The organism is Rhodococcus sp. MSC1_016 (assembly GCF_023667485.2).
Lineage (GTDB): Bacteria > Actinomycetota > Actinomycetes > Mycobacteriales > Mycobacteriaceae > Rhodococcus_F > Rhodococcus_F oxybenzonivorans.
This window is the reverse complement of record NZ_JAMOZI020000001.1, coordinates 2,928,543-2,986,213: the sequence shown is the minus strand read 5'-3', so window position 1 is coordinate 2,986,213 and position 57,671 is coordinate 2,928,543. Positions and strand designations below refer to the sequence as shown.

General features: G+C 66.6%; 45 protein-coding genes, 2 tRNA genes and 1 pseudogene (2 of these 48 cut by a window edge). 29 read left to right on the top strand and 19 right to left on the bottom strand.

Annotation, left to right across the window (positions count from 1 at the left end; translation table 11 throughout):
- The 6 genes from L1080_RS13775 to L1080_RS13750 all read left to right on the top strand — a co-directional run.
- On the top strand, positions 1-1,139 hold the 3' portion of the coding sequence (locus L1080_RS13775) for a hemolysin family protein (protein ID WP_159921483.1). 181 nt of this gene lie to the left of the window's left edge; the window shows 1,139 of its 1,320 coding nt (coding positions 182-1,320); its start codon lies beyond the left edge, outside the window; it ends in the stop codon at positions 1,137-1,139.
- Positions 1,132-1,464, top strand: a complete 333-nt coding sequence (locus tag L1080_RS13770; protein ID WP_159921485.1) for a cytidine deaminase — start codon at positions 1,132-1,134, stop codon at positions 1,462-1,464. Before L1080_RS13775 ends, L1080_RS13770 begins: the two co-directional genes overlap by 8 nt.
- A complete protein-coding gene (gene era, locus L1080_RS13765; RefSeq protein ID WP_109329016.1) occupies positions 1,457-2,374 on the top strand; it encodes a GTPase Era in 918 nt (305 codons plus the stop codon). Before L1080_RS13770 ends, era begins: the two co-directional genes overlap by 8 nt.
- A gap of 90 nt (positions 2,375-2,464) precedes the next feature.
- On the top strand, positions 2,465-3,280 hold the full coding sequence (gene recO, locus L1080_RS13760; protein WP_109329018.1) for a DNA repair protein RecO: 816 nt from the start codon (positions 2,465-2,467) through the stop codon (positions 3,278-3,280).
- Positions 3,246-4,055, top strand: coding sequence for an isoprenyl transferase (locus L1080_RS13755; RefSeq protein ID WP_109329020.1), 810 nt, complete (start codon positions 3,246-3,248; stop codon positions 4,053-4,055). Before recO ends, L1080_RS13755 begins: the two co-directional genes overlap by 35 nt.
- Positions 4,052-4,453: a hypothetical protein gene (locus tag L1080_RS13750; protein WP_109329022.1), complete on the top strand. Its 402-nt coding sequence runs from the start codon at positions 4,052-4,054 to the stop codon at positions 4,451-4,453. The genes L1080_RS13755 and L1080_RS13750 overlap by 4 nt, the downstream gene beginning before the upstream one ends.
- A 3-nt stretch (positions 4,454-4,456) precedes the next feature.
- On the opposite strand, the gene L1080_RS13745 is transcribed toward L1080_RS13750, so the two are convergent.
- On the bottom strand, positions 4,457-4,885 hold the full coding sequence (locus L1080_RS13745; RefSeq protein WP_159921487.1) for a Fur family transcriptional regulator: 429 nt from the start codon (positions 4,883-4,885) through the stop codon (positions 4,457-4,459).
- Between the two features lie 2 nt (positions 4,886-4,887).
- On the bottom strand, positions 4,888-5,232 hold the full coding sequence (locus L1080_RS13740) for an ArsR/SmtB family transcription factor (protein ID WP_159921489.1): 345 nt from the start codon (positions 5,230-5,232) through the stop codon (positions 4,888-4,890).
- 219 nt (positions 5,233-5,451) lie between these two features.
- Between L1080_RS13740 and L1080_RS13735 the strand changes: the two genes are divergently transcribed.
- On the top strand, positions 5,452-6,843 hold the full coding sequence (locus tag L1080_RS13735) for a glycine--tRNA ligase (protein ID WP_109329028.1): 1,392 nt from the start codon (positions 5,452-5,454) through the stop codon (positions 6,841-6,843).
- 225 nt (positions 6,844-7,068) lie between these two features.
- Here the strand turns inward: L1080_RS13735 and L1080_RS13730 are convergent, their stop codons facing one another.
- Positions 7,069-9,174, bottom strand: a complete 2,106-nt coding sequence (locus L1080_RS13730; protein ID WP_250771463.1) for a TPM domain-containing protein — start codon at positions 9,172-9,174, stop codon at positions 7,069-7,071.
- A gap of 69 nt (positions 9,175-9,243) precedes the next feature.
- Here L1080_RS13730 and L1080_RS13725 point away from each other — a divergent pair, with 69 nt between their 5' ends.
- The 4 genes from L1080_RS13725 to dnaG all read left to right on the top strand — a co-directional run bounded on the left by L1080_RS13725 (position 9,244) and on the right by dnaG (position 14,474).
- Positions 9,244-9,936: a YdcF family protein gene (locus L1080_RS13725; RefSeq protein WP_159921493.1), complete on the top strand. Its 693-nt coding sequence runs from the start codon at positions 9,244-9,246 to the stop codon at positions 9,934-9,936.
- Positions 9,936-11,210: a deoxyguanosinetriphosphate triphosphohydrolase gene (locus tag L1080_RS13720; protein WP_250771466.1), complete on the top strand. Its 1,275-nt coding sequence runs from the start codon at positions 9,936-9,938 to the stop codon at positions 11,208-11,210. Before L1080_RS13725 ends, L1080_RS13720 begins: the two co-directional genes overlap by 1 nt.
- 78 nt (positions 11,211-11,288) lie before the next feature.
- Entirely contained in the window at positions 11,289-12,494 is a 1,206-nt protein-coding gene (locus L1080_RS13715; protein WP_201453558.1) for a lipase family protein, read from the top strand.
- Between the two features lie 48 nt (positions 12,495-12,542).
- Positions 12,543-14,474, top strand: coding sequence for a DNA primase (gene dnaG / locus L1080_RS13710; protein ID WP_250771469.1), 1,932 nt, complete (start codon positions 12,543-12,545; stop codon positions 14,472-14,474).
- Positions 14,475-14,487: 13 nt separating this feature from the next.
- Here the strand turns inward: dnaG and L1080_RS13705 are convergent, their stop codons facing one another.
- Positions 14,488-14,736: a hypothetical protein gene (locus L1080_RS13705; RefSeq protein WP_109335012.1), complete on the bottom strand. Its 249-nt coding sequence runs from the start codon at positions 14,734-14,736 to the stop codon at positions 14,488-14,490.
- Between the two features lie 137 nt (positions 14,737-14,873).
- On the opposite strand from L1080_RS13705, the gene L1080_RS13700 reads away from it, so the two are divergent.
- Positions 14,874-14,946, top strand: a tRNA-Asn gene (locus tag L1080_RS13700).
- A 126-nt stretch (positions 14,947-15,072) separates the two neighbouring features.
- The gene (locus L1080_RS13695) at positions 15,073-16,290 is read left to right on the top strand and encodes an AI-2E family transporter (RefSeq protein ID WP_159921499.1); all 1,218 of its coding nucleotides are present in this window, start codon (positions 15,073-15,075) and stop codon (positions 16,288-16,290) included.
- On the opposite strand, the gene L1080_RS13690 is transcribed toward L1080_RS13695, so the two are convergent.
- Positions 16,231-16,488: a DUF6480 family protein gene (locus tag L1080_RS13690; RefSeq protein ID WP_284708058.1), complete on the bottom strand. Its 258-nt coding sequence runs from the start codon at positions 16,486-16,488 to the stop codon at positions 16,231-16,233. The two genes, L1080_RS13695 and L1080_RS13690, sit on opposite strands and share 60 nt — an antisense overlap.
- Positions 16,489-16,703: 215 nt before the next feature.
- Between L1080_RS13690 and L1080_RS13685 the strand changes: the two genes are divergently transcribed.
- The 3 genes from L1080_RS13685 (at position 16,704) to L1080_RS13675 (ending at position 28,891) form a co-directional block, all read left to right on the top strand.
- Positions 16,704-16,777 (top strand) — tRNA-Ile (locus tag L1080_RS13685).
- Between the two features lie 150 nt (positions 16,778-16,927).
- On the top strand, positions 16,928-27,547 hold the full coding sequence (locus tag L1080_RS13680; protein ID WP_250771472.1) for a type I polyketide synthase: 10,620 nt from the start codon (positions 16,928-16,930) through the stop codon (positions 27,545-27,547).
- A 42-nt stretch (positions 27,548-27,589) separates the two neighbouring features.
- On the top strand, positions 27,590-28,891 hold the full coding sequence (locus L1080_RS13675; RefSeq protein ID WP_250771476.1) for a wax ester/triacylglycerol synthase domain-containing protein: 1,302 nt from the start codon (positions 27,590-27,592) through the stop codon (positions 28,889-28,891).
- A gap of 28 nt (positions 28,892-28,919) precedes the next feature.
- Here the strand turns inward: L1080_RS13675 and L1080_RS13670 are convergent, their stop codons facing one another.
- Positions 28,920-29,591, bottom strand: coding sequence for a FadR/GntR family transcriptional regulator (locus L1080_RS13670; RefSeq protein WP_159921505.1), 672 nt, complete (start codon positions 29,589-29,591; stop codon positions 28,920-28,922).
- Positions 29,592-29,760: 169 nt separating this feature from the next.
- On the opposite strand from L1080_RS13670, the gene L1080_RS13665 reads away from it, so the two are divergent.
- The 11 genes and pseudogenes from L1080_RS13665 to L1080_RS13615 all read left to right on the top strand — a co-directional run bounded on the left by L1080_RS13665 (position 29,761) and on the right by L1080_RS13615 (position 42,791).
- Positions 29,761-31,422 carry a bifunctional fumarylacetoacetate hydrolase/alpha/beta hydrolase family protein gene (locus L1080_RS13665; RefSeq protein ID WP_250771479.1) on the top strand — a complete coding sequence of 554 codons (1,662 nt, stop codon included), beginning with the start codon at positions 29,761-29,763 and terminating at the stop codon, positions 31,420-31,422.
- Positions 31,423-31,449: 27 nt separating this feature from the next.
- Positions 31,450-32,754, top strand: a complete 1,305-nt coding sequence (locus L1080_RS13660) for a metal-dependent hydrolase family protein (protein WP_250771482.1) — start codon at positions 31,450-31,452, stop codon at positions 32,752-32,754.
- 305 nt (positions 32,755-33,059) lie between these two features.
- A pseudogene (locus L1080_RS13655) lies at positions 33,060-33,416 on the top strand (DinB family protein); the annotation flags it as partial.
- 140 nt (positions 33,417-33,556) lie between these two features.
- Positions 33,557-34,684 carry an NDMA-dependent alcohol dehydrogenase gene (locus L1080_RS13650; RefSeq protein WP_109329042.1) on the top strand — a complete coding sequence of 376 codons (1,128 nt, stop codon included), beginning with the start codon at positions 33,557-33,559 and terminating at the stop codon, positions 34,682-34,684.
- A 45-nt stretch (positions 34,685-34,729) separates the two neighbouring features.
- Positions 34,730-35,548, top strand: coding sequence for a serine hydrolase domain-containing protein (locus L1080_RS13645; protein ID WP_250771485.1), 819 nt, complete (start codon positions 34,730-34,732; stop codon positions 35,546-35,548).
- 125 nt (positions 35,549-35,673) lie between these two features.
- Positions 35,674-36,183 carry a DUF3145 domain-containing protein gene (locus tag L1080_RS13640; RefSeq protein ID WP_159921513.1) on the top strand — a complete coding sequence of 170 codons (510 nt, stop codon included), beginning with the start codon at positions 35,674-35,676 and terminating at the stop codon, positions 36,181-36,183.
- A 131-nt stretch (positions 36,184-36,314) separates the two neighbouring features.
- Positions 36,315-39,569, top strand: coding sequence for a protein kinase domain-containing protein (locus L1080_RS13635; protein ID WP_250771488.1), 3,255 nt, complete (start codon positions 36,315-36,317; stop codon positions 39,567-39,569).
- Between the two features lie 591 nt (positions 39,570-40,160).
- Positions 40,161-40,337, top strand: coding sequence for an FAD-dependent oxidoreductase (locus tag L1080_RS13630; RefSeq protein ID WP_374433910.1), 177 nt, complete (start codon positions 40,161-40,163; stop codon positions 40,335-40,337).
- Positions 40,324-40,776, top strand: coding sequence for an FAD-dependent oxidoreductase (locus tag L1080_RS13625; protein WP_159921519.1), 453 nt, complete (start codon positions 40,324-40,326; stop codon positions 40,774-40,776). Before L1080_RS13630 ends, L1080_RS13625 begins: the two co-directional genes overlap by 14 nt.
- A 323-nt stretch (positions 40,777-41,099) precedes the next feature.
- Positions 41,100-41,402 (top strand): RidA family protein, encoded by a 303-nt coding sequence (locus L1080_RS13620; RefSeq protein ID WP_250771493.1) that lies wholly within the window; start codon positions 41,100-41,102, stop codon positions 41,400-41,402.
- Positions 41,403-41,477: 75 nt separating this feature from the next.
- Positions 41,478-42,791: an NAD(P)/FAD-dependent oxidoreductase gene (locus L1080_RS13615; protein WP_250771497.1), complete on the top strand. Its 1,314-nt coding sequence runs from the start codon at positions 41,478-41,480 to the stop codon at positions 42,789-42,791.
- A gap of 358 nt (positions 42,792-43,149) precedes the next feature.
- Here L1080_RS13615 and L1080_RS13610 read toward each other — a convergent pair whose 3' ends face one another.
- The 13 genes from L1080_RS13610 to L1080_RS13550 form a co-directional block, all read right to left on the bottom strand.
- The gene (locus tag L1080_RS13610) at positions 43,150-43,710 is read right to left on the bottom strand and encodes a twin-arginine translocation pathway signal (protein WP_159921523.1); all 561 of its coding nucleotides are present in this window, start codon (positions 43,708-43,710) and stop codon (positions 43,150-43,152) included.
- Positions 43,707-44,198 carry a hypothetical protein gene (locus tag L1080_RS13605; protein ID WP_159921525.1) on the bottom strand — a complete coding sequence of 164 codons (492 nt, stop codon included), beginning with the start codon at positions 44,196-44,198 and terminating at the stop codon, positions 43,707-43,709. Before L1080_RS13605 ends, L1080_RS13610 begins: the two co-directional genes overlap by 4 nt.
- Before the next feature lies 1 nt (position 44,199).
- Positions 44,200-45,402, bottom strand: coding sequence for an MCE family protein (locus tag L1080_RS13600; RefSeq protein WP_159921527.1), 1,203 nt, complete (start codon positions 45,400-45,402; stop codon positions 44,200-44,202).
- Positions 45,402-46,529 carry an MCE family protein gene (locus tag L1080_RS13595; protein ID WP_250771500.1) on the bottom strand — a complete coding sequence of 376 codons (1,128 nt, stop codon included), beginning with the start codon at positions 46,527-46,529 and terminating at the stop codon, positions 45,402-45,404. The genes L1080_RS13600 and L1080_RS13595 overlap by 1 nt, the downstream gene beginning before the upstream one ends.
- The gene (locus tag L1080_RS13590) at positions 46,526-47,809 is read right to left on the bottom strand and encodes an MCE family protein (protein WP_159921531.1); all 1,284 of its coding nucleotides are present in this window, start codon (positions 47,807-47,809) and stop codon (positions 46,526-46,528) included. The genes L1080_RS13595 and L1080_RS13590 overlap by 4 nt, the downstream gene beginning before the upstream one ends.
- A gap of 2 nt (positions 47,810-47,811) precedes the next feature.
- Positions 47,812-48,852: an MCE family protein gene (locus L1080_RS13585; protein WP_250771505.1), complete on the bottom strand. Its 1,041-nt coding sequence runs from the start codon at positions 48,850-48,852 to the stop codon at positions 47,812-47,814.
- Positions 48,849-49,865: an MCE family protein gene (locus L1080_RS13580; RefSeq protein ID WP_250771508.1), complete on the bottom strand. Its 1,017-nt coding sequence runs from the start codon at positions 49,863-49,865 to the stop codon at positions 48,849-48,851. The genes L1080_RS13585 and L1080_RS13580 overlap by 4 nt, the downstream gene beginning before the upstream one ends.
- A complete protein-coding gene (locus tag L1080_RS13575) occupies positions 49,862-51,049 on the bottom strand; it encodes an MCE family protein (RefSeq protein ID WP_250771511.1) in 1,188 nt (395 codons plus the stop codon). Before L1080_RS13575 ends, L1080_RS13580 begins: the two co-directional genes overlap by 4 nt.
- A complete protein-coding gene (locus tag L1080_RS13570; RefSeq protein WP_109329065.1) occupies positions 51,046-51,867 on the bottom strand; it encodes an ABC transporter permease in 822 nt (273 codons plus the stop codon). The genes L1080_RS13575 and L1080_RS13570 overlap by 4 nt, the downstream gene beginning before the upstream one ends.
- Positions 51,867-52,631, bottom strand: a complete 765-nt coding sequence (locus L1080_RS13565; protein ID WP_250771514.1) for an MlaE family ABC transporter permease — start codon at positions 52,629-52,631, stop codon at positions 51,867-51,869. Before L1080_RS13565 ends, L1080_RS13570 begins: the two co-directional genes overlap by 1 nt.
- Positions 52,628-53,266, bottom strand: coding sequence for a hypothetical protein (locus tag L1080_RS13560; protein WP_109329069.1), 639 nt, complete (start codon positions 53,264-53,266; stop codon positions 52,628-52,630). Before L1080_RS13560 ends, L1080_RS13565 begins: the two co-directional genes overlap by 4 nt.
- Before the next feature lie 126 nt (positions 53,267-53,392).
- Positions 53,393-54,667 (bottom strand): PucR family transcriptional regulator, encoded by a 1,275-nt coding sequence (locus L1080_RS13555; protein ID WP_250771517.1) that lies wholly within the window; start codon positions 54,665-54,667, stop codon positions 53,393-53,395.
- Positions 54,668-54,875: 208 nt separating this feature from the next.
- Positions 54,876-55,844, bottom strand: a complete 969-nt coding sequence (locus L1080_RS13550) for an alpha/beta hydrolase (protein WP_250771522.1) — start codon at positions 55,842-55,844, stop codon at positions 54,876-54,878.
- 155 nt (positions 55,845-55,999) lie between these two features.
- Here L1080_RS13550 and L1080_RS13545 point away from each other — a divergent pair, with 155 nt between their 5' ends.
- Both L1080_RS13545 and L1080_RS13540 read left to right on the top strand, forming a co-directional pair.
- A complete protein-coding gene (locus L1080_RS13545) occupies positions 56,000-56,662 on the top strand; it encodes a hypothetical protein (RefSeq protein ID WP_159921547.1) in 663 nt (220 codons plus the stop codon).
- On the top strand, positions 56,655-57,671 hold the 5' portion of the coding sequence (locus L1080_RS13540; RefSeq protein WP_250771525.1) for a glutamine synthetase family protein. The gene runs 339 nt beyond the window's last position; the window shows 1,017 of its 1,356 coding nt (coding positions 1-1,017); it begins with the start codon at positions 56,655-56,657; its stop codon lies beyond the right edge, outside the window. Before L1080_RS13545 ends, L1080_RS13540 begins: the two co-directional genes overlap by 8 nt.

Sequence of the window (57,671 nt, the reverse complement as noted above, 5' to 3'; positions counted from 1 at the left end):
TGAATCTCATGGTGCTGCTTCGCATCCTGTGCGAAATCACCGCCACGGTGGTGCTCGTCGGCGGGCTGACCGACCTCCTCGAACCGGTGTGGGCCCTCACGGTCACCGCCATCGTCATGGTGCTCGTCGACTATGTGGTGATCGGCGTCGGCCCGCGCACACTCGGCCGTCAGCACGCCTACTCGATAGCGCTCATCGCGTCGTTCCCCCTGCAGGTCATCGGTACCCTCCTCGGCCCGATCAGTCGCCTGTTGATCCTCATCGGTAACGCGATCACGCCGGGCCGTGGTTTCCGCAACGGCCCCTTCGCCTCCGAGATCGAGCTTCGGGAACTCGTCGACATGGCGCAGGAGCGTGGCGTGGTGGCCGACGAGGAGCGGCGCATGATTCAGTCGGTGTTCGAACTCGGCGACACCTCGGCCCGTGAAGTGATGGTCCCGCGCACCGAGATGGTGTGGATCGAGAGCGACAAGAGCGCCGGACAGGCGACATCTCTCGCGGTCCGCAGCGGTCACTCGCGGATCCCGGTGATCGGCGACAACGTCGATGACGTCCTCGGGGTGGTCTACCTCAAAGACCTGGTCCAGCAGACGTACCACTCGCGTGACGGTGGGCGCAGTGTCCGCGTCCGCGACGTGATGCGCCCGGCCGTGTTCGTGCCGGATTCCAAACCACTGGACAGCCTGCTCGCCGAAATGCAGCGCGACCGCAACCACATGGCGGTGCTGGTGGACGAATACGGCGGAGTCGCCGGGCTCGTCACCATCGAAGACGTCATCGAGGAAATCGTCGGGGAAATCGCCGACGAGTACGACCAGGACGAGACACCGCCGATCGAGGACCTCGGTGACGGTATGTACCGGGTGTCGGCGCGGCTGCCCATCGAGGATCTCGGCGAACTGTTCGGACTCGAACTCGAAAACGATGAGGTGGAGACCGTCGGCGGGTTGATCGGATACGAACTCGGCAGGGTGCCCCTTCCCGGTTCCGAGGTCGTGTCGGAGGGGCTGATCCTGCGCGGCGAGGGCTCACCCGATGTGCGGGGCCGAGTGCGGATCAGCACGGTCTTCGTGCAACGCGCCCCCATCTCGGAAGACGAGCACGACGACGACCGCGAACGGGAGAGCGACGATGCCTGAACTCGATACCGAGGACGCCAAGCTGGTCGTGCTTGCGCGGGGAGCCCTGGGCCGCAGCGGAAGCGGGCAGGGCGCTGCCGTCCGCGACCTCGACGGCCGCACCTACGCCGCAGGCGCCGTCACCTTGGCCGCGTTGTCGCTGACGGCTCTGCAGGCGGCCGTCGCCGCGGCGGTGTCGAGCGGCGCCGAAGGGTTCGAAGCGGCTGTCCTGATCGGCGCAGCCCCGGACGACCCCGGCATCGCCGCACTACACGAAGTCAGTGCGCAGGCGGCGATCGTCTTCGCGCGAACCGATGGATCCGTGATCGAGGAGAAGCATGAGTAAACCCGAATTCCGTTCCGGATTCGTCTGTTTCGTCGGGCGGCCCAACACGGGCAAGTCCACACTCACCAACGCGTTGGTGGGCAGCAAGATCGCGATCACGTCCTCGCGTCCGCAGACGACCCGGCATACGATTCGCGGCATCGTGCACCGCGAGCACGCGCAGTTGATCCTCGTCGACACCCCGGGGCTGCACCGGCCCCGGACGCTCCTCGGTCAGCGCCTCAACGACCTCGTGCGCGACACCTACTCCGAGGTCGACGTGATCTGCCTGTGCATTCCCGCGGACGAGAAGATCGGCCCCGGCGACCGGTGGATCGTGCAGCAGGTTCGCCAGATCGCGCCGAAGACGACGCTCATCGGCATTGTGACGAAGATCGACAAGGTCACCAAGGACAAGGTCGGGCAGCAGCTGCTGGCCGTGTCCCAGATGCTCGGACCGGAATCCGACGTCGTGCCGGTCTCCGCCGCGTCGGGTGAGCAGGTGGAGGTCCTGGTGGACGTCCTCGCCTCCAAGATGGAGGAAGGGCCCGCGTTCTACCCGGACGGCGAGCTCACCGACGAACCCGAAGAAACGTTGATGGCGGAGCTCATCCGTGAGGCGGCTCTCGAGGGCCTCGGCGACGAACTGCCGCACTCCCTTGCGGTGGTCATCGAGGAAGTGATCCCCCGTGAGGGGCGCACCGAAAAGCAGGGCGAAATGCTCGACGTGCACGCCCTGCTCTACGTCGAACGCCCGAGCCAGAAGGGCATCGTCATCGGGAAGGGTGGTGCCCGGCTCCGGGAGGTCGGGACCAAGGCGCGCCTGCAGATCGAGAAGTTGCTGGGCACCCGCATCTTCCTCGAGCTGCACGTCAAAGTCGCCAAGGACTGGCAGCGCGACCCGAAGCAATTGGGCCGCCTGGGCTTCTAGGGCCTTCGGCCTCGTGCGCCTTTTTGGTAGCGGGAGCTACCAAAAAGGCGCACGGGCGCGGAGCGCCTTCCGACATGGGACACTGGACCGGTGAGGCTGTATCGAGACAATGCGGTGGTCCTGCGCCAGCACAAGCTGGGCGAGGCCGACCGTATCGTCACACTCCTCACCCGGCAGCACGGTCTGGTACGCGCGGTGGCCAAGGGGGTGCGCCGCACGAAGTCCAAGTTCGGCGCCCGGCTCGAGCCGTTCGCGCACATCGACGTGCAGTTGTATCCGGGCCGCAACCTGGACATCGTCACCCAGGTGCAAACTGTCGATGCGTTCGCCACCGACATCGTCGACGACTACTCCCGGTACACCACGGCGTGTGCGATCCTCGAAACCGCCGAGCGACTGGCCGGTGAAGAGCGCGCTCCCGCGCTGCAGCTGCACCGCCTGACGGTGGGTGCGCTGCGCGCGGTCGCCGAACACCATCGGCCGTGTGAGCTGATTCTCGATGCTTTCCTTCTGAGGGCCATGGGTTACGCAGGATGGGCACCTGCACTCGACGAGTGTGCGCGGTGCAGCGCGCCCGGACCCCACCGGGCATTCCACGTGTCCGCTGGGGGCGCGGTGTGTACCCACTGCCGCCCACCCGGTGCGGCCACCCCGTCTCCCGGAGTGCTCGCGCTGATGGACGCGCTGTTCCGTGGGAACTGGGCGGAAACCGAGAATGTGGCGGCGCCGCTGCGCAGTCAGGCCAGCGGACTCGTCGCCGCGCACCTGCAGTGGCATCTCGAACGACAGCTGCGCACCCTTCCCCTGATCGAACGGTCCCGTCCGCATCCGGCCGTCGGGCCGGAGAATTCGGTCAGGCAGGATGGGGACCGTGATTCGACGACGCGAACCTCGAACTCCGCTTGACGGTGCGGCCGAACGGCACATTCGGCCGCCCGACCCGCATCCGTCGGGGGCTCGGCCGCCGGGCCTGCAGACCGAACTGATACCTCGGCACATCGCACTGGTCATGGACGGGAACGGCCGTTGGGCGCAGGAACGGGGACTGCCGCGGACTGCCGGCCATGAACGCGGCGAAGCCGTGCTGATGGACGCGGTCTGCGGCTGTATCGAGATGGGTGTCGAATGGCTGTCGGCGTATGCCTTCTCGACGGAGAACTGGAAACGCAGTCCCGAAGAAGTCCGCTTTCTGATGGGCTTCAACCGGGACGTGATCCGCAGGCGCCGCGACGAAATGCACGAGATGGGTGTGCGCGTGCGCTGGGCGGGACGCCGACCACGGTTGTGGCGCAGCGTGATCAAGGAACTCGAGATCGCCGAGGAGTTGACGAAGCACAACACGGTGATGAACCTGACGATGTGCGTCAACTACGGTGGTCGCGCCGAGATCGCCGATGCGACCAAGGAAATCGCACGCAGGGTGGCGGCGGGACAACTCGATCCGGAGAAGATCACCGAGGCGACGGTGGCCCGGTACCTCGACGAGCCGGACATGCCGGATGTCGATCTGTTCCTGCGGCCGTCCGGTGAGCAACGAACGTCCAATTTCTTGATCTGGCAGTCCGCGTACGCGGAAATGGTCTATCAGGAGAAGCTGTTTCCCGACTTCGACCGGCGCGATTTGTGGGCGGCCTGCGTCGAATACGCCTCTCGGGACCGCAGATTCGGTGGCGTCAAGTGACGGCCGACGGAGCGCCGGCACTTCTGGCGCGCGCCGAGAATGCACTCGCTCATTTCGCCACGGTCGACAGGGCGGACGACGGCTCGCTCAGTTTCGAGTACGCCGGAGCGCTGTGCTCGATCAGTGCGATGACCCTGACCGAGGGACTGGACGTGTTGTCGATGACCTGTGTCCTCGCCTGGGATCGCCCCGTCAGTGCGTCACTGCACAAGAAGGTGGCCGAACGAAACAGCGCCCTCCAGTTCGGCTCGATCGCCGTGTTCGGACACGGCAGACTCGCCGACGTCATCCTGCGCTACACGTTCCCCGCCGCCGGCCTCGAGGACGAGGCCCTGACCACGATGCTGCTGCTGGCCCTGTCCGGGGCGGACACGGCTCGTCAGGGACTGATTCCCTGACGCTCACCGCGGCGCGTTGCAGTCCTTGCAGACGCCGAAGATCTCGATGGTGTGGCTGACGTCGGAGAATCCGTGATCGTCGGCGATCGACTGCGACCACTGTTCCACGGTGGGTCCTTCGACCTCGACGGTGTAGCCGCAACTGCGGCACACGAGATGATGGTGGTGCCCCGACGAGCACCTGCGGTACACCGATTCACCCGTGTCCGTTCGCAGGACGTCGACCGTCCCGGCATCTGCCAGCGTCTGCAGCGTGCGGTAGACGGTGGTGAGACCGATGCCTTCTCCACGCTTGCGGAGTTCGTCGTGGAGTTCTTGTGCCGAGCGGAATTCCTCGATGTCGTCGAGGAGGGCGGAGATCGCACTGCGCTGCTTGGTGGCGCGCACTCCGACGACCACAGGTTTGCGATGCTCGGCGTTCTGGGTCGGCATTCTCATCCTTCCTCGGCGTGCGCGACGGCGTCCACGACGATGTGTGCGAGATGGTCGTCGACGAGCCGGTAGAGAACCTCGCGCCCGGTGCGTTCGCCGCGCACCACCCCGGCAGCTTTCAAGACGCGAAGGTGCTGGCTGATCAGCGGCTGGGTGACTCCCAGCGCCCCGACGAGTTCGTGCACGCAGCGCTCCGATTCGCGGAGTTGCAGCACGATGGCGATTCGGACCGGTGCAGCGAGCGCGCGCAGAATGTCACCTGCCGCAGCCAACGTCTCCTTCGACGGCACAGGCGCGGGCGGCGCGGTGTCGAACGGATGAAGATCGCCGGTATCGGTCACGCTCACAGCGGATCTCCTTCGGTATGCCGGACACGAAGCGACAGAATGGTCGGGGAGCACCTTCGGTCAGCTCGTCGCCCATCTTATTGCAAATCGATTCCATTTTGATATGCATGAATTCGCATGTCAACCAGGCGGGTGAACCGGGCGGAAACGGGCAGATAGGCTAGGAGCCGAAAACTGCACGTAAACCATGCATCTATTACCCAGATGGAGAGCACTCGAGTGGCACCGAAATCCAAAGTCGAAACCGTCGTCAACCTGGCCAAGCGTCGTGGCCTCGTCTATCCGTGCGGTGAGATCTACGGAGGCACGAAGTCGGCCTGGGATTACGGCCCCTTGGGTGTCGAACTCAAGGACAACATCAAGAAGCAGTGGTGGCGCAACATGGTCACCAGCCGCGAAGACGTCGTCGGTCTCGACTCGTCGGTGATTCTGCCGCGTGAGGTGTGGGTGGCGTCCGGCCACGTCGGCGTGTTCAACGACCCGTTGGTTGAGTGTCTCAACTGCCACAAACGCCACCGTCAGGACCACCTGCAGGAGGCGTACGCGGAGAAGAAGGGTCTCGATAACCCCGACGACGTCACCATGGACGTCATTGCCTGCCCCGACTGCGGCACGGTGGGGCGTTGGACCGAGCCCCGCGACTTCAACATGATGCTCAAGACGTATCTCGGCCCGGTCGAGAGCGAAGAGGGAATGCACTACCTGCGCCCCGAGACGGCGCAGGGCATTTTCGTGAACTTCGCGAACGTGCTCACCACGTCGCGTAAGAAGCCGCCCTTCGGCATCGGCCAGATCGGTAAGAGCTTCCGCAACGAGATCACCCCCGGCAACTTCATCTTCCGCACCCGCGAGTTCGAGCAGATGGAGATGGAGTTCTTCGTCAAGCCCGGTGAGGACGAGGAGTGGCACCAGTACTGGATCGACTACCGCATGGACTGGTACACGGGCCTGGGTATCAACAAGGACAACCTGCGCCTGTACGAGCACGCCGCGGACAAGCTGTCGCACTACTCCAAGCGGACCGTGGACATCGAGTACCGGTTCCACTTCCAGGGCAGCGAGTGGGGCGAGCTCGAGGGTGTGGCCAACCGCACCGACTTCGATCTGTCGACGCACTCGACGCACTCGGGCACCGACCTCAGCTACTACGACCAGGCCAGTGGTGACCGGTACACCCCATACGTCATCGAGCCCGCTGCCGGCCTCACCCGGTCGCTGATGGCCTTCCTCGTCGACTCCTACACCGAGGACGAGGCACCCAACGCGAAGGGTGGCGTCGACAAGCGCACGGTGCTGCGACTGGACCGTCGCCTCGCGCCGGTGAAGGCCGCGGTGCTGCCGCTGTCCCGCAACGCCGATCTGACGCCCAAGGCCAAGGATCTGGCCGCGACGCTTCGTCAGAACTGGAACGTCGAGTTCGACGACGCCGGCGCCATCGGACGCCGTTACCGTCGTCAGGACGAGATCGGTACGCCGTTCTGCATCACCGTCGACTTCGACACCCTCGAGGATCATGCGGTCACCGTCCGTGAGCGTGACTCGATGGCTCAGGAGCGTGTCGCGCTCGATCAGGTGGAGGGCTACCTGGCCCAGCGCCTTCTGGGCTGCTGATCCGGAAGACGAGCAGGGTGAGCAGTTCCCCGGTTGCGGTCGATTCCCGACCGCAACCGGGGATCTGTTGTAATTGCCGCAGACGAAACGGGGGCATTGATGAGTGATGTGCTGGTATGCGGTGCGCTCTTGATCGGGAGCGCAGGTTTTCTGGGACTGGCGGTCGCCCTGTTCGGGTCGGCTGGTACCCGCTCGTGCAGCGACGTCGAGTAGGCCCTCGGAAGGTCAGAAGCGGCCGCCTCCGCTGATCCGGCCCGAACTGCGCGGACCACCGAAGGAGCCCGGTCCACCCCCGAAACCGCCACCACCGAATCCGCCACCACCGAATCCGCCACTACCGAAACCGCCACGGGAGCCTCGGCCTCCCCAGCTGCCGCGGCCGCTGAATCCGCCCCGCATGACGCTGTCGATCAGGATTCCGCCGAGGACCGCGCCGGCGAGGTTCCCGCCGGCACCGGGTCCGGCGCCTTGACGAAGTTCCCATTCCTGCACGTCATTTCGGGCAGAACTCAGGGCGTCGACGGCGAGAGTCGACGCGGCCTGCGCATGCTGCAGGGCGCCGGAGACATCGGTCTCGCGGAGCTGACGCGCGGCGGCGAGATGACGCTGGGCCTCGGTGAGCCGGGTCCTGGCCTCCGCACCGATCGCACCGCGCCGGGTGCCGATGAAATCCGAGGCCGCGGTCACCTGTGACTGCGCTGCCACCAGATTCTGGTCGAGATGCTGCTGCGCGCGTTCGGTCTGTCGGCGGGATTCCTGGGCTGCTGCCAGGACGGCGTCGAGTTCGGCGTCTGCCTTGACGATCGCGGTGAAGGTGCCGAGCGGGTCGGCATCTTTCGAGGTGCGTGCCGATGCGAGCGCTGCCTGGGCTGCGCCCCGCGCCGATTCGAGCGGGGGTCCACCCTGCTCGGTGAACTGGGCGGCAGTGGCCACCCCGTTCTCGAGGTCGGTGATCGCCGCGGGCAGGGCGGCGATCGCGTGGCGAATGTTGTCGGCTGCGTGATCGACGGCGTCGAGCAACGTCCGGGCCTGCTCGAGTGCACCTTCGGCACGGCGGATCGCCGACACGGCCGGCCCCTGCTTTCCCGGCGGCAGGGCGATGGTGTCCCGCGCCTCGCTCACTGCCTGCTCCGCAAACGCCAGCCGTTCCTGCGCCATCGTCACATTGGCCGCAATGGACGCCAGCGTCTCGGCCGGGAACTGGGTGTGCAGTGCCTCGAGTGTGCGGGTGGACTCCGGAATGCGGACGCTTGCCGCGACGATGTCGCGGGTCAGCGCGTCGAGTCGCTCTGGTGCGTTGATCAGGAGATTTCGCAGACCGTCGAATTCCTGAACCCGTTCGTCGAGTTCCCGGTCTGCCCGGCCGCAGGAGGAGATGATGTCGATCAGCATCTCTCGCTGCTGCTGGGGAGTCTCGGGAATCGCGTCGTCGAGTCGTTGACGGACGGTGAACGCGGCGGCCAGCGCCGCCTGCGCCTTCTCAAACGCAGTGGTGAACGACGCGGTCGACTGCTCCCCGAACTCGCCCCGGGCGAGGTCGAGTTCTTCGCGGCTTGTGCGCAGCGCGTTGTCCGTGTCGACCAGAATTTCCCTGGCCAGCTCGTCCAGCGTGGGCAGCGGCAGGGCGGCAAGTGCGTCGGTGTCCTCGGGGTCGATGTTCCTCGCGGCCGCGACAGCGTCCGCGGCCCGGTCGTTCTTCTTCTTGCGGGAGTACAGGAGAATTCCGCCGACGCCCGCCGCCACCACGCCGCCGCCGATGAGCAGTGTGCGCACCGACATTCCGCCGCTCGCGCTCATCGCATCGCCGAGACCGCCCGCCGCGGCGATGGCGCCACCCGCCCAGTCATCCTCGCGCAGAGCGGGTTCGACGGCGTCGACCCGGATGCTCTCCGCTTCATCGGAGGTGATGTCCTCGAGGCCGTCCGAGGCGATGAGAGCGTATTCGCGGTCGACGGTGGCGACAGCCAACAGTGCGTCCCGGTCGCCGAGCGAGGAGGCCTGCGCGGTGCGATCGGCCCACGGTCCTGCGCCGAGACCGTCGAAATCGGCGACATAGACCACCCACAACCGCACCTTGTGCTCGTCGTAGAGCTGATCGATCGCGGCCTCGACCTCGGTTCGCTGATTCTCGTCCAGCGCGCCCACGTTGTCCGTCACCTGAGTGGGTAACCGGAAGGGTGCATCGGCGGACGCGACCGCCGGTCCCCACAGGATCGTCACCACACCGAGGACGGCCGCGACCGCACCCAGGACCGAGAACCGTCGAGCGGGTGGAGCGAGGAATCGTCGGCGGGACGACGGCAACTGCTCGAGTGGCGATGCGACTGGCATGGCAGCAAATCTATCCGGTGTGGCGAGTCGTCAGCGGGACAGTTCGACGGCAGCTGGCAGAATCGGGGAGTGAATACTGCACCGAGCCGTGAACGCCACGACCTGCCGCGCGCCGAGGCGCGTCTGGGTTTCGTCGGCACGTTCGCGCGGTGGACCCGCCGGGTGATCGTCGGAGTGGTCCTGATCGCCGTCGCCCTCGTGTTCGGCACGGCAGTCCGGGTGTGGCAGGTGGCGCGAATCGACGACAGCTCGAGCGCCGACGCCATCGTCGTCCTGGGAGCCGCGCAGTACTCGGGGACCCCGTCGTCGGTGTTCGAGGCCCGACTCGAACAGGCCTACAAGCTGTACGAACAAGGCGTGGCTCCCGAGGTCATCACCGTCGGCGGGAAGCAGGAGGGTGACGAGTACACGGAGGCGGCGTCGGGTAAGAACTACCTGATCTCGCGCGGGGTCCCGGCCGACAGCATCACCGCGGTCGAGGAGGGGTCCGACACGTTGCTGAGCATCGAGGCCGTCAGCGAAACCATGGGGGAGCAGGGCATCAACTCGGCGGTCCTGGTCAGCGACCCCTGGCATTCACTGCGCACCCGCACGATGGCGCGCGACGCCGGACTCGATGCCTGGACTGCGCCCACCCGGCAGGGCCCGGCCGTCTTCACGCGTGAATCGCAGCTACACGGGATTGCGCGTGAAACCGGGGCCCTGATCTGGTACCAGCTCACTCACTTCTCCGCGGACTTCCCCTACACGGCAGGACAGTGATGGCCGGATACTCGACTCCCGACGTCGCACGGCGCGTCTCCGAGCCGCCCAAACGGGCCGGTCTGCCGGGGAGCCAGATCGCCGCGGCCCAGCACCGCTCCGATTTCTCCCGGGACCGCGCCCGCGTGCAGCACTCCGCGGCGTTACGCCGGCTCGCGGACAAGACACAGGTGGTGGGACCGAGGGACGGTGACACACCCCGTACCCGGTTGACTCATTCGATCGAGGTCGCGCAGATCGGGCGGGGAATTGCGGACGGACTTGGATGTGACCCCGATCTGGTGGATCTCGCGGGGCTCGCGCACGACATCGGCCACCCGCCCTACGGACACAATGGTGAGAAGGCGCTCGACGAGGTGGCGGCGAGCTGCGGTGGTTTCGAAGGTAACGCCCAGAATCTGCGAATCCTGACCAGCCTCGAACCCAAGGTCCTCGATCCCTCGGGCGCCAGCGCCGGACTCAACCTCACGCGCGCGGCACTGGATGCGGCAATCAAGTATCCGTGGACGAGGCCTCGGCCGGGTGCCAAATTCGGGGCCTACGACGACGACGCCGAAGTGCTGATCTGGGTGCGCGAGGGCGCACCGGAGAATCGTCGGTGCCTCGAGGCGCAGGTGATGGACTGGGCCGACGACGTGGCGTATTCGGTTCACGACGTCGAGGACGGGGTGATCGCCGGGCGCATCGATCTGCGTGCCCTCGCCGACCCGGTGGAACAGCGGGCGCTGGCGGAATTGGGTGTTTCCGAGTTCCCTGGGCTGATCGTCGACGATCTCGTCGAGGCGGCGCATCGGCTCAGCCTGTTGCCTGTGGTGGTGGAGGTGGGCAGCTACGACGGAACGCTGACCAGCGCCGTCGCGTTGAAGAATCTGACCAGCGAGTTGGTCGGCCGTTTCGCCACCGCCGCAATCAGCGGCACGCGGAAGGTCAACGGGGACGAGCCGCTGGCCCGGTACGACGCGGACCTGGTGATCCCCCCGGTGGTGACCTCCGAAGTGGCCCTTCTGAAAACCGTTGCGCTGTATTACGTGATGTCCGACTCCGGTCACAAGGCGCGTCAGGAGCGGCAGCGCGACCGCATTCACCGAGTGGCCGAATGGCTCCTGGCCACCGCTCCGGCGGGACTCGACCCCCTGCTGTTGCCGGCCTGGGACAAGGCCGGCGACGATTCCGCGCGGGTCCGGGTGATCGTCGACCAGATCGCGTCGTACACCGAGAGCAGGCTCGAACGCGTCGACAAGGCCAGCCTGGGAGCGCAAGCGAGCTGGGGCTGACGAGAAACGGACCAATCCGCTTGCTCCGGTGCTACGAATACGGTGCGAGAGCGCTCACACCACCTGCAGGGAGCCCGGATGAAGTCTGTACTGCGCAAGATCATCGGCTCGACGTCCGCTGCCCTGGCGGTTGCGGTCGGCGCCGCTGTGCTTGCCGCTCCGAACGGGCACGCCGCCCCGGCGTATCCGTTCGCCGACCCCGACCCGTTCTACAACGCGCCCGCCGATGTCGGTACACGTGCCGACGGTGACGTACTGGCCGGCAGGTCCGTCGCCGCGACCGGTTTCCCGACGGCCGAGGCCTGGCAGATCCAGTACAAATCCACCAACTCGGCCGGCGTCCCGATCGCCGCCGTCACCACGGTGCTCGTGCCCCGCGGCGCTCCCGCGAACCGGCCCCTCGTCTCATACCAGCCGTTCGTCAATTCGCTCGGATTGCAGTGCGCGCCGTCGCATCAACTGTTCGTCGGCGGACTGCAGGAGACACCGGCCCTCAACGCTCTCCTCGCGCGCGGATGGGCTGTCGCGGTGCCCGATCATCTCGGGCCGTCCAGCGCATACGGTGCGGCGAAGCTGGGCGGACGGCTGGTCCTCGACGGGATCCGGGCAGCGCAGCGGCTGCCGCAGACCGGTCTGGGCGCCGGCCCGGTCGGATTGGCGGGCTACTCCGGTGGTGCCATGGCAACGAACTGGGCGGCGGCACTCGCGCCGACCTACTCGCCCGAGCTGAACATCGTGGGCGCAGCCCAGGGCGGTACGCCGGTGAACATCGGCGAATTGGCCGACCGGTTGGGCGGCGCCCCCTCGGACGCCTTCGGTCTGGGTTTTGCGGCCGCCATCGGACTCGAACGCGAGTACCCGACGCGCTCGCCCCTGGGAAACGGCCTCAACGACGAGGGTCTCGAGCTCCGCGACCGGATGAGCAACCTGTGTACCGATTCGATCCTGGCTGCCGGTGCCGGCAGGTCGCTGGCCGAACTCACCGACGGTCCGAGCATCCTCACCGATCCCTCGGGACGGTCGGTCATGGATGAGAACAGTGTGCAGCTGTACCCGGGCGTGCCGAGAACGCCGATGTACGTCTGGCACGGCAGTGCGGATCCGCTGGTGAACATCGGGCCGGTACGCGAGACCGTCGACAAGTACTGCGCGCAGGGCGCGAGGGTTCAGTTCGACGTGATCCCGGGCGCCGACCACGGCACCGCCACCGTGCTCGGCGTGGGGCCGGCGTTCAGCTACCTCGGTGACCGGTTCGCGGGGATTCCGGCGCCGTCGAACTGCTGATTCCGAGTCGGAAATTGCGGCCCCGGCGGAGCGCCTAGACTGTGTGCCGTGGCTGGCAGAATCCCTGATCGAGACGTTGCGGCCATTCGCGAGCGCACCCGCATCGAGGACATCGTGGGGGAGTACGTGTCCCTCAAGCGTGCCGGCGGTGACTCGATGAAGGGCCTGTGCCCGTTCCACGACGAGAAGTCGCCGTCGTTCCATGTTCGGCCCAATCACGGGCACTATCATTGCTTCGGCTGTGGTGAGGGCGGCGACGTCTACTCGTTCCTGCAGAAGATCGACCACATCAGTTTCGTCGAGGCTGTCGAGCAGCTGGCTGATCGCCTGAACTACTCGATCTCGTACGAGGGTGGCGGCACGTCCGTCCAACGCGACCGCGGCACTCGTGCGCGGCTGGTGGCGGCCAATGCGGCCGCCCAGGAATTTTATGCAGCGCGTCTGCAGGAACCGGACGCGCAGGCGGCCCGCGACTACCTGACGGAGCGCAACTTCGACGCGCACGCCGCGCAGCAGTTCGGTTGCGGCTACGCGCCCGACGGCTGGGACGTACTCACGAAGCATCTGCTGGGCAAGGGTTTCGACGTCAAGGAGCTCGAGGCGGCGGGGCTGTCGAAGGCCGGCCGCCGCGGTCACATCGATCGCTTCCATCGCCGCCTGCTCTGGCCGATCCGCAACCTGTCGGGCGACGTCATCGGCTTCGGTGCGCGCAAACTCTTCGATGACGACACGATGCCGGGGAAGTATGTGAACACCCCGGAAACCATGCTGTACAAGAAGTCTCAGGTGCTCTTCGGTCTGGATCTCGCCAAGCGCGACATCGCCAAAGGGCATCAGGCGGTCGTGGTCGAGGGCTACACCGATGTGATGGCGATGCACCTCGCCGGGGTGAAGACGGCCGTTGCCGCCTGCGGAACCGCGTTCGGTGAGGACCACCTCGCCATGCTGCGTCGTCTTTTGATGGACGACAGCTATTTTCGCGGCGAGATCATCTACACGTTCGACGGTGACGCAGCCGGGCAGGCCGCGGCGATGAAGGCTTTCGAGGGCGATCAGAAGATGGCCGGGCAAACCTTCGTGGCCGTCGCCCCCGATGGTATGGACCCGTGCGAACTGCGGCAGAAGTCCGGTGACGCGGCTGTCCGCGATCTGGTGGCGCGCCGGACACCGATGTTCGAATTCGTGGTCAAGTCGATCCTCACCGAGCACGACCTCGAGACCGCGGAGGGACGTGTGGAGGCGCTGCGCCGCACGGTGCCGGTGGTGGCTCAGATCAAAGAAGCGACGCTGCGTGACAGTTACGCCGTCCAGCTGTCCGGCTGGGTGGGCTGGGACGATATCGCCGCCGTTCGTCAGCGGGTGCGCGACGAGGCGCGCAAGCGGGCGTCGACGCGGGGTTCGGTGCCTGCTCCGCCGCGCCGCAAAGCGGGCAGGGACGACAGCGATGCGCCGCAGCTTCCGGTGGGCCTGTCCCGTCCCCGGCCCAACGACCCCACGCTGTGGGCGCAGCGGGAGGCGCTGAAGAGCGCGCTGCAGCACCCGTCGATCGCCGGCACGGTGTTCGACTCACTGCCCGTCGAGACCTTCACCCATCCGGCGTACGTGATGATCCGCGAGTCGATGATCTCAGCCGGTGGAACCAGTGCCGGCCTCGGCGGCGGCGAATGGGTCGACGCCGTCAGCCGGGGAGTGGGAGACATCACAGCGGCGTCGCTCGTCTCCGAGCTCGCCGTCGAGCCGCTCCCCGTCGAAGAAGATCGAGTGCCCCGATACATTTCGGGCGTGCTCGCACGCCTGCAAGAGGTGTGGGTCGGTGAACAGGTGGCCGAGCTCAAGTCCAAGCTCCAGCGCATCTCCCCGGCCACCGAATCGGACGAATTCCACTCGCTCCTCGGCGACCTCGTCGCGTTGGAGCAGTACCGCCGCAGCCTCCTCGATCAGGCGATCGGCGACACCACCAGGGACGGGATGGCCGGCTGACCGCCTGCGGCGCTCACCGGTTCTTCAACTGCTCGTGGGGGACGAACACCGTGGTGTCCTCGTCGATCGGCTTCATCGGCTCGAGTTTGGGCTGCGTGTTCAGCGAATCGGACAGCTTCTGACGCGACACCTGCAACACCTTCTTGGTGGCCGGACTGGTGGCCACAGCCCTCGTCGCCCGGCTGATCTGTTCGTAGCGTGCACGTCCCGCCCGCGTACCCAGCACGTACCCCGCCGCGATACCGATCAACAACCGCATCATTCCCGCTTCCTCCCGGTGCACATCGACCGTCCCCATCCTGCCTGATACGTCGACAGGCAGCCGATTTGGTACTGGGGTAGGGCTATGCGCTACAGTTTCTCAGGCGTCGCCGGGAACGGCGAAGCACAGCAGAATAATCCCCTGTAGCTCAATTGGCAGAGCTTCCGACTGTTAATCGGACGGTTGCTGGTTCGAGTCCAGCCGGGGGAGCAACGAAACCCCCGCCCGGATCTTCCCGGGCGGGGGTTTCTGCTGTCCCGGGCCAATCCCGATCGGTGTGCGTGCCAGGCGGGTACATTCCCGCTGTATCGGCAGCAAACGACCGCGGGGTGTGCGATGAGCGAGGACGGCGGCCAATCGGAGCGGACCCGGTCAGCCGGAGGCATCGGTCCGCGCGACGCCCCACGCTGGCTGCGACCGGCCGTCTTCTACGTGCTCCTCGCCGTCGCCGCCTACCAGATGTCGGGCTGGCTGTTCCACAACCTGCGAGGCTTCCTGGGACTGCTGTTCCTCGCGTGGTTGTTCAGCATCACCATCGAGCCGGTCGTCGATTGGATGGCCTCTCGGGGTGTCCGCCGGGGCGCCGCCACCGGACTGGTTCTGTTCGCACTGTTCGTCGCGGCCATCGCCTTCCTGGCCCTGTTCGGAACGCTGCTCGCTCAGCAGCTGGCCCAGCTGCTGAAGGCACTGCCCGGCGCGCTCTCCTCGGTCACCGAATGGTCCAATCGTGTTCTCGACACCGATTTCGCGACTGGCGACGACTTGATTCATCTCACCCCCGACACCATCCGCGACCTTGCGCAGCGTTTCACCCCAGGGGTTCTGGGCGTCTTGTCCTCGCTACTCGGCGTCGTGTTCCAGATGCTGACGCTGCTGTTGTTCGTGTTCTACATGTCGGCGCAGGGCCCCACCCTCCGCCGGACGATTTCGAGCTGGTTCCCGGCACGGCAACAGCGCGTCATCTCCACGGTCTGGGAGATCTCCGTCGAGAAGACCGGCGGATACATGGTGTCGCGACTGATCCTCGCCGCGGTGAGTGCAGTCGCCACCGGAATCTTCCTCGTGATCATCGGCGTCCCCTATTGGCTGCCGCTCGCGCTGTGGACCGGGGTCGTCTCGCAGTTCGTCCCCACCCTGGGCACATATCTCGCCATTGCCCTGCCGGCGATCATCGCGGCGGCGGCCCAGCCGATCGACGGCGTGTGGGTAGTGGTGTTCGGAACGGTCTATCAGCAAGTCGAGAACTACATCCTTCACCCGCGGATCACCTCGCGGACGGTGTCGATCCACCCTGCGGTCGCATTCGGATCGGTCATCGTCGGCGCGTCGCTGTTCGGCGCGGTCGGGGCACTGATCTCCGTTCCCGTGGTGGCGGCGATCCAAGCGCTGGTCGAAACCTACGGGCGACGTTACGAACTCGTCGCCGACGAGAGACCGATCGACCCAGGGCAGTCCGACGAAGGGCAGACCGACCAAGGACAGTCGACAGTCACCTCAGTCGAACAGCGCGAACACGCGCGCGACGAAAAAGGCCGCGATCCCCAGGACGAGTAGGCCGACCAGCACGAAAGTGAGCACCGGCAAACTGCGTCCCGGCATCGGTTGAGGATGAGACAAGCCAGAGGTCTGCCCCGCGTCGGGTGGTGTATCCCCAGCGGGAACGCCACCGCCCTCGTCGAGTGCGGGTGCATCATCCGGGTCCGGTCCTGGATTCTGAGTGCTCACCTTGCTCCCTTCACGAACCGCGATCATGTAGCGACGACGGCTGACAGCAGAGGTACCCGCGACCGAGTCATCCCACACACCGAGCGCCACGACCGGCAGCCGAAGCGGGGCGACTCGAAAGCCCAAGGCGACAAGGACGCGACGCCGCGGAACACCCGAAATTCGCGCCGCATCCCGCCTGCCACCTCACGGCGGCGGCACGGTAACATCGGCTCGCCGCAGTCCGGACATGCCGCGGCGATGGGGCGGTAGCTCAGTCGGTTAGAGCCGTGGACTCATAATCCATTGGTCGCGGGTTCGAGCCCCGCCCGCCCCACCCCTTTCACTGTGGCGCGGAATTCGTGACCGGCGCCCGGAATTCCCTGCCACAGCGATGAGCCGATCGCCTGCGTCCGAGCCGTGGTCGCGGATAGAATCGGGTTTCTGCGCTGGACCGGGGGGGCTCTCGGATTGGAGCTGATCTCGGATGGCCGATCAGGCGAAACTCCTCGACTATTTGAAGCGGGTCACCGCAGAGCTTTATCAGGCGCGGGCGAAGTTGCGCGAGGCCGAGGGGGTCAGTCGCGAACCGATCGCCGTCATCGGAATGGGCTGCCGGTTCCCTGGCGGGGTGCGGTCACCGCAGGATTTGTGGCGCCTGGTGGAATCGGGTTCCGATACCGTCACCGAGTTCCCCGAGGACCGCGGCTGGGAGCTGGCGGATCTCTACGATCCGAAAGCCGAGCAGGCCGGCAAGACGTACACGGTGCAGGGCAGCTTCCTCGACGATCCCGCGGGCTTCGACCCGGAGGTCTTCGGCATCTCGCCCCGCGAAGCGCTGGCCATGGACCCGCAGCAGCGACTTCTTCTCGAAACGAGCTGGGAAACGTTCGAACATGCCGGCATCGATCCGCGGTCCATGCATGGTCGCCAGGTCGGCGTCTTCACCGGGTTGTCGGGAATCGACTATGCGGCGCGGGCGGGCGGCATGCCGCCCGAGGACCTCGAGGGGTACTTCATCACCGGCAACGCCATGAGCGTTGCCTCCGGCCGGGTGGCGTACAGCTTCGGCCTCAGCGGACCGGCGATCACGGTCGACACCGCCTGCTCTTCGTCGCTGGTCTCCATCCACCTCGCCATGCAAGCGCTGCGCAGCGGTGAGTGCGAACTGGCTCTGGCGGGCGGCGCGACCGTGATGTCGACCCCCGCGGTGTTCGTCGAGTTCAGTCGCCAGCGCGGACTGGCCCGCGACGGGCGGTGCAAGGCGTTCTCCGCCGCGGCAGACGGCACGGCGTGGGGTGAAGGCGCGGGGATAGTGGCGTTGGAACGTCTTTCCGACGCAGAGCGCAATGGTCGCCGGATCCTGGCCGTCATCCGCGGCAGTGCAGTGAACCAGGATGGCGCGAGCAACGGCCTGACCGCTCCGAACCGGCAGGCCCAGGAGCGGGTGATAGGGCAGGCACTGTCCAACGCGGGGCTGGGACCGGCGGACGTCGACGCGGTCGAAGCGCACGGAACCGGCACCAAGCTGGGCGATCCGATCGAGGCATCGGCCCTGCTGGCCGGCTACGGCCGGAATCGTCCCGTCGACCAGCCGCTGTGGCTGGGCTCGGTGAAGTCCAATCTCGGACACACCCAGGCCGCCGCCGGCGTTGCCGGCGTGATCAAAATGATCATGGCGATGCAGCACGGGGTTCTCCCGCAGACGCTGCACGTCGACCGGCCGACCCCGCACGTCGACTGGTCGGCCGGTGCAGTGTCGCTGCTCACCGAGCAACGGAAGTGGCCCGAGGTCGATCGGCCCCGCCGGGCAGCGGTGTCGTCGTTCGGCATCAGCGGCACCAACGCCCATGTCATTCTCGAGCAGCCCCCGACGATTGAGCCGGTGAACAGCGGATCACCTTCTCCCGCAGAGGAAGTCGTGGCGTGGTGTGTGTCCGGGCACACCGAACCCGTGCTGCGCACCCAGGCCGCGAAGTTGCGCGAATACGCCGCAGACCATCCCGAACTGACGCCTGCCGCGGTAGCCGGCGCACTGCTCGGCTCACGTGCCACCTTCGACTACCGGGCCGCGGTGATCGGGGCGGAGCCGCAGGTGCTGCTGGCCGGCCTCGACGCGCTGAGCCGAGGTGTGCCCAGCCCTCACGTGGTCAGTGGCGTGGCCTTGGAAGCCGGCGACCGGCCGGTGTTCGTCTTTCCCGGGCAGGGCTCGCAATGGGTGGGGATGGCCACAGAGCTACTGGATTCTTCGCCGGTCTTCGCCGACAGTGTGCAGGAGTGTGCCGACGCACTTGCCCCATTCACGGACTTCTCACTGCTCGAGGTACTGCGGGATCGAGATCCGGCTTCACTGGACCGGGTCGATATCGTGCAGCCGGCGCTGTTCGCGATGATGGTCGGTCTCGCGCAGTTGTGGCGTGCACACGGCGTCGACCCGGCGGCGGTGGTCGGTCACTCGCAGGGCGAGATCGCGGCCGCCTACGTCGCCGGCGCACTGAGCCTGTCCGACGCGGCGTTGGTCGTCGCGGCGCGCAGCAAGGTGATCGCCGCATCGGCCCGGCGTGGCGGTGGGATGGCCTCGCTGGCATTGCCGCACGACAGCGTGCGAGAGAAGATCCAATCCTGGTCCGGTGCCATCGAGGTGGCGGCGATCAACGGCCCGACCGCGACGGTGGTCTCAGGTCCCGTCGATGCCCTCGACATCCTCGTCGGGCAGGTGCAGGGCGACGGCGTCCAAGCAAGGCGGATCGCGGTGGAATACGCCTCCCATTGCGCCGACGTTTCGGTGCTGCGCCAACCGATTCTCGACGCCCTGGCCTCGATCGAGCCGCACCGGTCACAGATTCCCTTCTACTCGTCGGTGTCAGGTGGTGCGTTGGACGGCAGCGCGCTCGACGCAGACTACTGGTACCGGAATCTGCGCCGCACGGTTCGATTCGAACAAGCGACGAGAGCCCTTGTGGCAGAGGGATATCGATTCTTCGTGGAGTCGTGTGGCCACCCTGTCCTGACCGTGCCGTTGCAGGAAACGCTCGAGGCGGCGGGCGTCGCCGGACGAGCCATCGGCACCCTGAGGCGCGACAATGCAGGCCTGCGCCAGTTCACCGCCGCACTCGCCGAAGCCCAGGTACACGGAGTGCACGTCGAGTGGGACCGGGTGCGGTGGGCTCACCGCGACGATCGGCAGCAGTGGGTCGACCTGCCCACGTACGCCTTTCACCACCGCCGCTACTGGCTGGAAAGTTCGGTGCCGCACGGCGACGTCGCATCGGCGGGCATGGAGACCGGGGGACACCCGATGCTCGGTGCGTCGGTCGAACTCGGCGACGGGCGTGGCGCTGTGTTCACGGGAGTGCTGTCGCCGCACCGTGTTCCGTGGCTGAGTGATCACGCGGTGAACGGCACGGTCATCCTGCCGGGCACGGCTTTCGTGGAGCTCGCCCTGCACGCAGGAAGCCGTGTCGCGTGCGGACGGCTCGAAGAACTCACCATCGAGGCGCCCTTGATGATCCCCGGCGACGGTGAGGTGGCCGTGCAGGTGAGCGTGCTCGCCGACGGCGAGGCCGGCCATTCGACGGTGTCGATACATTCTCGACCCGCGGATGCGTCGGGGGATGCTCCGTGGACCCGGCATGCCACCGGCGTGCTCACCGCAGACGTGGACAGCGCCGACTCCCCAGAGGAGTGGCCGCCGGCCGATGTCACACCGATCGACGTCAGAGGGCTGTACGAAGTGCTCGACGACGCCGGCTACGGGTACGGCCCGATGTTCCGGGGGTTGCGGGCAGCGTGGCGCCGCGGTGACGAGCTGTTCGGCGAGGTGCGGCTGGGCGGAGAGGACCCGGCCGCTGCTGTGGCGGGATACGGGATTCATCCGGCCGTGCTCGACGCCGCGCTGCACGTTATCGCGTTCGGAGTCGCAGACACCGGCGCACGCGACGTCCGGCTGCCGTTCGCCTGGGGGACAGTGCAACTGCACGCGGTAGGCGCAACCGCCTTGCGCGTGCACATCACCACCATCGGGCCCGAGCGATATCGGGTATCGGCGTACGACTCCGCCGGCAAGTCGGTGCTGACCGCGGACTCGTTGGCGCTCCGGCCGCTGGGAGAAACCGGGGTGGCACCCGCCGGGGCCGGCGAAAGCCTCTACCGCGTGGAGTGGATGCCCGTCGGTGCCTCCGCTGCGGCCCAGGCCGAGCTGCTGCCCCTCGCGGAGGCGCTCTCCGGAGCCGATCCCGACGGCCGCGTGCTGTGGCTGGCCGGCGAACCGGGTGATCAGTCGGACGTGCCGACGCGGGCGCACGCCGTCGCCGAGTCGACCCTCCGGGCGGTCCAGTCCTGGCTCCGGGACGAGCGCCTCGCCGAGACCCATCTACTGGTCACGACCCGGCTGGCGGTAGCCGTCCGCGACGACGAACCGATCGACAACATCTCTGCCGCGCCCGCGTGGGGGCTGATCGGGGCGGCGCAACACGAGCATCCGGACCGCATCACCCTGGTCGACCTGGACATGCAGCCCGCCGACCTGTCCGATCCCGCGCTGTTGTCCATGGCGCTGGGGTGCAACGAACCTCAGCTGGCCATCCGCGAAGGGGTGCTGCTGGCACCCATGCTCGCCGCGGCAGCGCCCGCCGCGGCGCCGCCCGACGCGGGACCGGCACCCTTCGGTCCGGCCGGCACGGTCATGATCACAGGTGGGACCGGGACTATTGGCAGACTGATCGCGCGCCACCTCGTGGCGCGGTATGGGGTCCGCCGGCTGGTGCTGACGGGCCGGCACGTCCTCGATGCCGAGAGCGCGGCCCGATTGCGAGAGGAGGTTGCCGAGCCGGGTGTCGAGATCCGTGCGGTCGCCTGCGACGTGGCCGACCGCGCAGCTGTGGCGGACCTGCTCGCCGACATTCCCGACCTGTCCGGCGTCATCCACGCTGCCGGTGTGCTCGAGGATGCCACCGCCGCCGCCGTGACCCCGCAGCAATTACACGCCGTTCTGCGTCCCAAGGTGGACGGTGCCTGGCATCTGCACGAACTCACCCGCGACCGCGAGTTGTCGGCATTCGTGCTGTTCTCCTCTGCGGCGGGAGTGCTCGGTGGCGCCGGCCAAGCGAATTATGCAGCGGCGAACGTCTTCCTCGACGCACTCGCGCAGCACCGCCGCCTCCGCGGACTGCCGGCGATCTCCATGGCCTGGGGATTGTGGGACCGTCCGAGCGGGATGACGTCCCATCTCAATGCGGCCGACCTCGACCGGTTGCAGCGCACGGGCATCGACACCCTCAGCCCGGAGTCGGGGCTTGCGCTGTTCGACGCGGCGCTTGCAGTCAATCGTCCGTTGATCGTGCCGATACGGCTGTCGGCGCGTTCCTCGAAGTCCGACGGTGAGTCGGTGCCGCCCATCCTGCGCCGCGTGCTGGGTATCCGTCACCGCCGCGCTGCCGCCGCCGACGCGCCGACGGGCCTGGCCGACGAGTTGCGGGCACTCGGTCCCGCAGAGCGGCACAGCCGGGTGCTGGATATCGTCACCACCCACGTTGCGGCCGTACTAGGGCACGAGGGGAAGGAGGCGATCGACCCGGAACGGGCGTTCAAGCAACTCGGTTTCGACTCGCTGACCGCCGTGCAACTGCGAAATCAACTGACCACTGCCACCGGCGTGCGGCTTGCGGCGACAGTCGTTTTCGACCATCCCACTGCTGACGCGCTCACTCAGGAGTTGGTCGCGCGACTTCTCGGCAGTTCTGCTGCTCCGCAACCGACCCAGAAAGCGCGAACCCGCAGAGACGACGACCCGATTGTCATTGTCGGAATGGCGTGTAGATATCCGGGGAAGGTGTACGGCCCGGACGACTTGTGGCGGCTCGTCCGCGACGGTCACGACGCGGTGGGGGCGTATCCCGACAATCGAGGCTGGAATCTCGACGAGGTGTACGACCCGGACCCGGATCGCAGCGGCACAACGTACATGAGCGAAGGGGGGTTCCTCCACGACGGGGACGAATTCGACGCCGCATTCTTCGGAATCAGTCCGCGCGAAGCCGTCGCGATGGACCCCCAGCACCGCTTGCTGCTCGAGTGTGCCTGGGAAGCGTTGGAAGCGGCGGGGATACGGCCCGATTCTCCCGACCTCACCGACACCGGCGTGTACGTGGGGATGATGGGCGGTGACTACGGGTTCCACCTGATGAGCCAACGCAATGTCGATGCCGAGGGCTATCTGATGACCGGCACCAGCAACAGCGTGGCCTCCGGTCGGATCTCGTACTCTCTCGGATTCACCGGTCCCGCAGTCACCGTCGACACGGCCTGCTCGTCGTCGCTGGTGGCCATGCATCTCGCGGCGCGGGCGCTGCGCGACGGCGAATGTACTCTCGCGCTGGCCGGTGGAGCGACGCTGATGGCTACGCCCGGTGTTCTCATCGAGTTCAGCCGCCAGCGAGGGCTCGCCGCGGACGGGCGGTGTAAACCGTTCTCGGATCGGGCCGATGGCACAGGGCTCAGTGAAGGCTCGGGGATGGTGGTGCTCGAGCGGCTCAGCGACGCAGAACGCAACGGTCACCAGGTATTGGCGATCGTCCGAGGATCGGCGGTCAACCAGGACGGTGCCTCCAATGGGTTGACCGCACCGAACGGGCCGTCGCAGGAACGGGTGATCCGCCAAGCGCTGGCCAATGCCGGGGTCGGCCCCGCCGACGTCGACGCCGTGGAAGCACACGGCACCGGCACGACGCTCGGTGACCCGATCGAAGCGCAGGCACTGCTGGCTGCGTACGGGCAGGAGCGGGACGGACGGCCGCTGTGGCTCGGGTCGGTCAAGTCGAACATCGGCCATTCTCAGGCGGCGGCGGGCGTGGCCGGTGTGATCAAGATGGTGATGGCCATGCGGCACGGGGTGCTGCCCCCGAGTTTGCACGGTGATGCCCCGACGCGGCACGTCGATTGGACGGCGGGTGAGGTCTCTCTCCTGGGCGAATCGGTTGCCTGGCCGGAGACGGGACACCCCCGCCGGGTCGGGGTTTCGTCGTTCGGCATCAGCGGCACCAATGCGCACATGATCCTGGAGCAGCCGGCCGGCTCGGCCACGCCGAAGGTCTCGCCCCCGTCGGCATCGCCGTTGGTCTGGGTGATCTCCGGAAAGACAGGGGAGGCACTACGCGCGCAGGCCGCACGGTTGACCGCCTTCCTCGATCGCGATGACGCGGAACTCCCGGATCCCGCCGACCTCGCCTACTCGCTGGCCACCACTCGATCCGGTTTCTCCCACCGCGCCGCCGTGGTCGGGGAAACGCTGACCGAGCTGCGCGACGGTCTGGCTCGCATCGCCCTGGGCCGACCGGGCGGCAACGTCCTCAGCGGGACGAGTTCTCGCGGCAAGACGGCGTTCATGTTCACTGGCCAGGGCGCGCAACGGATCGGGATGGGCCGCGGTCTCTACGGTGCCTACCCGGTGTTCGCCAGGGCCCTCGACGAAGTCTGCTCCGCTCTCGACGAGCATGTGGAAAGCGCTGTCCGACAGGTGATGTGGGACGAATCCGACGGTGGCGCCGCAAAGCTCGACAGTACCGAATACACCCAACCGGCGCTGTTCGCGGTGGAGGTCGCGCTCTCCCGGTTGCTGCGGGACTGGGGTATCACCCCTGACTACCTGATCGGTCATTCGATCGGAGAGATCACCGCAGCACACGTCGCGGGAGTGTTCAGCCTGCCCGATGCCGCCGCCCTGGTGGGTGAGCGCGGACGGTTGATGCAGTCCACCCGTCCGGGCCGGATGATCGCGGTACGGGCACGCGCGGACGACGTCGTGGCGCAGCTCGACGGCCGGGTCGATCTCGCGGCCGTGAACGGTTCCGAGTCGGTGGTGCTCGCGGGCAGCGAGCACGACATCGACGCCGCCGCAACCGAGCTGTCCGCCGCGGGCATGAAGACGACGAGCTTGCGGGTGGAGCGAGCCTTCCATTCGACCCTGATGGAACCCATCCTCGACCAGTTCGTCTCCGTCGTGTCGAGGCTGACCGCGCAGCCACCGAAAATTCCGGTCGTCTCCAACGTGACCGGGCGGATCGCCTCCGCCGAGGAGCTCACGTCCCCGAGATACTGGGCGCAGCACATCCGCCAACCCGTGCTGTTCGCCGACGGCATTGTGGCCCTGGACGATCTGGGCGTCACCCGACTCGTCGAAGTAGGTCCCGGCGCAGCCTTGGCCGCGAACGCCGCGGAGGTCGTCCCGACTGCATTCGCTGCACTGCCCGGACGCGGCGACGAGGCGCACGAAATCATGGAAGTCGTCGCGGCGGCCTATGTGTCGGGTGTCTCGGTCGACTGGGAGCGGGTGATGCCGGGTCGTAGCCGGGTATCTCTGCCCACCTACGCATTTCAGCGCCGTTCCTTCTGGCCGTCCGCGGCGGCGCGTAACGCCGGCGATCCGACGGAGCTGGGGCTGAGCCCGGCGGATCATCCACTGCTCGGCGCGGCGGTGACACTCGACGACGACGCGACGTTGTTCACCGGACAGCTCTCGCTGCACCGGGATTCATGGCTCGTGCCGCCGCGGGCCGAAGACGGTAGCCCATCTACGGCCGACGATTCGCACACGGTAATGCCCGCAGTGCTGGTCGAGCTCACGTTGCACGTAGCCCATCACGTCGGTCTGGACCATATCGACGAACTCACGCTGCACCACCCACTGACCCTTCCGGCGTCGGGGCTGGCCTCACTTCGCGTGCTGGTGTCGCCGAACAACGACACCGGCGGCCGCACCGTCACCATTTCGTCGAACGTGGGTGAGGCCGGCAGCGTAGACACCTGGGTTCGGAACGCGTCGGCGACCATCGACGACGTCGTCAGCTCCGAACCGGAGGTACGGCAGCACGTTTCCGCGGACGACGATGCCGAAGTTCGCCTCGGTGAAGGCGTCGACACCAGTGGCTTCGGCATCCATCCGGAGCTGCTGCAGGCAGCGCTCGAGCCCCTCCTCGGAGGCGACGGCTGGCCACTCACATGGTCGGGAATCCGTCTGCACACCGTCGGTGCGGAGGCAGTATCGGTACGTTTCTCGACGACCGAGGACGGGCGATACCGCATCGTCACTGCGGACCCCGAGGGTTCGCCTGTGTTGACCATCGATGGGCTGAAAGTGGTGCCGCGGGCAGTCGGTAGGGAAGGAGCGGGCCGCTCGGCAGGCAGCCTGCCGCTGCACCGGCTCACGTGGATTCCGGTCGAGGGCGGAGCGTCCGAGCCGGCCCTCGGCCCGGCGGTCATCCTCGGCGCAGAGGGATTCGGCGACGACGGGATCGGTTCCACCTTGCCGAACTATCCCGATATGGCGGCATTGCGGGCCGCACGGGAGTCGCTGCCCGACGGAGACGACCGACATCCGTGGACGGTGCTCGTCGGGTGTGGCACCGAGGGCGGAGGCGGGCCGGAAGCGACCCATGCGCTGTGTGCTCGGGTGCTGCAACTGCTGCAGTCGTGGCTCGACGACGACGAGGTTGCCGACGGCTCACTCGTGATCGTGACCCGTGATGCCATGGTCACCGAGGACGGTCGGGACCGAGGCGATAACCTCGAGGCTGCGGCAGTATGGGGTCTCGTCGGCTCCGCGCAGAACGAGAACCCGGGCCGAATCGTCCTGATCGACCTCGACGATGCATCGGACGCCGAATCCGCCGTTGCCGCGGCGGTGACGAGCGGAGAACCTCAGCTGGCAGCTCGGAACAACACCTTGCTCGCGCCTCGGCTGCGGCGTCTTCGCGTCGTCGACGAATCCGCCTCGGCCCTCGATCCCCGCTCGCCCTTCGATTCTCGCGGTACCGTTCTCCTCACCGGGGGCACCGGCACCGTGGGATCACTGGTCGCTCGCCACCTGGTCACCGAGCATGGGGTCCGGCACCTGCTGTTGACCAGCCGGCGCGGACCCGACGCCGAGGGTTGCGACCAACTGCGGAGCGAACTGAGCGGCCAGGGAGCCGAGGTGAGCATCGTGGCGTGCGATACCTCCGACGAATCGGCAGTTGCCCACTTGCTGTCCCGAATACCGGAGGAGCACCCACTCACGGCTGTGATCCACGCGGCCGGAGTGATCGACGATGCCACCTTGTCCTCGCTGACCCCCGAGCGACTCGACGCCGTGCTGCGGCCCAAGGTCGACGCGGCGTGGAATCTGCATCGGCTGACCGTCACCTGCGATCTGCGCGCGTTCGTCATGTTCTCTTCACTCGCTGGAGTCCTCGGGGCGCCCGGGCAGGCGAACTACGCTGCCGCGAACATGTTCCTCGACGCGCTCGCCCGTCACCGCAACGCCCTCGGACGGCCCGCGCTGTCGATCGCCTGGGGCATGTGGGCACCGCCGAGTGCCATGACCGACAACCTCGGTGCGATCGATCTCGCTCGTGCCCGTCGCAGCGGGATGGTTCCGATGAGCGCTGCCGAAGGCCTCGCTCTCTTCGACAGTGCGTTGACCGCCGGTGTGCCGACCGTGGCGGCCGCTCGGTTCGACCTGTCCGGTTCGGCCGCTCCGTACGTTCCCGCCCCACTGCGTGGTCTGATACGGGAGGTGCGTCCGCGCGCCGCAGGTTCGGACTCGGTGGCGACCGGATCCAGCGGGTCCGGGACCTCGGATTGGGGTCAGCGCCTTGCTGATCGGTCGACGCCCGAGCAGCGGCACCTGATGCTCGAACTGGTTCGGGGTGGGGCTGCGGCCGTCCTCGGCTACGACTCTCCGGACGCGGTAGACGCCGACCAGGCGTTCAAGGAACTCGGTTTCGACTCGCTGGCCGCCGTTGCGCTCCGCAACTACCTCGGCGCCGCCACCGGCCTGCGGTTGCCGCCGACGATGGTGTTCGATCACCCCAGTCCGCGTGCCGTCGCCGAATTCCTGCGCGGAGAACTTGTTCCGGATCCGGTGTCGGTCGCCCTGTCCGACGTCGACCGACTTCGCGCCGCCATCGCCGAGCTCGGCACCGACACCGAGGCGCGGTCGGCCGTCGCGAAACGGCTGGAAAATCTGCTGGCAGAGGTGGCTGCGCCCGAAGAGGCGCACGCCGACACGGTCGACAAGATTCACGCCGCCACCAGTGAGGAGATCCTCGATTTGATCGACCGCGGTTTGTGAACTGCCGGACTATGCAGTGTGAGCGAGGGTAGGTTCGGACGAGTGGCCAGCGAGGATCCCGATCGGCTCTCCGCCGATGACGCGCGCATCCTGGCGCTCGAATCGGCGGCAATCACCGGTCATACGCTGAAATTGATCGTCCTCGAGCCGGATACCGGACCGCTCGACCTCGACGCCCTGAGATCCTCGATAGCGGCGCGACTTCCCGGTCGACCGCGCGCGAGGCAGCGGGTCGACACGTCGGGACCGGAGCCGCGCTGGGTCGACGCTGACGACTTCGAGATCAGCGACCATGTCCGGCGTCTGGCAGAGCCCGCCTGCGTCTCGCGGGCAGATCTGTGGCGGGCCGTCAGCAAGCTGATGTCCGAGCGACTCGATCATGACCGACCCTTGTGGACAATCGACGTGATCGGCCCACTCGGCGACGGCCGCGAAGCGATCGCGGTCCGGATTCACCATGCGATGGCCGACGGGATCACGGCGGTCCGCTTCCTCGATGCCGTGCTCTGGGATCCGCACCCGTATCCGGACTCCGGCCAGGTGGCGCGCCCGGGCATTCGCTCGGCTGCGGCGAAGCGCTCGTGGTTCGCCGAGGCCCGGCGGATGCCCGGAGCCGTCTGGCGGGAACTCGTCTCGCGCGGGTCGCGCTCTCCTTTCGACCGCCCGATCGGTGTCTCCCGGGAGGTGGCCTTCACGGTCGCCCCGCTGGCAGAGCTGAAGTCGATCGGGAAGTCACGTCCCGACCACGCAACGGTCAACGACGTTCTCCTCGCGATCGTCGCCGGTGGGGTGCGCCGATGGCTCGGCGAAAGCGCGGTGGGGCTTCCGCGACTTCGTGCCCAGGTTCCGGTCAGCCTCCATCACCGAACGGAGAGCGCGGGGGAGTTCGGGAATCGGGACTCGTTCCTCAACATCGATCTACCGCTCGGGGAGACCGACCCGCTCGAGCGGCTCGACCGGATTGCCCGAGAGACCAGGGAGCGCAAACTCCTCGGCGATGCCGAAGAACTCTACGACCTGTTCCATGCTCTCGGGCGCACGAAGCACCTCGGCAGCGCTGTGGAACGGCTCGCCGGGAGCCCGCGAGAATTCAGCCTGTCGATTTCGAACGTTCCCGGCCCGGCCGTACCCGTGGGCGTTGCCGGTCGCCGGGTCCAGCATCTCTTCTCCTCTTCGGAGCCGGCCGCGCACCACGCCCTCCGTATCGCCGCGATCTCGTGTGCCGGGAGCATCGGGATCGGGCTCTGCACCGACCCGGCGACGCTACCCGATGTCGCCCGGCTCGCGGTCGCGATCGACGACTCGTACGCGGAACTGCGCACGGCGGCGATCGGGGGAGGGTGATCGCCCGCCGTATCGGCGGTGGGTGCGGTCAGGCGTTGTCCCCCAGCAGGGTCGTGCGGACGTGCCGTAGATGCGCCCGCATCGCCGTGCGGGCGCTGTCCGGGTCCCGGTCCGCGATGGCTTCGACGATGTCCTCGTGCTCACCGCAGTATTCGCGGTGCAGCTCGGGGTTGAAGGTGCGCTTCTTCAGGCCACCCCAGATCGGTTGCTGACGGCTGTCGATGAGGAGTTGGCTGACCCCGATCAAGACGATGTTGTGGGTGGCGAGCGCGAAGCTGTGGTGCAGCGCGGTGTCCCATCTCTCGAACTCTTCCGAGGAGCGGGCGCCCTCCCCGCCGCGCAGGCAGCGCCGCATGTCCTCGATGTCGTCGCGGGTCGCCGCGGCCACCGCCAGTGGGAGCAGCTCCGGTTCGAGGATCAGGCGCGAGCTCATGATCTCGCTGGGGCTGGGATGGTTCGCCGTCTCCGGGTCGGCGGTCTCCCGCGGGGCGAGAAACGTGCCCCGGCCGACGTAACGCACCACCGTTCCCCGGTGTTCGAGGTCCTCGAGGACGGACCGGACCACGGCACGGCTCACACCGGCGTCGGCGGCCAGTTCCCGCTCTGTCGGCAGCTTGTCCCCCGGGCCCAACTGCCGCTCGGCGACGACGGCTTCGATGTGCCGCAGAGCGGCCGCCGTAGGTCCCACAGCCAGGGTCACAACAACTCCTCTCGACGAACCAATTTGAACCAATTATAGGGGCTTGGTTGACAGCCTTCCTGCCGACATTGCCATAAATCGAGTGTTGACGATCACAGCATCCGCGACCTATCGTAACCAATACGGACCGCAACTCGGTTTGGTTCACATTGGTTTCACAGGAGGTTTCATGCGCTTCGCGCGGATTCAAGGTAAGAACGGCGCGGTCGTCTGCGCCGTGGACGCGAACGGAGCTGCACTGCCGGTGCAGTTCGGTGACACCGGTGCCCCAGTGCGCGAGCTGCAGGAGATCATCGCCGGCGGCCAGGCCGCACTCGGCCGATTGAGCGCCAGTACGCCCGCCGAGGGCGGCAAGCTGCTCGCCCCGATCACCCCGCACCGCAACGTGTTCTGCGTCGGCCGGAACTACTCCGAGCACGCCGCCGAGTTCGCCAAGAGCGGGTTCGACGCGACCGGCTCCGCGGACGGGCAGCACGTGCCGCAGTATCCGGTGGTCTTCACCAAGCCCGCCGCCACGGTCATCGCGTCCGGCGACCCGGTCGACCCGCACACCGATATCACCTCGGCGCTGGACTACGAGGGGGAGATCGGTGTGATCATCGGCAAGCGCGCTTCCAAGGTCAGCCGCGCCGACGCAATGGACTACGTGTGGGGTTACACCCTCATCAACGACGTCACCGCCCGCGACCTGCAGCGCGACCACAAGCAGTGGTTCATCGGCAAGTCCCTCGACACGTTCTGCCCGCTCGGCCCCTGGGCCGTCACCGCGGACGAGATCGACATCGACGACCTGCAGCTGCAGACCCGCGTCAACGGCGAGCTGCGGCAGGACACCAACACCGCCCAGCTCATCTTCGACGTGCCCACCATCATCGAGACGCTCTCGGCCGGCATCACCCTCGAACCCGGTGACGTGATCGCCACCGGCACCCCGGTCGGCGTCGGTATCGGCTTCGACCCGCCGAAGTACCTGATCGAGGGCGACGAGGTGATCGTCTCCGCCCCCGGCCTGGGCGAGCTGCGCAACAGCATAGGCATCCCGGCCCCGGTGGACCACCTCACCCCGGCCGGGACCAGCGAGCTGTTCGTCGAGAAGACCGGCAGCGGACCGGCGGTCGTGCTGATCCACGGCCTCGGCGGTGCCACCACCGTGTACGAGCCGCAGGTCGCGACGCTCGCCGAAACCCACACCGTGCTGCGCTACGACCTGTCCGGTCACGGCCGCTCCCCGTTCGCCGGGCCCGCGAGCATCGACAACTGGGTCGAGGAGCTGCGCGAACTGCTCGACGCGGAGGGCATCGAGCAAACCGCCCTGGTCGCGCACTCGATGGGCACCCTGGTCGCGAACACCTTCGCCGCCAAGTACCCGCAGCGTGTCAGCAAGGCCGCGCTCCTCGGCGCGGTCCGCGCTCAGCCTGAGGCAGCCAAGACCGCCACCCGCGCCCGCGCCCGCACCGTCCGTGAAGGCGGCATGTCCGCCGTCGCCGACACGATCGTCGCAGCAGCGCTGTCGCAGCACACACACAGCACCCGCCCGACGTCGGTGGCCCTGGTCCGCGAGCTGCTGCTCGGCCAGAACCCCGAGGGCTACGCAAGCGCTTGCGAGGCCCTCGCCGCCGCCGTCGAACCCGACTTCGCCTCGATCGAGGTCCCGGTGCTGCTGCTCACCGGAGACGAGGACAAGGTCAGCCCGGTCACGGTCAACGACGAACTGCTCTCGATCTACCCCAACGCCCAGAAGCACGTGCTCGACGGGGTGGGCCACTGGCACTCCCTCGAAGACCCCAGTGCTGTCACCAACCGGCTCCAGGAATTCCTGAACAAGCCCTGAGCTTCTCCGAAGAAAGGAGTGGCGACAATGACGTCAGCCAACACCCCCGATCAGTGCATCCTTTTCACCAACGTCCGGATCTTCGACTCCACCGGCTCCGACCCGTACGAGGGTGAGGTGCTGGTCGAAGGCGAACGCATTGCCGAGGTCCGCAAGGGCGCAGGAGATCTGCCTCGCGAAGGCGCGAGAGTCATCGACGGCCAGGGCAAATTCCTGATGTCGGGTCTGTGTGATGCTCACACCCACTTCTCCTGGGTCAATTCCGCCGACCTGCCCGGTCTCGGGACGATGGGCGTCGAAGAGCACACCCTGCTGTGTGCCCGCTCGGCGCAGACCTACATCGATTCCGGCTACACCATGTGTGTCGGTGCCGCGGCCGCCAAGCCGCGACTCGATGTGGTGATCCGCAATGCCATCAACGCCGGCCAGATCCCCGGCCCCCGTTACCTGGCGAACTGTCAGGAGATCGCGGTCACCGGCGGTGCCTTGGTCAAGGGCATCACCGCCTTCGCCGACGGGCCCGAGGAAATGCGTAAGGCGGTCCGGAAAAACGTCGATCTGGGTGCGGACCTGGTGAAGCTGAGCATGTCCGGCGAGGAGATCACCGGCAACCAGCACGCCGAGGACAACTACTTCTCGGACGAGGAAACCCTCGCCGCGGTGACCGAGGCGCACCGCCGCGGACTGCGGGTGTGTTCCCACGCCAGGTCCGGGGAGAGCGTGAAGATGTCGCTGCGCAACGGCGTCGACATCATCTACCACGCCTCCTTCACCGACGAGGAAGGTCTGGACATGCTCGAAGAGCAGAAGGACCGCATCTTCGTCGCACCCGGGCTGAACTGGCTGGTCGCCACCCTGCACGACGCCGAGGCATTCGGGTATCCCCCCGAAGCCGCCGAAGCTGCCGGATACCAGCACGAACTCGACTGTGCGATCGAGGTGCTGAAGAAGATGAAGGAACGTGGCATCCGGGTGCTGCCCGGCGGAGACTACGGCTTCGCGTGGACACCGCACGGCACCTACGCCCGCGACCTGCAGCACTTCGTCGAACTGCTCGAGTTCTCCCCGAAGGACACCCTCCTCGCGGCCACCGCGCTCGGCGGGCAGATCATGCGGATGCCCGACGACCTCGGGCAGGTCAAGGCCGGGTTCTTCGCGGACATGATCCTGATCGACGGTGACCCGCTCGAGGACATCACCATCCTGCAGGACCAATCCAAGATCGTCGGCATCATGAAGAACGGTGCCTTTCACAAGGATCCGGGCTCCGGACAGTCGGCGCGACCGTCCGAACTCAGCGAAACCCACCGAGGCACCCCCATCCCCGCGTAGGCGTTGCCAACCCTTGTCTGCTGGTGAGGATGGGAGCGTGATGCACCACCCTCACCGGCCGGCAAAGGACAACTGCGCCCGCCGATATCCACGTGCCCGGCGGGCACACCGTCGCCTGACCCTGGCGAGAACCGCCACGCCGTCGACCTCGGGCGGCGCTCGGTGAACAGGCGTTCGGGCTTTGCACCGGCACGGCGACGCTGCGTGACGTCGCCCGGCTTGCGGTCGCGATCGACGACTCGTACGCGGAACTGCGCACGGCGGCGATCGGGTGAGGGTGATCGCCGAACCCTACGATGACGGACATGGCGATCACTCCCGACACCAAGGACTGGACCTGGGTGCTCGAACGAGCTTGTCCCGACTGCGAGTTCGACTCCGCGGAGGTCCGGTACACGGACATTCCCGATCTCGTGCGCGCGAACGCCGCGGCGTGGGTGCCGGTTCGGGAGCGGCCAGACGTGGCTGTGCGCCCGGACGAGGGGACGTGGTCGGCGCTCGAGTACGCCGCCCACGTGCGTGACGTGTTCCGCATCTTCGAGGTGCGACTGCAGTCGATGCTGGACGAGACGCATCCGGTGTTCCCCAACTGGGATCAGGACGAGACGGCAGTGGCGGAGCGGTACAACGAACAGGACCGGGTGGTGGTGGGGAGGGAGCTGGTCCACCACCTCCACGACGTGACCCGGTAACAGTTTCGGATTCTGGGGCCCGATTCGGTAGAACGTGTTCCAATTCGGGCTGATTGTGTCTATCGTCACATCAGCAGATGCGCAGACATGAATGAAGGGTTGGAAGACACATGAAGACCAAGGGTGCGATCCTGTGGGGCCTGAACGAGCCGTGGTCGGTCGAGGAGATCGAGATCGGCGATCCGGTTGCGGGCGAGGTGCAGATTCGCATGGAAGCCGCCGGCATGTGCCACTCCGACCATCACATCGTCACCGGCTCGATGCCCATGGCATCCTTCCCGGTGATGGGCGGCCACGAAGGGTCCGGCGTCATCACCAAGCTCGGTCCGGAGGTGAAGGACCTCGAAGTCGGCGACCACGTGGTGCTCTCGTTCGTGCCTGCCTGCGGACGCTGTCCGGCGTGCTCGGCGGGACATCAGAATCTCTGTGACCTCGGGATGGGGCTGCTGAGCGGGTTGGCAATCAGTGACGGCACCTTCCGCATCCACGCGCGCGGCGAAAACGTCATTCCGATGTGCCTCCTCGGCACGTTCTCGCCCTACATGGTCGTGCACGAGACCTCGGTCGTGAAGATCGACAAGGACATTCCCTTCGACGTCGCCGCCCTCGTCGGCTGCGGAGTTCCCACCGGGTGGGGGTCGGCGACGCGGATGGCGGAGGTGAAGCCGGGTGAATCCGTCGTCATCATGGGTGTCGGCGGCGTCGGTATGAGCGCCCTGCAGGGTGCGGTGGCGTCCGGAGCGCGCCAGATCTTCGCCATCGATCCCGTTCCGTGGAAGCGGGAGCAGGCACTGAAGTTCGGGGCCACCCATGCGTTCGAGAGCGCCGCGGCCGCCATCGAGCCGATCATCGCCCTCACGAATGGGTTGATGGCGCAGAAGACGATCATCACGGTCGGGGAGATGCGCGGCGAATATGTCGAGGAAGCCCTGCTGCTCACCAGTAAGTTCGGCACCTGTGTCGTCACGGCCATGGGCGCGATGACCGACATGGACGTCAAGCTGAACCTGTTCCTCTTCTCGATGCTGCAGAAGGACCTGAAGGGCACCATCTTCGGCGGCGGAAACGCCCGGGTCGAGATCCCGAACCTGCTGGCCATGTACAAGTCGGGGCAGTTGAACCTCGACGACATGATCACCCGCACCTACACCCTCGAAGGGGTTAACGACGGGTATCAGGACATGCTCGACGGCAAGAACATTCGCGGCGTCATCCGGTACACCGAAGCCGACTGGTGACGGCTCGCCGCAGCAGACCACGGGGTGCTCTCGTAGGCTGACCGGGTGCAGAGTCTCGATCAGATTGCCCGATGGCCCGTGGACAACGCTGCGGCGGTCGTCCTGTCGCGAGACGAAGGGGTGATCGGCGAGTACGGCGACCAGCAGCGCGTCTTCCCGCTCGCCTCGGTCACCAAATTGCTCTGCGCGTACGCCGTCCTGGTGGCCACCGAGGAGGGGGCCGTCGAACTCGACCAGCCCGCAGGCCCTGAGGGTTCGACGGTGCGTCACCTCCTGGCGCACGCGTCGGGCCTCGCCTTCGACGAAAACCGGGCGCAGACCACGCCGGGGCGTAGGCGAATCTATTCGAGCGCAGGCTACAAGGTGCTCGCCGAGTTCGTCACCGCCGAGACGTCGATCGACTTCGCCGACTATCTGGCCGAATCCGTCTTCGCGCCGCTGAAGATGGGGGCGTCCGCGCTCGTCGGTCCCGCCGGCCACGGCGCGGAGTCGTCGGCCGGCGACCTCGGACGCTTCGCCGCCGAGTTGCTCCGGCCGGCGCTGTTGTCGCGGGAGACGGTCGATGCGGCCACGTCGGTGCAATTTCCGGGCCTGGACGGCGTTCTGCCCGGCTACGGGTCTCAGCGCCCCAACGACTGGGGTCTGGGATTCGAGCTCCGTTCCCGCAAGAGCCCGCACTGGACGGGCCTGAGCAACTCGCCGCGCACCTTCGGGCACTTCGGCCAGTCGGGCACGTTCCTGTGGACCGATCCCGCGGCGGGGCTGGCGTGTGTGGTGCTGACGGATCGCCCTTTCGGTGACTGGGCCAAGCCCCTCTGGACCGAGGTGAGCGACGCGGTGCTGGCGGAGGGCCGGCGATCATGACACACCGAATGTGCGAATCACTGGCGCAACACGGGCAACACAAGGCACACTGGTCCACCGAGCGTGCTGCACGCATCGACTGAGGCCGTTGGGGAAGACGTCCCTCGTCGAAGCAGGAGGCTGGAGTGCGCGCATTGGATCAGTTCGCGGACGCGACGGCTGGAGTTGTCTACATCCACTCGTCGCCCGCCGCGTTGTGCCCCCATATCGAGTGGGCGTTGACCGCAACCCTCGACTGCCCACCGAATCTCAAGTGGACCTCGCAGCCGGCTTCCAAAGGGGTTCTGCGCGCCACCACTAGTTGGGTCGGCCCCGTCGGCACCGCCTCGAGACTGGTCAATGCGCTTCGCGCCTGGCCGATGCTGCGATTCGAGGTGACAGAGGATGCCAGCGAAGGCGTGGACGGCGAGCGATACAGCCACGTCCCCGGCATGGGTTTGTGGCACGGTTCCACCAGCGCCAACGGCGACGTCGTCGTGGGGGAGATGCGACTCCGGGCTCTGATGGAGGCTGGCGGCGATCTCGCCGCCGAACTCGACTACGCGTTGGGCACCGCGTGGGACGAGGAACTCGAGCCCTATCGCAGCGGAGGGGAAGGGGGAGAGGTTACTTGGCTGCGCAGGGAAGTCGGCTGATCCCTCCTCACAGGCACCGCCTGCATCGCTCAGACGAAGCCATCAGCGATATCCTGGGGAGCACGTCGTCGAGAGGCTGATCGTGCGGATTTCATTGAACGTATCGCGGACCCGATGAATCGACCTGGACGATGCCCGAGATCGATCCATTCGAGACCCACCGCGATGTGACCCCCTCGCTCGCATCGGAACTGGCAGCCGACGGGTTCGACGACGCCCGGGAGATCGGGCGGGGAGGCTTCGGCGTCGTGTACCGGTGCACGCAATCCGCACTCGACCGGACCGTGGCCGTGAAAGTGCTCACCGACGATCTCGCGGACGAAAACCGAGTGCGTTTCTTTCGGGAACAGAGGGCAATGGGCCGCCTGACCGGCCACCCCAACATCGTCAACGTCCTCCAGGTCGGGGTTACGGATCGCGGACAACCTTTCATCGTGATGCCGTACTACCCGCAGGGCTCCCTGGATGAACGTATCCGACGGCACGGTCCGCTAGGTGTGGATGAGGTGCTGCAGTTGGGGGCGAAACTGGCTGGCGCGTTGGAAGCCGCCCACGGTCAGGGCATCGTCCACCGTGACGTCAAGCCGGCGAATATACTCCTCACCGATTATGGCGAGCCAGCGCTCTCGGACTTCGGGATCGCGCACATTTCCGGCGGGTTCGAGACTGCTACCGGCGTTATCACTGGTTCCCCCGCGTTCACCGCGCCCGAGGTCCTCGGCGGGGCCTCCCCGAGCCCTGCCTCGGACATCTACGGACTGGCAGCCACCTTGTTCTGCGCAGTTACCGGCCACGCTGCGTTCGAGCGCCGCAGCGGCGAACAGTTGGTGGCCCAATTCATCCGTATCACAACGGAATCCGTCCCGGATCTGCGAGATCAGGGCCTTGCTGATGATGTTGCCACTGTTATCGAGCAGGCAATGGCCGGCCGCCCCGAGGACCGGCAACCCTCTGCCGCCGTATTGGGTGACCACCTACGTGAGATTCAGCGGAGCCGGGGACTGCCCGCAGGCAAGGTGGCTCTCCGCGCGCAAGCCACAATGGAACAAGAGCCGACATTACACGGGCAGTTTCCCACAAGCCCTCCCCGCCACGAGCGTGGGAACCTCCCCCTGGAATTGTCCAGCTTCGTCGGACGCAGGCACGAACTTACCGAAGCGAAGAATCTGCTGGCATCGTCGCGATTGCTGACCCTCGTCGGAATGGGCGGCGTCGGGAAGACACGTCTCGCATTGCGACTTGCCACGAGTATCCACCGCGAGTTCCCCGATGGAGCCTGGCTCGTCGAGCTCGACGATGTCCGCACCGCGTCCCGCTTGATCGACGTGGTGGCCGCAACCCTCGGTGTGCGGGACCACACCGGGCGGTCGCTACGTGAGATTGTGTTCGACTTCCTGTCGTCGCGAGCACTGTTGCTGGTGTTGGACAACTGCGAGCAAGTGGTCGACGCCGTAGCGGATCTTGCCACAGCTTTACTGCAACACAACCGGAACCTGCGCATCCTCGTCACAAGCCGGGAACCTCTTGCGATTGCCGGTGAAGCGACGTTGCGCGTTCCCCCACTCACCGTCCCCGACCCCGACCGCGAGCCGTCACTACAGGGTCTGCCCCGTTACGATGCCGTGTCGCTGTTCACCGAACGCGCCGCCACTGCGGTCTCGACATTTACGTTGACCGATGCCAACAAGTCCGCGGTGACACACATCTGTCACCGGCTGGACGGATTGCCGCTGCCTATCGAATTGGCGGCTGCGCGGTTGCGCGCCATGTCGCCTGAGCAAATCCTGCAGAGACTTTCCGACCGCTACGCGCTGTTGACCCGCGGAACCCGCGGCGCGCCCTCGCGCCAGCAGACGCTCCGGTTGTGCGTCGACTGGAGCTACGACCTGTGCAGCCCGCTGGAACAACGGACATGGGAACGACTGTCAGTGTTCACCGGTGGTTTCGATCTCGATGCCGCAGAACACGTGTGCGCGGAGAACCTGCAACCCGGCGAACTGCTGGACTCGGTGGCAACCCTCGTCGACAAGTCGATCCTGATCCGCGAAGAACACGGCACCGCAGTTCGTTTCAGACTGCTCGAAACCCTCCGTGCTTACGGACGAGAGAAAGCGGAGCAATCCGGCGACTACCACGATCTGCGCCGACGGCATCGGGATTGGTATCGCGAGCTCGCTAGAACCGCCGCCGATGAGTTCATCGGTCCCCGGCAGATCGAGTGGATCGCGCGAATCAGCAGTGAGCAGCCCAACCTGCGCGAGGCCATGGACTTCTGCCTCGCCGAGGACGATGTCGAATCCGGCCTACAGATCGCTACCCCCTTGTTCCAACTCTGGGGGTCACGCGGCCAGCTCAGCGAAGCGAGACGCTGGCTCGACCAATTCCTCTCACGCCACGGAGCGCACCCGACCACCGCCACTATCAGAGCGATCTACGCCGACTGCCTCATGACCGGACAGCAGCGGGATTATCAGAGAGCTGCTGCTCTTGCCGCCCAGGCCCGCACCCTCGCCGAGCAGATCACCGACCCCATAGCGCATGCTATCGTCGATCACACCGAGGGTCTCGTCGGACTGTTCACCGGCGATCTCGACCGAGCCGCCGCGAGTCTTGAACGGGCACAGCCAGTATTCCGGCTAGCAGAGAACGATACCGCGCTACGGATCGAGTCTTTGACGTTGCTGGGATTGGCGTATCAGCTGCTCGATACCGAACCTCACCGGGCAATCGAATGTTACGAGGAAGCTCTCGCTATTACGAAAGCACACGGTGAATCGGTCTACCGGGCCTACGCGTTGTGGGCGATGGCCGTTGCACAATGGCGCCTGGGCGCGCAAAGTCGTGCAATCGAGCTGCTCGAAGAGGGATTGCGGCTTGCTCGACTCGTCGACGACCCAGTCAGTTGCGCGAACTGCGTCGAAGTACTCGCCTGGATCGCCGGAACCAGTGACCCCGAACGCGCCAGCACACTGATGGGAGCCGCGGAGGCGCTCGGCCGCGCGGCCGGGAGTCCGTCCGTATTCGCTCCCACCCTGTTCGTCCATCATGAGGAATGCGAGCGGTCCGCGCGCCGGATGCTCGCCAGCCGCGTCTTTGAGCAGACCTGGCAGCACGGCATGACAATGGATCTTGCGTCCGCTGTCTCCTACGCACTCCGTGAGCACATCTCGAAGGTGCACCCTCCAGGGTCCACCACCCTGACGAAACGCGAACAACAGGTCGCCGAACTGATCGCCGAGGGCCTGACCAACAAGGCGATTGCCGCCAGGCTCGTCATCTCGCAGCGCACCGCGCAGGGACATGTCGAGCACATACTCACCAAACTCGGATTCACCTCACGAACGCAGGTCGCGGCCTGGGTTGTCGAAGAGAGACAGTCGTCCTGATGCTGCTCACGGGTCGGTGCGGCAGGGGTGAGCCCGACACCGAACCGCCGCGGTCGAATTTGAGAATGGCTCCGTGGATACCTGCCGCTACAGCAATCTCGCGATGATTCGCTCCATCACGTCCATTCCGATTCGTGACCGAACGTGCGGTCCTCGCGACGCCTGACTTCCCGGCGCACATGGTGTACCTACGTGGGATCGACTGGCGCACGGATCTCCGGGGCGGAGGCAGAGCATAAAGGGACTCCGACTCATCTGGCAGATCCGAGCTGGATTTCCGAGATTCCGCATCTCCTGGCCCACAGGGACTGACCAGTCGATGTGCTACTGCACGAAATTGCTCTCGTTCCGCGCGGAACGCCGAAAGAGATGCCGCGTCGAGCAGTGAGCGACATCGGGTCCCGTCTCGGGATCGGAGAACTCCTGGCGCCACGTGTCTTCGCCCAACAGGATGCGGGGCAGAATCGGCGCTTTTGGTCCTCCTCGTGCGCCGACAGGGCTCACACCAGCAATTTACATAACAAATGTTGTGATAACTGCGGAATCTCGATAGGCTGCTTCCGTCTACCGTCCTTCGCAAAGGAGATGTTCGTGACCTCTACATATGATGTCGCGGTGATCGGCGCTGGCTTCGCCGGCGTCACCGCAGCACGCGACCTCACCCTCGCCGGCCACTCGGTGGTCCACCTCGAAGCGCGTGACCGGATCGGTGGCCGGACGTTCGTGGGGGAGGCATTCGGACGGCAAGTGGAATATGGTGGCACATAAGCGCATTGGTCCCAGGCGCACGTCTGGCACGCCGCTGACACCACCGCGATCGAGAAGGAGACCCGGTGGCCGACCGGCTCGACTCCATGGGCCTGTCCACGCTGGACCGCGATGTACTTTCGGATGTGACGGCGACGCTGGTGCACTCCGAGACCGAGCAGGGTATGGCTCAGTTCCTGTTCTGGACCTCGATCAATGGCGGCAGCTGGGAGACTTTCATGGAAGGTGCCGGTGGTTTCCCGATCGAGGGTGCACCAAGTGCCTGCTCGAGGCGATCAACGGCGAATCGACCGCAGAGTTGCGCCTGTCCGCACCGGTCACCGCGGTGGAGGACGACGGGGCCGGCGTCACGGTGATGACTGCGCAGGGTGAGCGGCTCAGGGTGCGGCACGTCGTGCTGGCGGTTCCGTCATGGGACGCCGCACGGTGCATGCCTTGACCTTCATCGCGGTGTATTCGCGGCACACGTTCGTGTGGTTGACCTACTCTCCGACCCTTGTATTGCCTGTCACCGCACTGCGAGGTTCGGAGAAAACCGTGCAAGTGGAATGTCGCTAACCCTGGCCCGTTCGTTTTCAATCGACTCGACGGAACGACGCTGCAGATCGATCTTCCGCCAGCTGCGCTGAAACTCATTGTGAACCAGAAACCATTCGCTGTAAGGACATCATGAAGCGCAAAGCGATCAATCCAGAAAATACCCTGCCTACGTACGAGCGACTGCATTATTCGCAGGCGACCCGGTTCGGTGACCTTATTTAGGTGTCCGGACAGGTCGGCTATGACCGTGCAACTGGGGAGATCCCCACAGACCCTGAGGAACAGGCCCGGCTGGCTTTCGAGGGCATGAAGCAGGTCCTCGAGGAGGCTGGATCGTCGCTCGACAACATTATCGAGCTGACGACCTTCCACACCGACCTTCACGGCGATGGACCCGGATTCGGTGAGGTGAAAGACAAGTACATCCGTGAGCCCTATCCGTCCTGGACCGGCGTGGGCGTCACTCAATTGGCCCGGCCGGAGTTCGTCGTCGAGGTCCGCGCCGTCGCTTGCGCGGGACGTTAATCCGCTCAATTACAGGGACAAGCCGCCGCCCAGAGCCCATGACATGGCGAACCTGGCACATAGGTTAGGAAACGAATGAAGAACCTTACTGCGCCGATGCAGTTCTTTCCGGACACTGGCTGGATCGATCGGCCGTCGCAACTCGAAGCAGCGGTGGAGGGCGAACAGTCTTTCGATTTCGCGGTCGTGGGAGGTGGCGTGGGTGGCATGCTCACGGCGCTCCGCCTGGCCGAGAACGGTCGCCAGGTAGCCCTACTCGAATCCGATGTTCTGGGGTGGGGTGCGAGCGCAAGGAACGCTGGCTATTTGACGACCGCAGTGGGAAGTGACCCGGCCATTCTCGCAAAGTTCTATGCGGATCGCTTTCGCGGACTGGTCCGGTTGGCGGATGCGGCAGTTCACTTCTCTGAGGACCTGTTCGGCCACTATTCCATCGACTGCGATTACGAACAGACGGGTGTGCTCGGTTCCGCAGTAACAGCTAGCCAGCTAAAGCAGGTGAAAACCAGTGCCCAAATCCTGATCGACGCGGGAATCGATTCGGAGATTGTCGACGGCCATGACCTGGGCGTACCCGATACCTTCCTGGGTGGGGTCTACGCCCGTGCAGGCGGAATTCTCAACCCCGGCAAATACGCGCTCGGACTCCGCGATGCCGTCCTGCGTTCCGACGTCACGGTTTTCGAACAGAGTCAGGTTCTCGATGTGCAAGACGACGGCGACTCGGTGACTCTCGTGACCAGGCGTGGTCGCGTCCAGGCCAAGAAGGTGGTGCTCTCGAACAATGCTCACGCGCGAGAGTTGTCGATCGTGCCGAGGCGGATGAGCAATCCTGTCTGGACGACCGCGATCGAGACCGAGCAGGTGCCCCCAGAGCGTCTCGACGAGGCCGGATGGACCAGCCGTATCCCGATGGTCACAAAGCACATGGTGATGGAAAGTTACCGCACCACCACCCGGGGAACGATGGTTATCACCACCCGGCAACTGCAGATGCCACGGGGCAAACTCACCGATCACCTGCCGGACCAGACGATCGTCGCGGACCTCGTTCGGGCGTTCCGTACGCGCTTCCCGACGCTGAGCGACATCGAGCCGGCGAAAGCGTGGGGCGGATGGATCGGCATGACACCGGCGATCTTGTCGGTGGTCGGGGAGATCTCGCCTCGTGTGCTATACGTCAATGCCTGCAACGGTCACGGGCTCGCCCAGGCCGCCTACTTGGGACACCATATCGGCGACTACCTCTCGGACAAGGGCATGCATGAGGACCTGCAAGTGGTGTGGCGGCCGAAGCCACGGTTCGCGCCCGGAGTCGTCTACCCCCCGATGCTCAGACTGGCGTGGCTGGCGGACCGGATCACCGACCGCCTAGGGCAGGTGCATTGACTTTTCGGGCCGCATACCCTTTCGCGACCGAACCTCCGCAGGTCGCACTTCGCACGTCGCTGGCCCCAGGTCAAGGTCGACATACCGAGTGTGGAAGCCCTGGACCTCCGTTCGGTTGCGTCACAAGGTCCGGTTGCGGTGGTGAACTGGGAGACTGCGGTACGATGACATCATCGACCGGACGCTGATACGTACGGGCGCTGATTGTTCGCGGCAATGGCGCCGGGCACCCGGCGTGCTCGAGACCGCTACTGCGGGGGCAGATGACCGCGGAACAGCAGATAGGCGATCGCCTTGACCAGGTTCTCGATGGGGTCGACGAGGTCGATGATCATAGGTGTCCTAAGGGGGTAGGGATTCAGGCCGGGTCGAATTTCGAGACGAGCCAATTGTCGCCGTGACGTTCCAGTTCGACGCGGACCGTCGTCGTGGTCGGCGTGGGCTCGGGGTGCGGTGCCAGCGTGGTCTGCTGATTTACGAAAAGCACGGCGACGGCACGATTCTCGTCGAACTCGGCGATTCCCTTACCCGTCACGGTGGCGGTGGTGCTGATCTTCTTCTCCTTCGCTGCCGGTGCGACGACGTCGCGGGTGAACGTGCGGTAGTAGTCGGCGAAGGTGCCGGTGAGGTATCTGTTCGCGGCGTCGAGGTCGGCGTCGACGGTGTCGGCCCGGTAGGTGAGGATGGCGACCGTCGCGTCGGCGGCGGCGTCGACGGCAGCCTGCTGCCGATCCGGTGCCAGCGCACGGTCCTCGGCCCGGACAACGAAGACCAGGTACGCCCAGGCGGTCACCGCCGTGACAGCGAGCACGACGGCGATCACCAGCCTGCTCTGCCCACGCCGTGGCGGCGGATCGGAATCTATGGGGGTAATGGCTGGTTCGGACTCGGTCTCGGGCGTCAACTGTTCTGTGATCATGCGACGAAATCCACTTTCGACATCTTGTAGGTCCCTTCGTGCTCGGTCATCGTCACACGCAGCCGCCAGTTGCGGCTCTCGTTCGCCGCGCCCGCGGCATTGGTGACCGTGGACGACGCCGCCACGATCACCGTCGCGGAGTCGCCGTTGCGGGACTCGATTCCGGCGGCGACCACCTGCCCCTGCGTCACAACCTTCGCCGCCTGGACGACGGAGACGAACGAACTCGACCGCGCTTCGAAGTCCTTGGCGAACGCGCCGGTCGAATGGTCGAGGACGTTGCGCACGTCCTCGGCGGCGGAGCTCTCCCGCACCGAAAGCATGGCGTTCAAACCGGAATTCGCGGCGCCGAGAATCACAGCGTCCTCGGCACGGGCGGCCTCGGCCGCCCGGTGCGCGGCGAATTGGAACACCGCGAGCACCGCGAAAATCGCCGCGACGGCGACCAGGACGAGCGGGACGGCTGCGGTCTTGACTACCTTGATCATGTTACGGACCTCCGATCCAGGGATTGGTGCCGAGCGGTGCGGTACCGCCCGCGCGGCAGGAGTCGACATCGGGAGCACGCACCCCCGGGTTCTCCACGCACGGCATATTGCGCGCGCCACGTGGCACATAGGATTCGCCCGGCGCGACGCCGCAGTAGTTGGGTGTCGGGCTGTCGATCACCGCCGACTCGCTCGGTGACCGGCGCTGATCGGGCGGCACGAACCCGGTCAGGCACGGTGGAGGCGCGTTGACATTCAGGTTGAAGTCGAGGTTGGCCATCCCGGGGTGGGAACCTTTGACGATGCTCTGCGCCATCGCGGCCAGCGGCGGGTAGACCACGAGGATCTGTTCGAGGCTCATATTGTAGATCCGCAGGACGTCGGCGACCGACTGCAGGTTTCCCAGGGCGCGGGGCAAGGTCGGGCTGATCCGGCGGAACAGGTCGGCCGCCTGGGTTCCGGCCTCCTCGCCACCGCCCAGCAGGGCGCCCACGTGGGCGTCGTTGGCGGCGAGCGAGCCGGTGATCGCACCGAGATACCCCGTCCACGCCCGGATGTCGTCGCCCGCGGCCAGCTGGGTGTCCAGCAGGGCGCCGGCATTGTCGATCAGGTGCAGGGTCGGTGCGAGATTGCGGTGGCCCTCGTCGAGCACGTTGTCGAGGCCGTCGAGGATCTGCTGCAGGTCGGGTCCGGAGTTGCGAAACGCCGTGCCGCTCTCGGTGATCACCGTCTGCAGGTCTTCGCGGGGGATGTCGCCGAGTGCGGCATCGAGGGCGTTGACCATGTGCGCCGTCGGGGTCGGCAGCCGGGTGCTGTCGATGCGGTCACCGTCAGCGAGGTAGGGCGCCGAATCCGTCTGGGGCAGCAGCTCGATGTACTGTTCGCCGATCGCCGACCGGCTGTGCACCTCGGCGCGCAGGTCGGTCTTGGGGATGTCGAGGTCGGCGTCGAGATACACGGTGACTACGACGATGTCGGTGTTGATTCGCAAGCTGTGCACGACGCCCGCGTGCACACCGCGGTAGGTCACGTTCGATTTCGGGTACAGCCCGGCGCCCGAGGCGAGCGCGAGTTCGACTGTACTGCGTCCGATTCCGAGCATTGCGGGCACCCGGAGATAGGAGACGAGGATCCAACTGACGACGACGACCGTGATGATCGCGAACGCTCCGAGCTGGTAGCGGACGAATTTCGTGAGGAGCATCAGTTTCCTCCTCGGCTCGGCGGATTCAGCGGACTGAACAGCGGGTTGTCCGAAGTCGGTGCGATCGGGGGCAATTGGCCGATCAACCCGCCGAGCGAGGCGAGCTGACCGGCCGCGGGAGTGCCGGTGAGCAACGCCCGGTCCAGCCGAGCGGTGGTCAGGTCGAGATTCAGGAACAGGTTCGCGAAATCACCCTGGATTGCGTTCCGGTAGGTGTTGAGCGGGAACGGGATGGTCCCGAGGAACGACAGCGACGACGGCAGCGCGGGCCCCGCGTCGGCCAGCCCGCGCAGGGTCGGCTCGAGTGCGCGCAGGTTCGCGTCGAGTTCGGCGCGGCTGCCGGTGATCACCTCGTTCGCGGCGTCGGCAAAGTCGCCGATCGCCAGTAGTGCGGCGGCCAGGTCGTCTCGCTGTTCGTTCAAGGTGCTCAGTGCCGGTGCCAGGGTGGCGACACCGTCTTCCACCACCTGACGGTCGTCGGCGACGATTTGGGCGAAGCGGTCGATGCCCTCGAGGGCGCGGATGAGGTCGTTCCGTTGCGCGTTGAGCCGGGTGGTGAAGTCCTCCACATTGGTCAGCAAATTGCGCACCACGTCCGCGCGCCCCGACAGGGCAAGCGCCACTTCGCGGTTGATTTCCTCCAGCTTGCCGATGCCACCGCCGTTGAGCAGGAAAGACAGGGTCGACAGGGTCTGTTCGGTGGTCGGGTAGGCACCGCCGCGATCGAGCGGAATGCGGTCACCGTCGCAAAGTTCGCCCGCCGGCTGGGGTGGGGCCAGCAATTCCACGTGGGCGGAACCGAGCAGGCTCGTCGAGCCGATCTTCGCGGTGGCGTTGGCAGGCAAGCGCACCTGCTCGTCGAGGGAGACCGTGATCAGGGCGTGATCGCCGTCGACCTCGATCCGGCGGACGGTGCCGACATTCACGTCCCCCACGCGTACCCGAGCGTTCTCGGTCAGTGTTGTCACGTCAGGCAGCTCGATCTGCACCTCCCATGCCCCGTCACCGCCGCCTGCCGCGCCGGGGAGGGCGAACTGGTTCGGGCCGGTCCACCCGCAGCTCGACAGCAGAGTGGTCGCGGCGAGGCCGCCGGCGAGGGCGAGCACGGTGCGCGCGCGGCCGGTCATCGCGGACCGGTCCCGAACGGCGCGGCCAGTGGCGGCAAACCGGGCAGCAGCAGACCCGGCAGCCCACCGGTCGCCGGTGGTGCGGTCGCCGCCACCGGCTCTGGGCTGGTCACGGCCGGTTCCGCCAGTCCGGGTTCGCTGTAGACGATCTGATCGGGCAGGGCCCCGACCGTGTTGCCGACCACCGTCCCGAGCGGAATGTGGTTGAACGCCAGGGTTTTCAGCACGGGGCCGAGATAGTGGATGCATAGATCGGTCGCTTCCTGTGCGCCCTGTTCACCCGCGCCTGCGATCGCGCCGCAGAGGAACTGGACCGGATTGGCGGTATTGGTCAGCACTGTCGCCGAGGTCAGCGAGTTCTGTGCCGGCTGGTAGATGTTGCTCAGGTTGACAAGGGTCGTCGGGGCAATGTGGAAGACCTGTTCGAGGTCACGACGCTTGTCAACCAGCGCTTGGGTGGCGGCACCGAGCCCGTCGACGGTGTCCCCGAGAGCTTGCTTGTTGTCCCGGACGAACTGCCCGATATCGAGCATTGCCCCGTCGAGTTCGGCCACCGCGTCGCCGAGCGTCGTCTCGCTGGTGCCGAGCAATTGGGTCACCGAGGCCAGGTGACCGTTGAATTGCACGATCTGCTCGTGGCTTTGCGACAACGCCTCGACCAGCATCGACAGATTCCGCACCATCGCGAACAGGTCGGTACGCCCGTCCGACAGCGCCGTGGTCGTGCGGGCGAGCTTGTCGAGGGTGTCGTGCAGAGTCGCCCCGTTGCCGCGCGCACTGTCCGCGGCGTTCCCGACGAACTCGCCGAGGGTGCCGGTGGCCGGCCCGGTACCGTCAGCGCGGGGTCCGAGGGTCTGGGTGAGCCGGGTGAGCTGTTCTTTGACGACGTCCCATTCCACGGGCATCGCGGTGCGCTCCTGCGGAATCACGCCGCCGTCGGGGAGTGCCGGGCCGCCGGTATGAGCGGGGGTGAGCTGGACGAACCGGGTGGTCACGAGCGTCGGCGCCACGATCACCGCTTGCACGTCGGCAGGCAGCTCCCACTGGCGGTCCAGTCGCATCCGGACGGCCACCCGTGTCCCTTCCGGGTCGATCCGCTCGACACTGCCCACGTCGACGCCGAGGATCCGCACGGAATCCCCCGGAAACAGGCCGACGGCGGCCGGGAAGTACGCGGTGACCGAACGCTGCGACAACTTCGGGACGATGACGTAACTGAGCAAGGCCAGGAACACGAGGATCCCCACGCCCGTGGCCAGGGAAAGGGTTCGGCGGTTCATCCTCATCGTGGTCCCTCCGTCAGGGTCTCGGCGGGTGGGGTCGGTAGGCGGCCGTCGCCGAGCGCGGCGTCGATGAACGGCTGAACGAACTGGCCGGGCAGCAGATTGGTGATGTAGGCCTGGAAGAACGGGCCGCTGCCGAGTGCCTCGTTGAGTGTCCGGGCATAGGTGGCCAGCTCGGGGATCGCCGCCTCCAGTGAGGCCTGATGCCGTTCGAGCAGATCCAGCACCCGGTTCACCCGCTCGAGTGCCGGTCCCAGCTGCTCGCGGTTGTCCGCGATCAGCCCGCTGATCTGCTGCGCGACCGCCGACAGGTGCGTCGCCAAGGTGTGCAGTGCAGCGCGGCGGGCATCGACCGCCGCGAACAGTGTGTTGCCGTCCAGAACAAGCGCGTTCAGCTGGGTCCGGCGTTCGGCGAGCACCCCGCTCACCGTCGAACCGTGCCGCAACAGCTCCTTCAATGCCTCGTCGCGGGAGCCGAGAGTGTCCGAAAGCCGGGCCACCCCGTCGAGCGCGGTGTGGACTTCGGGCGCCGACTCCGCGAGCACCTCCGAAGTGGCGCGTAGCGCGTCCGACAGCTGATCGGTGTCGATATCGGCCACGTTCGCGGTGAGTGCGCCCAGCTCGGTCGGCAGGTCGTAGGGCGCGCGGGTGCGCTCCAGCGGAATCGGTACCTCCGGGTCGTAGCGGCCGGGGTCGTCGCTGGGAACCAGCACGATCGCCTTGGCGCCGAGCACCGCTCTGGTACGCATCTGCGCTCGCGGCTGCTCGCCGAGGGCGAGATCGTCGCGCACCGACATGGTCACCTCCACGTCGGTGCCTCGCAACGCGATCTCGGTGACCTGCCCGACGTTCACGCCGACGAGCTCGACCTTGTCGCCGACCTCGATGCCATCGGCATCGGCGAAGATCGCGGTGATCTCGTGATCGATGTCGAGGAAGACGAGGTCGTCGTAATAGGACACCGCGACCACCGCGGCGAGAATGACTGTGGCACCGATGATTCCGGCCCTCGTGCTCCGATCTCTGTTGTAACTGATCATTGTGGGGTTACACACCTGCCCTGGTCTTGCTGCACGAGTTTCGCCTCGATCGGCGCACCGCCCGGCCCGTCGACGCGGATCGACACCGAGCACAGGTAGAAGTTGAAGAAGCTGCCGTAGGAGCCGAGGCGGCTCAGGCGCCGGTAGGCCTCGGGCAGTTCGCTCAGCACCGACTCGATCTGTTCGCTGCCGTCATCGAGAAGCGTTGCCGTGCGGTGCGTTTCGGTGACGACGCCCTGAACGGCCGCTCGGTCATCGAGCAGCAGGTCGGCCAGCGTTGCCGAGCCGTCGTCGAGATGGGCCAGTGCCTCGGCGATCGGCACGCTCTGGCTCGACAGCCGGGTCACCAGTTGCTGGAGCCGGTCGATGATGGTCGAGACCGCACCGCGGTCCTTGCCGATCGACTCGAGCGTGGTGCCGAGCTCGGCGATCACGGCGCCGATCAGCACGTCCCGATCGGCCAGCTGGTTGGTCAGCACGGCGACCTGCTGCAGGATGCCCGTGACGCTGCCGCCCTGGCCCTGCAGCACCCGCAGCAGATCGCCGGAGAGCTGGTCGATCTGTTTGGGTTCCAGCGATCTGGTCAACGGCGCGAGCCCGCCCAGCAGCGCGTCGATATCAAGTGCGGGTTTCGTCTGTTCGACGGGGAAGACCCCGCCTTCGGGCATCGCTTCGGACCTCGCCGGGCCGTTGGTGATCTCGAGGTAGCGATCACCGAGCAGGTTCTGGTATCGCACCTGCAGGATCGCGTTCTCGGTGATCTGCACGGTGTCCATAACGTCGAACTGGACGTGGGCCCGGCGCCCGTCGAGATCCACCGCGTGCACCCGCCCCACATCGACTCCCGCGATCCGCACTTCCTGGCCCGAGGTGAGTCCGGAGGTGTCGGCGAAGATCGCCTCGTACGGTGTCCGGCTGTCGAGCCGGATCCGGCCGAGCACCAGGATCAGCATCACCAGGACGAAGATCATGGCGACACCGAAGATCCCGAATTTGACCGTAGTCTTGGTCATCGCGGTCCTCCTGGGATGCCGTACAGCAGGAAGTCGAGCACGTTGAGCTGGGCCTGTTTGCCTTCCGGCGCAAAGGGGTTCACCCCGGTGTCGGTAACGACGTAGGGCGCGGGTCCGTCGGCGGGGTTCACCGAAGGTAGGTGTCCGCACCTGGGTCCGCCACTGGCCGCGACTTTCGGTAGGTTGTCCGGATTGTGATAGGGCGTCTCACCCGCCAGCACCGTTCCGCTGACATTGATGCCGGGAACGGTGCCGCCGATCGCCGTCTCGACCGCAGCTCGTGCCTCATCCAATCCTTGGAAGAAGCAGGGGAATTCGGGGGAGTAGTCGCCGAGCAACCCGGTGGTAGGCACCAGATCGCGCAGCAGGCCGGCGACCGCGGCCCGATTGTGGTCCAGCAGCGTGCTCCCGGAGTCACCGAAATCGACGGCGGCGAGTAGGAACCGGTCCAGATCGTCGGCCTGCTCGACGATCGTCGAACCGGTGGTGGTCAGGGATTCGACCGTGTCGAGCAGGCTCGGCGCCGCGTCCGCGTAGATGTGCGCGACATCCGCGGTGACCCGGAGGTCGCGTTGCAGGTGCTCGAGGCTCGGCCGCAGCGCGCTCGAGTAGGAGTCGGCGCGCTCGAGTGTACCGCCGATCCGGGCGCCGCGGTCACGCACGGCGTCGGCGATGGCGGTGAGGGTGGCGTTGAGATCCTGGGGCGACACCGCGCGCAGCACGGTCGTCAACCGCTCGAACAAAGTGTTCAGTTCGGGTGTGATTTCGCGGGCATCGATGGTGTCACCGGTGTCGATGTGACGCGTCGAAGGCTGCGCCGGCCGAACGAGATTGATGTACTTGGCGCCGAAGACGGAGGTCGAGTCGATCGTGGCGAGCACATTGTCGGGTACCGCGTCGACCTGATCGGGGAACAGGTGCACTTCGACCCGGGCATAACCGTCGGTTTCCTCGACCTTCGCGATCCGACCGACCTGCACGTCGAGCATCTTCACCCGCGCGCCCGGCTCGAGACTCAGGCCCGAGCGCGGCGTCAGCAGCACGACATCGACGCTGCGCACGAAGGTCCCGCGAAACTGGAGCGCGACGAACACGGCGACAACGGCGAGCACTGACAGGAAGGCCACACCGTCGAAGGTGTAGTGCGGTTCCCGTGGTCCGCGCCGCGGCGATCGGCGCTTCATCCGGCGAAGTGGAAGTTGCCCGACACGCCATAGACGGCCAGGGAGACGGCAAGGGTGACGAACACGACGGCGGCCAGCGACGCGCGCACCGCGCGCCCGACAGCCTCACCGACCCCGGCGGGACCGCCCGAGGCGGTGTACCCGAAGTAGGTGTGGATCAGCATGACGACCAGTCCCATCAGAATCGCTTGCAGAAATGACCACAGCAGGTCCGTCGGTACAAGGAACGACCGGAAGTAGTGGTCGTAGACGCCGCCGGACTGACCCCAGACGACGACCGTGACGGTGCGGCTGGCCAGGAACGACGCGACGACCGCCACCCCGTACACGGGAACGATCGCAATCACCCCCGCCACGATGCGGGTCGAGGCGAGATATGGCACCGACTGCACGCCGATAACTTCCAGCGCGTCGATCTCCTCCGAGATCCGCATGGCGCCCAGTTGCGCCGTCGCGCCCGCGCCGATGGTCGCGGCGAGTCCGACGCCGGCGATCGACGGCGCGGCGATGCGGACATTCACGCAGGCCGCGAAGAACCCCGTCAACGCCTCGACACCGATGTCACTCAGTGAGGCGTACCCCTGCAGCGCGACGACCGCACCGGCGGACAACGTGAGGAAACCACAGATCACTACCGTGCCACCGATCAGTGCCAGCGCACCGGAACCGAGCGCGACCTCGGCGACCAAGCGCAGCGTCTCGCGGGGGAAACGCCGCACGGCGAATGGTATTTCCAGGATGGCGTCGCGGTAGAAGACCGCTTGCCTGCCGACCTCGTCGAGCGTTCGCTTCGCTCCTGATACTCCGACGATCGCCATCAGCGACCTGTCATCTTGATACCGATGGCGGTCGTCACGACGTTGACCAGGAACAACGCCATGAACGCGTAGACGACCGTTTCGTTGACCGCCTGTCCCACACTCTTGGCGCCGCCCTTGACGGTCAGGCCCCGGGAGCACGCGATCAGGGCCGCGATGAGCCCGAACGAGGCGGCCTTGACCTCCGAGATCACCAATTCCGGTACCCCGGTGAGCAGGGGAATTCCGTCGACGAACGCGCCGGGGGTGACGTTCTGGAAGAACACCGAGAAGATGAAGCTGCCGACGATCCCGATCGCGCAGACCAGCGCGTTGAGCAACAGCGCCACCAGCGTTGAAGCCAGCACCCGGGGCGAGACCAGCCGCACGATCGGGTCGATGCCGAGCACCTCCATCGCGTCGATCTCCTCGCGGATGGTGCGCGACCCGAGATCGGCGCAGATCGCGGTTGCCCCGGCTCCCGCGACCACCAGCACCGTCACTACCGGTCCCACCTGGGTGACCGCGCCGAGCGTGGCACCCGCGCCCGCCACATCCGAGGAACCGAATTCGGCGGCGAGGATATTGAAGGTGAAGCTGATCAACGCGGTGAACGGCAGCGCGACGAGCAGCGTCGGCAGCAACGACACCCGCACGATGAACCAGCACTGGCTGATGAACTCGCGCCATTGGAACGGCCACACCATCATTCCGCGGAAGGCGTCGGCCGACATGGCGAAGAACTCGCCGAGCAGAGTCAACGGGCGCGCAACGGGATTCGTCATCGCGCCCGCCGCTTCTTGCCTGCCGCGCCGCGCAGGCCCGCCACAGCGGCGACGAAGACGAGCAGCAGTGTCCAGGCCGCGCCGGCGGTGAGTTCGAACGGCAGCGAGTTGATCCGGTAGACCGGAACCCCACCGCGGGCGAGCAACCACGCCGCCGCCCCGGCGGCGACACCGGCGACCACGGCCGCCGCCAGCCAGCGCAGCGTCGGGTCGGCATCGGGCGCCCGGTCGGCGCGCTTTCCGTCCCACGCTCCCCACGCCGCCGCCGCCCCGACGACGACAACGGCGCCCGCGCCACGGAACCACGCCCCGTGCTGTGGCCAGGTGTCGAGCAGGGAACCGATGAGCACCCGCACCGACACCATCACCGCGGCACACCCGGCGCCACGGACGATCCGGGGATCGCCCAGCCTACGGGCGAAGTTGGCGGGCGCACCGGTTTTTGGGTGGGTGCCGTGTCGGGTCAGGACAGGACTGCTCGGTATCAGCACTACGGTTTCCTCGCGATCGGGCGGCAACGCGCGGGACAGGGCATCGAGCGGTGAGAACAAAACCTTGGTGCGCAAGAGATTTCGGGGCGTCGATTGCTTCTCGGCGACATCGATCTGGCGGCGGGGAATCGGCTGCCGGTTCACGGACCCAGCCCTCGGCACCCGCCGGTTTCGACGTAGCGCATGTCACAGTAGGCAACTGTTCTGAGCTGGACCATATGCCGACCGCACGAAATTGGGGTCCCCGTTCGTGCGATGAGCACCAAGGAGTCAGTTGTCCTCGGGCCTGCTCAGCACGGTCGAACCCAGCCAGCGGCAGGCCTGCAACGCGAGCTGGATGTCGAGCACGATCGCCGGATCCTCGAAGTCGTGTCCCAACCGCTCCGCGGCCTGCTGGAGCCGGTACTGAATCGTGTTGCGGTGCAGATGCATCGCGTCCGCGGCCGCGGTGTAGCTGCGACCGCACGACAGGAAAGTCAGCAGAGTCTCGCGCAGCCAGCAGTCGCGTTCCCCATCGGCCGCCAGGTCGCCGAGTGTGCGGCGCACAAACCACCGCAGTGCGTCGATGTCGTCGGTCATCAGGGCCAGCGGCGTGATCTGGGCATAGGCGACAACCCGGCGACGGCCCGCGCAGGCGAGGGCCACGCGCTGGGCACGGGTGGCCTGCAGATGTGAACGCCGGAAACCGTTCTCGCCGCGACCGGAGTCGCCGAGCGCCAAGCGGACGCCGAGGCCATGCTCGGCCAGCGCCGCTTCCATCGCCTCGACGTCGAACGGCTCGTTGCCGCGCAGCGGAATCCACAGCCTGACCTCGTGCTCATCGGTCGGCACCATCAGCGGATGGCCTGTCGCACCGACGTACTTGGCCAGCAGCGAGCGCGTCTCGTCGAACAGGGTCAGCGCGTCGCGGGTGGACACCGACTCGTCGAGCCACGCCGCGACCGCGAGGTGGACGGTGTCGAGCCGATATCCCAGGGCTTGCTCGGCGTGGTGCACTTCGGCACCCGCTCCCGTCAGTAGCGTCTCGACCCACTGCCTGTGCAACCCGCTGCGGCTGCTCACCCACCTGTCCCGCTCGGCCTCGTAGACCTCACCGACCTGTTCGAGCATGCGGTCGATCCACAACGCGGTGCGGTTGACCAACGCGATGATGGCTTGCGGACTCGCCTCGGGGCCGAGGGTGAGGGCGAAGCTCATCGCCTGATCGAGGAAGTCGGTCTGCGCCATCCGGTAGGCGCGGATCACCACGGTGATGGAGACATCCCGTTGGGCGAGGACCCGCAGAAACGAACGCACCGGCAGGGGCAGCTGGATATCGGCTTCGCCGACGGCATCGTCGAGGAATTCGATCACCGCGATCACGTCCTCGACGATGCTGGCCTCCAGCAGGGCGGCCATCCGCTCGTCTTCGGTGAGCTCGGGCAGTTCCGAACGCGCCGAGGTCATCAGGTCGGAGACGAACGCCTCCATCCGGTGGCCCATCTCCAGGGCAACCGGTCGAAGGATGTTGTCTCCCCGAGAAATACCGCCAATAGATGTCGTCATGGATCCGGCCGATCTTGCGGTCGACCTTTTCGCCGCCGAGCAGCACACCGGGGTAGCCGCGGTGAGCGAGTTCGGTGCGTCGTGCAGGGGGCAGGAGTTCGGTGGGCGCGTGACATGATCATCCGACTATAACGATTGACTCACAACGTGTCACCGGTTCCGCCGGTCGCCAACAGGAGCTCGCGTGCGCCCACCCCGGTGACCCCCGCTAGCCGCGCGAAAGCTCGCGCAGGTACTGGCACACCTCCTCCACTGCATGCTTGGCCTGCGCGAACACCGTGACCTCGGTGAAGAAGCCGTGGAAGACGCCGCGGTACCTGGTCGACGACACCGGTACGCCGTCCTCGCGCAGCCGCTGAGCGTAGGCCTCGGCGTCGTCGCGGATCGGGTCGACCTCCGCGGTGATGATCAGCGCGGGCGGCAGACACCGCAACGACTCCGCATGCATCGGCGCCGCGAGTGGGTCGCCGCCGGGATGGCCTGCCCCTGTGTACTGCTCCCAGAACCAGCGACCCTCCGCGGCGCCGAGTAGTGGCGCGTCGGCGAAATCCGACCACGACGGCCGAGTGAACCCGTCGTCGACGGCGGGATAGGCGAGCACCTGCGCCACCGGCAGGGTGTCGCCCTTTTCGCGCCGGTACAGACACAGGGCGGTGGCGAGATTGCCGCCCGCGGAGTCGCCGCCGACCGCGATCTGCGCCGGGTCGATGCCCAGGTCGGGCGCCGATCTGGCCAGCCACGTGTAGGCGTCGATGCAGTCTTCCAGTGCGGCCGGAAATTTATTCTCGGGCGCCAGTCGGTATTCCAGAGACACGACCGTCCAGCCCGACCCGGCGGCGATCGCGCGGCACAGCTCGTCGGCTCCGTCGAGGGTGCCCAGGACGAACCCGCCGCCGTGTAGGTAGACGAGGGTGGGGCGGCCGGGCCCGCGGGAGCCGGCACCGTCCGCGCGGTACAGACGGGCCGCGATCGCGCCCGTCCGAGTCGGCACGGTCAGCTGCTCGACATGGTCGAGGCGCGTGATCGGCTCGGCGGACGGTGCGGAGTTGACCAGCGCGCGGGCCTGCTCGGGACCCAGCTCGTGCAGGCGTTTCGGCAGCAACTGGCTGATCAATCCGGCCACGGCCGTGGCCTGGTCATCGAGCAGATTCCGCCAGGCGGGAGCGGCGTCGTTCATCAGAATTCCTCGCTGATCGTTGACAAGTAGTGATCTGTGCCTCACCATCTTAGTCACGTGACCCAGACATTTGACTAGAAGTTCACGTTCCATTTGGGATCCGCTGTCGACGGTGTACCGCGCACACGATCTCGTCGAATCGAAAGGACAACATGATGACCGAAACGACGATCGGTCCCGCGACACGCGGGGCTGACTCGGTCGGCGGGGTCGACATCCGGATCGAGGACGACGCAAGTCCGATCGTCCGGCTCATCGCCCGGACCATCGCCGATTCTCTGCGCGCCGACAGCTCACTCCTGCCTGCCGGACTGTCGGGCGCGATCGCGATCCGCTCCCACGACACCCCGCAGGCTGCCACGCTCACCATCGCCGACGGTGCCATCGCGGTGTCGGGCGGTGTGTTCGTCGAGCCCGACCTCGACGCGACCGTCGACCTGAACCAGTTCTTCGCCCCCGTCGGCGAGCCCGTCGGCTCGCCCGAGTTGCTGGGCGTCGCCGTGGCGCTGCTGTCGCCGCCGCTGCCTGACTGGAAGACCGCCGCGGTGAGCTTCTGGGACAAGGCCCGGTCGGTTCCCGGCATCCCCGACATGCTGGTCGCCGTCATCGAGGGCCCCGACGGTGTCGAGCAGGTCGTCGCGGGCGAGGGGGAGACCCACTATGTCATCGCAGGCCCGCCGGAACTGCTGGCGGCCGTCTTCACCGGCGCGGTCGATCTGCTCGCCGCCCTGTCCACCGGCCTCATGGGCGTGCGTGGCACGCTCTCGCAGCTGTCCGTGCTGGTCGCAGCATCCTGGAAGGTTCGTTACGATGTCTGAAATCGCCACCACCGCAACGGCTCTCGAACCCGGCGTGCACACGGTCCGGATCGAGTCCACCAACCACGACGGCTCCTTCCACGGCAAGAACGTCTCGCCCGCGAAATTCACCGCGTGCGCGGAATCGGGTTTCGCGATGGCCGATCTGCTCTTCGGCCTCGACCTCGGCAACGCGCCGACCCTCGGGTTCGACTACCCCGCCTGGCGTGGCCATCTCGCCGACCTGCAGTTCCGGCCCGACCTGTCGACGCTGGTGCAGTGGGCGCCCGGTGTGCAATCGGTGATCGGTGACTACTGGCAGCCCAACGGCACCCCGATCGGCACGTGTCCCCGCAATCTCGCTCGCAAGATGGTCGATCAGCTCGCCACGCGTGGTTTCGCCGCGACCATCGCGGTCGAAATCGAAGCCACCCTGTTCCAGGAATCGGTGCACGAGGCAAGGGCGAAGGGATATCGCGATCTCACCCCGCTCGGCGGGTCCGCGGGCACCGCCTACAACTTGGCGAAGTCCAAGGACTGGGTCGACTACATGTCGGCGGTCGCGCGGCGTCTCGAGGAGATCGGCATCGAGTGGGAGGCGTGGAGCGATGAGGACGCGGCCGGTCAGGTCGAACTCAATCTCGTTCCCGGTGACCCGATCTCGGTGTGCGACAATTGGGCTCGCTCCCGGCAGGTGATGCGCGAGGTGGCCTTCGAACTCGGCCACACCGTCACCTTCATGGCCAAACCGACCGCGGGCTACGGCCAGGCCTCGCACGTGAATGTGTCCCTGCAGCGCGACGGCGTCAACGCGTTCTACGCTCCCGAGGGGCCGTCGGACACCATGCGCCACGCCGTCGCCGGGCTGCTCGCGACGATGCGTGGGGCGACCTCGGTCATGCTCCCGCAGATCACCTCCTTCCGTCGCCTGGTCGACCTGAGCGGTCCGCCGACGACCGTGACCTGGGGCATCGCGAACAAGACCACCGCGGTGCGTGCGGTGGTCGGACACCCCGCCTACTCCCGCCTC

Bases quoted from the DNA above. Each gene is read 5' to 3' on its own strand.
- L1080_RS13665 (WP_250771479.1), top strand. From the start codon at position 29,761: ATGCGCTTCGCGCGGATTCAAGGTAAGAACGGCGCGGTCGTCTGCGCC.
- L1080_RS13600 (WP_159921527.1), bottom strand. From the start codon at position 45,402: ATGCTCCTCACGAAATTCGTCCGCTACCAGCTCGGAGCGTTCGCGATC.
- L1080_RS13590 (WP_159921531.1), bottom strand. From the start codon at position 47,809: ATGAACCGCCGAACCCTTTCCCTGGCCACGGGCGTGGGGATCCTCGTG.
- L1080_RS13575 (WP_250771511.1), bottom strand. From the start codon at position 51,049: ATGAAGCGCCGATCGCCGCGGCGCGGACCACGGGAACCGCACTACACC.
- L1080_RS13610 (WP_159921523.1), bottom strand. From the start codon at position 43,710: ATGATCACAGAACAGTTGACGCCCGAGACCGAGTCCGAACCAGCCATT.
- L1080_RS13545 (WP_159921547.1), top strand. From the start codon at position 56,000: ATGACCGAAACGACGATCGGTCCCGCGACACGCGGGGCTGACTCGGTC.
- L1080_RS13550 (WP_250771522.1), bottom strand. From the start codon at position 55,844: ATGAACGACGCCGCTCCCGCCTGGCGGAATCTGCTCGATGACCAGGCC.
- L1080_RS13580 (WP_250771508.1), bottom strand. From the start codon at position 49,865: ATGACCAAGACTACGGTCAAATTCGGGATCTTCGGTGTCGCCATGATC.
- L1080_RS13705 (WP_109335012.1), bottom strand. From the start codon at position 14,736: ATGATGCGGTTGTTGATCGGTATCGCGGCGGGGTACGTGCTGGGTACG.
- L1080_RS13745 (WP_159921487.1), bottom strand. From the start codon at position 4,885: ATGCCGACCCAGAACGCCGAGCATCGCAAACCTGTGGTCGTCGGAGTG.
- L1080_RS13715 (WP_201453558.1), top strand. From the start codon at position 11,289: ATGAAGTCTGTACTGCGCAAGATCATCGGCTCGACGTCCGCTGCCCTG.
- L1080_RS13770 (WP_159921485.1), top strand. From the start codon at position 1,132: ATGCCTGAACTCGATACCGAGGACGCCAAGCTGGTCGTGCTTGCGCGG.
- L1080_RS13565 (WP_250771514.1), bottom strand. From the start codon at position 52,631: ATGACGAATCCCGTTGCGCGCCCGTTGACTCTGCTCGGCGAGTTCTTC.
- L1080_RS13660 (WP_250771482.1), top strand. From the start codon at position 31,450: ATGACGTCAGCCAACACCCCCGATCAGTGCATCCTTTTCACCAACGTC.
- era (WP_109329016.1), top strand. From the start codon at position 1,457: ATGAGTAAACCCGAATTCCGTTCCGGATTCGTCTGTTTCGTCGGGCGG.
- L1080_RS13585 (WP_250771505.1), bottom strand. From the start codon at position 48,852: ATGATCAGTTACAACAGAGATCGGAGCACGAGGGCCGGAATCATCGGT.
- L1080_RS13635 (WP_250771488.1), top strand. From the start codon at position 36,315: ATGCCCGAGATCGATCCATTCGAGACCCACCGCGATGTGACCCCCTCG.
- L1080_RS13730 (WP_250771463.1), bottom strand. From the start codon at position 9,174: ATGCCAGTCGCATCGCCACTCGAGCAGTTGCCGTCGTCCCGCCGACGA.
- L1080_RS13555 (WP_250771517.1), bottom strand. From the start codon at position 54,667: ATGACGACATCTATTGGCGGTATTTCTCGGGGAGACAACATCCTTCGA.
- L1080_RS13695 (WP_159921499.1), top strand. From the start codon at position 15,073: ATGAGCGAGGACGGCGGCCAATCGGAGCGGACCCGGTCAGCCGGAGGC.
- L1080_RS13570 (WP_109329065.1), bottom strand. From the start codon at position 51,867: ATGGCGATCGTCGGAGTATCAGGAGCGAAGCGAACGCTCGACGAGGTC.
- L1080_RS13605 (WP_159921525.1), bottom strand. From the start codon at position 44,198: ATGATCAAGGTAGTCAAGACCGCAGCCGTCCCGCTCGTCCTGGTCGCC.
- L1080_RS13680 (WP_250771472.1), top strand. From the start codon at position 16,928: ATGGCCGATCAGGCGAAACTCCTCGACTATTTGAAGCGGGTCACCGCA.
- L1080_RS13720 (WP_250771466.1), top strand. From the start codon at position 9,936: ATGGCCGGATACTCGACTCCCGACGTCGCACGGCGCGTCTCCGAGCCG.
- L1080_RS13595 (WP_250771500.1), bottom strand. From the start codon at position 46,529: ATGACCGGCCGCGCGCGCACCGTGCTCGCCCTCGCCGGCGGCCTCGCC.
- L1080_RS13650 (WP_109329042.1), top strand. From the start codon at position 33,557: ATGAAGACCAAGGGTGCGATCCTGTGGGGCCTGAACGAGCCGTGGTCG.
- L1080_RS13625 (WP_159921519.1), top strand. From the start codon at position 40,324: ATGGTGGCACATAAGCGCATTGGTCCCAGGCGCACGTCTGGCACGCCG.
- L1080_RS13615 (WP_250771497.1), top strand. From the start codon at position 41,478: ATGAAGAACCTTACTGCGCCGATGCAGTTCTTTCCGGACACTGGCTGG.
- L1080_RS13690 (WP_284708058.1), bottom strand. From the start codon at position 16,488: ATGATCGCGGTTCGTGAAGGGAGCAAGGTGAGCACTCAGAATCCAGGA.